Below are 40,441 nucleotides of genomic sequence, written 5' to 3'. Positions count from 1 at the left end.
GGCGGACGCCGGCCTGTTCCGGCGCGAAATTGGCGCAGTCGCGCCGCTCGTCGCACCGCCGCGAGTACCCCCGGCACGCACGCCGCCCTCGCCGGTACCCACGCAAACCTGGCTCGACGAAGAAGCTGTGCTCCATGAGGCGATCTCAGACGAGTTCGATCCCGAAGTCCTGCTCGAAACGGACGAAACGCTTTCCTACTGCCGGCCCGGCATCAGCCAGGAGGTGGTGCGCAAGCTCAGGCGCGGCGCGTGGATCGTGCAGGCGCAACTGGACCTGCATGGGATGCGGCGCGAAGAGGCGCGTGAAGCGCTGGCCGAATTTATCCGCGAATCCAGCAAGCGTGGCCTGCGTTGCTTGCGGGTGATTCACGGCAAGGGGCTGGGGTCGATCGGCAAGGAACCGGTGCTCAAAGGCAAGGTGCGCGCATGGCTCGTCCAGAAGGCGGAGGTGATCGCGTTCTGTCAGGCGCGCCCGCATGACGGTGGCGCGGGTGCCGTACTGGTTCTGTTGCAGCCGGTCGCGCAGCCCGCTCACCCTAAAACCTGACGGGGTCGCATTGATTCATCCGAGACTGACCGTAGCGCTGTCCATCATGGAGGCGCTGGCTATTTTTGCCTACGCCATTTCTGGGCTTATCGAAGCGCGTACGCGTCGGCTCGATGCAGTGGGCGCCTTCCTCGTCGCGATGGCCACCGCTTTTGGTGGCGGGACCGTGCGTGACGTGCTGCTCGAACGACGCCCGTTCTACTGGGTTGAACATCAGGTCTACGTGATTGCGATCTTCGCGATGTCCCTTTTCGCGCCCGCGCTGCTCAAGATGACCTCGCGATTGCTATCCGAACGCGTGTTGCTGGTGGCCGATGCAGTGGGGCTGGGGTTGTTCAGCATCTCCGGCACATCGATGGCGCTCGATGCACAGATGCCATGGTTCACAGCGGTGATGATCGGCGTACTCGCAGGGGTATTTGGCGGCGTGATCCGGGATGTGCTGTGCAACGAAGTGCCCTTGATTCTCCGCGATTCGCGGCCCTACGCCACGTGCGCGTTTGTTGGATGCTGGCTATATCTGCTGCTGGATTACGTCAAGGTTGACACGATTTACAGTGTGTTGATTGCGACCGGCTTCATCCTGTTCGCGCGGCTCGTGACGTTCAAGTTCGATGTCCGCTTGCCGCATTGAGCGCAGACGCTGCCGGGAGGCAAGCGGCGGTGTTCATCTCCACAGCGTGTAAACTGCTGACTTTTTGACTCTGGTGGTATGGTGCAAGTCCCCCAGCGCACCGCGCTCAGCGGTCCAGCGCTCATTCGCTTACTTGCGCGCCTGACGGCTCTCGACGTTCCTGAATCCAGCCAGTCGATCTCCGACCGGCTGAGCCAGTGGCTCGGCTGGACCGACGCCATCGGGTTATCCACGGCGCTGAACGGTAATCCGCCGCTAAGCGGCGCGGGCGCCGGCGCGCGGGCCGTCAGCAATGCGGAGGAGAAAGAATGCGTGCGGGTGCGCAGTTCATTGGCGAGCGCCATTGTCCGCGATGGCACGTTGGCTCCGACCCGGCAACGCAAGCCCGTGCGGGCACCTCAGGACGGCGCTGACGTAGAGGCGCCGGCCGACTATGCGGTTTTCCGTCAGAGCTATCTCTCTTTGCAGCAGGGCATGGAGACGGGCATCGCTAGTCTGCGCAGTCGTCTGCGCGCCATGCTGGCCGCAAGAACGCCCGCCATGGCCCGGCTCGCCGTCGTGGATGCCGTGATGGAGCGCTCGTTGAGTCCGCGCGAGCGCAACCTGCTTGCTGCCGTACCGGACTTGCTCGCGGGTCACTTCGATCGCTTGCGCGAGGCGGAGCGAGCGGCGCGGGCCCATGCTGATGCCAGCGGGGATGCTCCCGCAGTCAAACCCGGCGCATGGCTGGACGTGTTTCGCAAGGATATGCAGAGCGTGTTGCTCGCCGAACTGGATGTTCGTTTTCAACCGGCCGAAGGGTTGCTCGCCGCCCTTCGCGCTAGCTAAGTAGGACCCCATGTCCAGCAAAATTGTTAATACCATTGTGTTTTTGGCTGGCCTCGCCGCTGTCTGCTGGATCGGCGCCGGTTACGTTGGCTCGAATCCGCTCGCTCTATGCGTCACACTGCTGATCGGCGCCTGCTATCTGGCGGGTGCGCTGGAGCTGCAACGCTACAACCAGGCCACCAGCAGCCTGACCGGCGCCGTCACGGACCTGTCGGTGACACCGCCCAATCTGGGTGCCTGGCTCGACGCATTGCATCCGAGCTTGCGCCATCCGGTGCGCCTGCGCATCGAGGGCGAGCGCGTCGCCCTGCCGGGGCCCGCGCTGACGCCGTATCTGGTCGGCCTACTTGTTTTATTGGGAATGCTGGGCACACTGCTCGGCATGGTCGCGACCCTGCGAGGCACCGGCCTCGCGCTCGAAAGCGCAACCGACCTGCAGGCGATCCGCGACTCGCTGGCCGCGCCGGTCAAGGGCCTCGGATTTGCCTTCGGCACCTCCATTGCAGGCGTGGCTACCTCCGCCATGTTGGGGCTGCTTTCCGCGTTGTGCCGGCGCGAGCGGTTGATCGCTGCGCAGACACTCGACACGAAAGCCGCGACGACCTTGCGTCGTTACTCGCAAGCTCATCAGCGGGAAGAGAGCTTCAAGACTCTGCAACGTCAGGCCGAATTGATGCCGACGCTGGTGGACCGCTTGCAGGCGATGATGGCAACCATCGAACAACAAAACCTGAAGCTGTGCGACCGGCAGATTGCCAATCAGGACGCCTTTCACAGCAAGACTGAAGCCACCTACACACGTCTGGCTGCCTCTGTTGAACAGTCGTTGAAGGCGAGCGTCGCGGAAAGCGCTCGCACGGCTGGCGCGGCGCTGCAGCCAGTCATGGAAGCAACGCTCGCGGGTCTCGCCCGCGAGACAGCCGCGATGCACGAGACCGTCACGCACGCCGTTCAGCGTCAACTGGATGGCCTGTCCAGCGGGTTCGAGTCAACCACCACGACCGTGGCGGGACTGTGGAACAAGGCTTTGACGAACCACGAGCAATCGGGCGAGAAGCTGGTGCAGCATCTGCGTACTGCGCTTGACCAGTTCACCACCACCTTCGAAGAGCGCTCGGCCGGCCTGTTGGATAACGTCGCGACACGGCTGGACGCCACTGCGGGCAGCGTGTCGGACGCGTGGAAAGAGGCATTGTCGCGGCAGGAAGGTGTCACCGAAAAACTCGCAGCGCGCAACCACGAGGCGCTTGCGGAAGCCTCTGCGACCTTCGAGCGACATTCGACATCGCTGCTCCGTGCCGTCAGCCAGTCGCACGCGGATCTCCAGACTGAGTTGGCATCAGGCGACCAACGACGCCTCGCGGCATGGACTGAGACGCTTGGTGCCATGGCCGCAACCTTGAACCAGCAGTGGGAACAATCGGGCACGCGCACCGCGAGCCAGCAACAAGCGATCTGCGACACGCTTGAGCAAACCGCACGCGATATCTCGGCGCAAACGCAAGCTCATGCAACTGAGACGATCGCGGAGATTGCGCGGCTCGTGCAGGCCGCCTCCGAGGCCCCGAAGGCCGCGGCCGAGGTCGTTGCCGAACTGCGCCAGAAGCTCTCGGATAGCATGGTCCGCGACACCGTGATGCTGGAAGAGCGCAGCCGCCTGCTGGCGACGCTGGAAACGCTGCTCGACGCGGTCAACCATGCGTCGACCGAGCAGCGTACCGCCGTCGAGGCACTGGTCGCTACATCTGCTGATCTGCTGGATCGCGTCAGCACCCGCTTCACCGACAAGGTCGAGCACGAAACGGACAAGCTGGGCGCCATCGCCGCCCAGGTGACGGGAAGCGCTGTCGAGGTGGCCAGCCTCGGTGAAGCGTTCGGCGCAGCTGTGCATCTGTTCGGCGCGTCGAATGACAAACTGGTAGTCCACCTGACCCGCATCGAAGCTGCCCTGGACAAATCACTCACCCGCAGTGACGAGCAGCTCGCCTATTACGTCGCGCAGGCACGGGAAGTAATCGACCTGAGCATGATGTCGCAGAAGCAGATTGTCGAGGACCTGCAATTGATCGCGAGCCAGCGCACGTCTGCCGGAGTCGAGGCGGCATGAGCGAGGAAATCGATGGCGGCGTAGAAACGACGGCGCCCATCTGGCCCGTCTTTGCCGATCTGATGTCGGTGCTGCTCGGCGCCTTCGTGCTGATTCTGGTGTGCGTCATTGGCGTGCAACTGGAACTGTCGAGCCGGCTGGATCACGAGGTCAAGCAGCGGCAGATCGAAGCGCAGCGGCGCAAGACCTTGGAGCAGGCATTGGCAGGCCCGCTCGCTGCGGGCCGCGTGACGCTGGTCAATGGGCGCATCGGCATTAGCGGCAGCGTGTTGTTCGCGCTGAACTCCGATCAATTGCAGCCCGAGGGCCGTGAAGTGCTGAAGAGCCTGGCCGGGCCTTTGTCGGAATATCTGAAGGCACGCGACCAGATCCTGATGGTGAGCGGCTTTACCGACGACCGGCAAGTGCGAGACGGCAACCACCGCTTCGCCGACAACTGGGAACTGTCGGCGCAACGCGCGTTGACGGTGACGCGTGCGTTGATCGACGACGGTGTGCCGACCACTTCAGTGTTCGCGGCTGCATTCGGCTCTGGGCAGCCGGTCAGCTCGAATACTGACGACGCCGGGCGGGCGAAGAACCGGCGCGTGGAGATCGCGGCAATGCCGAGGCCTTCGAGCGCGACGGGCAAAGCCCCCGGCAACGCTTCAGGTGACGGCCCGTGACGCATGGCGAAACACCCACCGCCCGTGCCACGCTCGACGCATGGCGCGAGCAAGGCAGCGATCGGCTTGATCCTGTGCGCTTTCATTTCATCGCGGCGCTGGAGCGCCGGGCCGCTGGTCACAGCGGCGAAGCGCGGCGTCTGCTGAACAACAGAGTGGGCGAACTCATCGAAGCCTATGCAGCGGATCTGGAGAGCGCCGCATCCAACGCGCGTGATGCCGCCGCGCCGGTCGCGCCGGGCGAGGAGCCCGCGCGAAGCGGGCTGGCCGGGTTGAATGACTACCGTGCAACCCACGCTTTAGCGGCACCGGCAGCGGTGGGACGCCACGCGTCCTATCCAGAACTCGAGATGCTCGAATACTTCAGGCTGGTATGGTCCAAGGTCCGGACGCAGAAGCAGTTGCGGCAGTCGTTGGAGCAGGTGCCAGGCAACGCCGGTCCGTTGAATTCGAGCAGCCTCGTGCATCGTTCGCTTTCACTCATGCGCGAACTGTCGCCGGGGTATCTGCAGCAGTTCCTGTCCTACATGGACACGCTCTCGTGGATGGAGCAGATCACCGGCGGCGGCACTTCGGCGGAAAAGGATTCGCCACGTGCGGGAAACGGCACCGCAAAGAAAAGCGCACGCGGCAAATCACGCTAGCACCTTGGGCCTAAGCCTCACCGCGCGGACCAGCGCATCGCTTCCATCGCGACCACTCAAGCAAAAAGCCCCATGCGTCTCACAACGCATGGGGCTTTTCTACGTCTTCGTTCAACTACCGCAATGACGCTTAGGCAATCCGCTCTTCGTTAGACGGATCGAACAGCACCGCCTTCGACACATCGAACAGCAGCGTCATGTTCGTCAACGGTTGCGGATTCGAAGCCGGGTGCACGCGGCTCACCACACGCTTGCCATTGACCTGGGCGAACACCAAGGTATCCGGCCCGGTCGGCTCGATCACGTCAACCTTCACTTCGATCGGCTGCAATTGCGCATCGTCCACGTTGTGCGCGCTACGGGCATCCGTGATCCGTTCCGGGCGCAGACCCAGAATCACTTCCTTGCCCACTTGACCCTTCACCTTGGCCGACGTGAACGGCAGGTTCAGCACGCCGCGCTTGACGCCAGTGTCGATCTCGACACCCACGCCCGAGCCCTGCTCAACCAGCTTGCCCTGAATGAAGTTCATCGGCGGCGCGCCAATGAAGCCTGCCACGAACAGGTTGGACGGCGAATCATAGATGTCCTGCGGCGCGCCGAACTGCTGGACGACACCGTCCTTCATCACGGCGATCCGGTCACCCAGCGTCATGGCTTCGATCTGATCGTGCGTCACGTAGACGATCGTCGTGCCAAGGCGCTGATGCAGCAGCTTGATTTCCGAACGCATTTCGATCCGCAACTTCGCGTCCAGGTTCGACAAAGGCTCATCGAACAGGAACATCACCGGATCGCGCGCCAGTGCACGGCCCATTGCCACACGCTGACGCTGACCGCCCGACAGTTGCCCCGGCTTGCGATCGAGCAAATGCTGGATCTGCAGCATGCTCGACACGCGATCGACGATCTGCGCCTGCTCGGGCTTCGGCACCTTGCGGATACCGAGACCAAACGAAATATTTTCGCGTACCGTCATTGACGGATACAGCGCGTACGACTGAAACACCATTGCAATATCGCGATCTTTCGGCGACAGGTTGTTTACCATCTTGCCGTCGATCTGGATCTCGCCCTTCGTCACGGTCTCAAGACCCGCAATCATGTTGAGCAGCGTCGACTTACCGCAGCCCGAGCCGCCCACCAGAATCAGGAACTGACCGTCTTCGATGTCGATATTGACACCCTTCAGGACCGGCACCCCGTTCGGGTAGGTCTTGTACACGTCACGGATGGAAAGGCTTGCCATGCTGTGAATCCTCTTGTCTCTGATACAGCTTCAGGTGCGTCGCACTAGGCGGCACAGGCCAGATGCCGGTTCGCACCGCAGCGGCCACGTGGCGCGCTGCGGCACTCGTTTTGGGTTAGCCCTTCACTGCGCCCGCCGTCAGGCCGCGCACAAAGTAACGGCCGGCGATGATGTACACGAGCAACGTAGGCAGTGCGGCGATGATGGCCCCTGCCATGTCGACGTTGTATTCCTTCACACCGGTCGACGTATTCACCAGGTTGTTCAGCGCCACCGTGATCGGCATCGAATCAACGCCCGAGAACACGATACCGAACAGGAAGTCATTCCAGATCTGCGTGAATTGCCAGATCAGGCAGACCATGAAAATCGGCAACGACACCGGCAGCAGAATCTTCGAAAAGATCAGGAAGAAGCCTGCACCGTCGATACGCGCCGCCTTCACCAGTTCAGCCGGAATACTGACGTAGAAGTTGCGGAAGAACATCGTCGTGAACGCAATCCCGTACACCACGTGCACCAGCACCAGGCCGGCCACCGTGTTCGACAGACCCATGAAGCCTTCGAAACGCGCCATCGGCAACAGGATGGCCTGGAACGGGATAAAGCAGCCCACCAGCAGCATCGTGAAGAGGATGTCCGCGCCACGGAAGCGCCAGTGCGTGAGCACGTAGCCGTTAAACGCGCCGATGATCGACGAGATGAGCACGGCCGGAATCACCATGCGCACGGAGTTCATGAAGAACGGCTCCATGCCGTCGCAACGCACACCGGTACAGGCCTGGCTCCATGCCTTGATCCACGGCGCGAAGGTCGGGTGCGACGGCGGCGTCAGCAGGTTGCCGGTGCGCAACTGGTCGATGTCCTTGAATGACGTGGACAACATCACATACAACGGGAACAGGAAGTACAACGCAAACAGAATCAGCGCCGCATAAATGACGGCACGGCTGATCGTCATCTTAGGCTGCATTACGCGTGCTCCTCGATTCCATATACATCAGCGGCACGAGCACGGCCACGACGGTCGCAAGCATCATCATCGACGATGCAGCGCCGACGCCCAGTTGCCCGCGGTTAAACGAAAACGTGTACATGAACATCGCCGGCAGCGACGACGAGGTACCCGGGCCACCCGCCGTCAACGCGACGACAAGGTCAAAGGTCTTGATGGTGATGTGGCAGAGAATCAGCAGCACCGAGAAGAACACCGGACGCATGCTCGGAATCACGATCTTGCGGTAGATGGTGGGCAAGGCTGCGCCATCCATTTGTGCCGCCTTGAAGATTTCTGCATCCACGCCGCGCAGACCCGCCAGGAACAGTGCCATCACGAACCCGGTGGATTGCCACACTGCCGCGATCACGATACAGAAAATGGCGCGATCCGGATTGTCCAGCCAGTCGAACTGGAAGCTCGTCCAGCCCCAGTCGTGCAGCACCTTTTGCATGCCGAGGTTCGGATTGAGAATCCACTGCCATGCTGTGCCGGTCACGATGAACGACAGTGCCATCGGATACAGAAACACCGCGCGCAAAGCACCTTCGTTGCGGATCTGCTGATCGAGCAGGATGGCAAGGAAGAGGCCGAGACCCACGCAGATTGCGATGAACGGAATGCCGAACCAGCCGAGATTAGCGGCCGAGGTCCACCAGACATCGTTATCGAACAGCTCCCGATAGCGATCGAAGCCGACAAAATCATAGCGAGGCATCAGTCGCGAATCCGACAGCGACAGATAACCGGTAATAGCGATAAAGCCGTAAACGAAGACCAGGCTGATCGCGACGCTGGGAGCAAGCACCAGCTTCGGAATCATGCGGTCGGCGAGCGCCGCCATCGGCGACGTGCGGCGGGTCACGGAGGCCGTGGATTTCCCGTTTCCGCTAAGAGAAGCAGTCACTACTCGACTCCTGAAACTGTGCCGTCCTGTACTGCGCAGCCAACACGCAACGTATGCAACAGAGGACCGGCCTTGGCTGTGACTCTGGGTATTTCTTCATGCTTGAAGCGCCCGGTTGCGCGTGGAGTCGCAACCGGGCGCCCTGCTACCTTGCTTACTTCGTCTTCGCTGCCTTCGCGAGCGCTTCAACTGCGCTCTTCGAATCTTGCGTCGAGTTCATGAACTTCGTGACGACGTCGGTGATTGCACCAGCCGTTGCATCCGGCTGAGCCATACCGTGTGCCAGCGACGGAACATAACCGCCAGCCTTGATGGCCGTCTGTTCATCCGCGTACGACTGCTTGCCGCAAGCGTCGAACTTGTCCATGTTCACGCCCAGACGAACCGGAATCGAACCCTTGTACAGGCTGAACTGCTCCTGGAAGTCCGGGCTCATGATCGTCTTGGCCAGCGCCAATTGGCCAGCTGTTGCCTCCTTCGCGCCCTTCTGCTGGAAGAACACGAACGAGTCGACGTTAAACGTGTAGGCCTTCGAGGTGCCCGGCACCGGTGCGCAGATATAGTCCGTACCCGGCTGCTTGTTCGCGTTTGCGAACTCGCCCTTCGCCCAGTCGCCCATGAACTGCATGCCGGCCTTGCCGTTGATGACCATTGCCGTAGCCAGGTTCCAGTCGCGGCCAGTACGGCCGTTGTCCATGTACGACTCGATCTTGCGGACCGTGTCGAACACGCCGACCATCTGCTGCGACGTCAGGGTCTTCTGGTCGAGGTCAACCAGCGCCTTCTTGTAGAAGTCAGCGCCTTGCGACAGCACCACGTCTTCCCACAGCGTCAGGTCTTGCCACGGTTGACCGCCAGCAGCAACCGGCTGGATGCCGGCAGCCTTCAGCTTGTCAGCGAGGGCGAAGAATTCCGGCCACGTTGCAGGCGGTTGTGCGCCAACCTTGTCGAGCGCTGCCTTGTTGATCCAGATCCAGTTCACGCGGTGCACCGAGAACGGCGCTGCCACATAGTGACCGTCAGCGTGCATGATCTTGTCGATCTGCGGCGGCAGGTTCTTCTTCCAGTCACCCGCGACCGAGTCGATCGGAACCAGCACGCCCTGCTCTGCCCATTCCTGGATCAGCGGACCCTTGATCTGCGCTGCGCTCGGCGCGTTGCCCGAGATCACTTGCGTCTTGAGTGCCGTCATGGCAGCCGCACCTGCGCCGCCTGCAACCGCGAAGTCCTTCCAGGTGTACCCCTGCTTCTGCATGTCGTCTTTCAGCACGCCGACGGCTTTCGATTCGCCGCCTGACGTCCACCAGTGCAGCACTTCGATCGACTCGGCTGCCTGAACTGCCGACATGCCACACATCAGACCTGCGGCGCACAAAGCGCCCATGATCGCGCGAAATTTCATTGCTTATCTCCTCCAGACACCTGAACAAAAAACGAATGGCCCCTGATTCTCCAGGGTGCTGTGGTTGGTTCAAACAGGCAAAACACTGGGCGATCGAGCCTCGGGCAAGCGCATGCGCATGCATGGGCCGGCGAGCCGACTTTCGGCCGCTGGAAGCTCAGAAGATGAGTGATTCGGGATGCAACTGACTGTCTCCTCTTTTGATTTTTGCCTGCCCGCGTCGCGCGCGGCAGATTCGAGGTTACCCACACGTTAACCCTGACACCCGCGCTGCCGCATGCTACCCAGCGAACCCGCTGGCACGTGCAAAAACGTAATGTCCATTAACATGCAGGGGGCGCCTGCCGATTCGGGAAAACGCGCATCTCGCCTACCGCCGCACGCTTTTTTCATCGAATTAGCGCTACCTCTTGATTTGGATTGTAGTTAAACTACAATTCAGTGTCAAAAAAAATTTTATCGGACTACGGTCGCCAGGAGCGGCCCCTGCACATCGACGGAGACACATGTTTACCGACTCAAGTTTCACCTTCGTTCTCTTCGGCGGAACCGGCGATCTATCGATGCGCAAGATCCTGCCGGCACTGTTTGAAGCACACCGTGCGGGCATGCTGGCGGAAAGCGGCAAAATCGTGGCGGTGGCGCGGCATGCCGAAGATCGCGCTGGCTACATTGAGTGGGTCAACGAACACGTCAAGTCGCATGTCTCGAAGAACGGTCTCGACGAGGCCGCATGGGCGAGCTTTCTCGAACGCATCCAGTATGTGAAGCTGGACCTGGGCAAACCCGAAGACTTCGCGTTGCTGCGCGACGCCGTGAATCCCCTGCCGGGCATCCGGGTGTTCTATCTGGCCACGGGTCCGTCGCTGTTCGTGCCGATTTGCCGCGCGCTGGCTGCGGTTGGCCTGAACACCAATTCGCGCATCGTGCTGGAGAAGCCGCTCGGCTACGACCTGAAGTCGTCCAACGCGATCAACGACTCTGTGGGCGAAATCTTCGCCGAAGAACAGATCTACCGCATCGACCACTACCTCGGTAAAGAGCCGGTGCAGAACCTGCTCGCGCTGCGCTTTGGCAATGCGCTGTTCGAACCGCTGTGGCGGCGCGAATGGGTGGAAAGCATCCAGATCACGATTGCCGAAGAGCTTGGCGTCGAAGCGCGCGGCGACTTCTACGACAACACGGGCGCGCTGCGCGACATGGTGCAGAACCATTTGCTGCAACTGCTTTCCATCGTGGCGATGGAGCCGCCCCACTCGATGGACTCGGACTCGGTGCGCGACGAAAAGCTGCGCGTGCTGCGCGCACTCAAGCCCATCGACCCACGCGATATCGGCAAGGTCGCGGTGCGCGGCCAGTATCACTCGGGCGGGATCCGCGGCACCGCGGTACCGGCTTATGCCTCCGAATCGGGCGTCAAGCCGGACAGCACGACTGAGACCTTCGTCGCGCTGAAAGTCGAAATCGAAAACTGGCGCTGGGCCGGCGTGCCGTTCTTCCTGCGCACCGGCAAGCGCCTCGCCGACCGCGTGGCGGAAATCGTCGTGAATTTCCGCGCAGTGCCACACTCGGCACTCGGGCCGACCGCCTTGCGCCCGGGCTCGAACCGGCTCGTAATCCGGCTGCAGCCCAACGAAATGATTCGTCTGTATTGCCTCGCCAAGCAGCCCGGCGAAGGCATGAACCTGTCCAGCGTCCACCTCGACCTCGCGTTCGACCAGTTCTTCCGCGAAGGCCAGATGGAGGCCTATCAGCGCCTGTTGCTCGACGTGATCAATGGCCGTCTTGCCTTGTTTGTGCGCCGCGACGAGCAGGAAGCGGCATGGCGCTGGGTTGAACCGATCCTGAATGACTGGGCGGCAAGCAACAAACCGCCCAAGCCGTATGCAGCGGGCACGTGGGGGCCGGCGGCCTCCAGCGCAATGCTTGCGCAGCACGGCACCTGCTGGCTCGAAGAAGAAAACTGAAGGGCGGCGGCGCAGCGCGACTGAAAGATCACGCTGCCTCGCTGTCTGTATGACCTCACCGATGAGTTGAACGGGGTGGCGCCATTACGATGGCAAGGGTGGCAACGACGGCGGCAGGGCTTCGGTCCGGCCAGCGGCCATTACCACGTGTTAGGGCCTATCCCGCAGACCCAACAAAAAAGCAGTCCGGAGGAGATGTGATCGAGCTACACGCTTTCGACGACCAACGCGCCCAATCTGACGCGCTGGCGAAAGCGGTGGGCGACGCTTTACATGCGTCGCTTGCCGCACAGGCAACCGCGTCTGCTACTAGCGCGGCTCAGGCCACCCTCGCAGTGTCGGGCGGCACCAGTCCGCGACCGTTCCTGCAAACGTTGTCCACTCAACCGTTCGACTGGTCGCGCATTGCCGTGACGCTGGTCGACGACCGCTGGGTTCCCGAATCCGACAACGCCAGCAACTCGCGCCTCGCGCATGAGACGTTGCTGCAGAATGCCGCGCAGGCCGCCGCGTTCTGGCCACTGGTCGACACCAGCCAGACGCTGGACGCGCACGTTGCCGCGCTGAACGCCGATGCGCGCCGCAAGATACCGGACGTCGCCGTACTCGGCATGGGCGAGGACGGCCATACGGCGTCGATCTTTGCGGATTCGCCGGAGTGGGACTTCGCCATCAGCACACCCGAGCGCTTTGTCGCCGTGCATCCTGGCAGCGCGCCGCATGCGCGCGTGAGCTGGTCGATGTCCGCGCTCAAGCAAGTGGGCCATCTGTTTCTGTTGATTGCAGGACCGCGCAAGCTGGACGTGCTGAACGCCGCCGCCGCTGCGCCACAAAAAAATGCCATCTCAAAGCTGGCAAACGACAAGGGAGTGAGACTCGATGTCTACTGGTGTGAAAAGTAACGCTGTCCCAGGTGCGGGCCAGCACGCCGACGGACCGCGGCTGTTGGCCGACATCGGCGGCACCAATGCGCGCTTTGCGCTGGAGACGGGACCGGGCGAGATCGGCCAGGTACAGGTGTATCCCTGCGCCGACTATCCTGGCGTCGCCGAAGTCATCAAGAAGTACCTGAAAGATACAAAGATTGGCCGCGTGAACCACGCGGCAATTGCGATTGCGAACCCGGTCGATGGCGACCAGGTGAGCATGACCAACCACGACTGGACCTTTTCGATTGAAGCCACACGCCGCGCGCTGGGCTTCGACACGCTGCTGGTAGTCAACGACTTTACGGCGCTGGCGATGGCGCTGCCCGGCCTCACTGACTCGCAACGCGTCCAGGTGGGCGGCGGCACGCGCCGACCGAACAGCGTAATTGGCCTGCTTGGCCCGGGCACGGGTCTCGGCGTTTCGGGCCTGATTCCCGCTGACGACCGCTGGATTGCGCTTGGCAGCGAAGGCGGCCACGCCACCTTCGCACCGGCCGATGAGCGCGAAGACCTGGTGCTGCAATATGCGCGCAAGAAGTGGTCGCATGTGTCGTTCGAGCGCGTGTGCGCAGGCCCCGGCGTTGAAGTCATTTACCGTGCGCTCGCGGCGCGCGACAAGAAGCGCGTGCCGGCCAACTTCGACACCCAGGAAGTCGTCAAGCGTGCGCTCGACGGCGAGCCGCTGGCGGTGGAGTCTGTCGATGTGTTCTGCGGGATTCTGGGCACATTCGCGGGCAATATCGCGGTGACGCTGGGGTCGTTGGGCGGCATCTACATTGGCGGCGGCGTGGTGCCGCGGCTGGGCGAGTTCTTCGAGCGTTCGTCGTTCCGCAAGCGCTTCGAGGCGAAGGGCCGTTTCGAGGCATACCTGCAGAACGTGCCGACCTACGTGATTACCGCAGAGTACCCGGCGTTCCTTGGCGTCTCGGCGATTCTGGCAGAGCAACTGTCGAACCGTGCGGGCGGCAGTTCGTCGGCGGTGTTCGAGCGGATCCGTCAAATGCGTGACGCGCTGACGCCCGCCGAGCGCCGCGTCGCGGATCTGGCGCTGAACCATCCGCGTTCTATCATCAACGATCCGATCGTCGACATTGCGCGCAAGGCCGACGTTAGCCAGCCAACTGTGATCCGCTTTTGCCGGTCGCTTGGCTGCCAGGGATTATCCGATTTCAAGCTGAAACTGGCGACTGGGCTGACGGGAACGATACCGGTGAGCCACAGCCAGGTGCACCTGGGCGACACGGCGACCGACTTCGGCGCGAAGGTGCTCGACAATACGATTTCGGCGATTCTGCAGTTGCGCGAGCATCTGAATTTCGAGCATGTGGAGCGGGCGATTGACCTGTTGAATGGCGCGCGCCGGATTGAGTTTTACGGGCTCGGCAATTCGAACATTGTTGCGCAGGATGCGCACTACAAGTTCTTCCGGTTTGGCATTCCTACGATTGCTTATGGTGATCTGTATATGCAGGCTGCGTCTGCTGCGCTGCTTGGCAAAGGTGATGTGATCGTTGCTGTGTCGAAGTCAGGACGTGCGCCTGAGTTGCTGCGCGTGCTGGACGTGGCGATGCAAGCCGGGGCGCAGGTGATTGCAATTACGTCGAGCAATACGCCGCTGGCGAAGCGCGCGACTGTCGCGTTGGAGACTGATCACATTGAGATTCGTGAGTCACAGCTTTCTATGATTTCGCGGATTCTGCATTTGGTGATGATTGATATTTTGGCTGTGGGGGTTGCTATTCGGCGCGCCATGCCTAATGAAGAAGTCACTGAGGCTGTTTCCAAGGTGCGGCGCGGTGCGGATGATGATGCCACTGCTGTGCTTGACTGGCTTAGTCATGGGGCGGCTTCTTCGGCTGCTGATTAAAGGTTTGAGTTTTTGCTCTGCGAGCGCTGGGTCCTTTTTGGGGCTCGGCGCTTTTTTGGTTTTTGGGTTTCGGTTTTGGTTTCGGTTTTGTGGTTTGGGTTTTTGCTCGCTGCGCGGGTTATGTTTTGTTTGTTATCCTAAGGTTTGTTGGTTTTTGCTTGCTTTCTTATCGGTCTGTTTGTGGTGCGCTATTTTGGTTGCCTTGGGGCGTTGGCCTTTCCTTGTTTTCTTATTGGTTCATTAGCGATGCCCCTGTGCGGGGCAGCACTCACTTTCTTTGCGGCCGCAAAGAAAGTGAGCAAAGAAAGCGGCTCACACCGCCAGCTTGTAGGTGTCCACCTCTGCCCTGAAACCGGAGCGGTCCGAGACGAGACGGTCTCTCGCAATACGCGCGTTAGTGACAAGGCAGTCATCCGCTCCAGCGTCGCGCTGCGCGCCCCGCCGACGGGCATAACACCTTCTGTCAGGTTCGCGGGACACTCAGCGGTGCCTCGGCCTGGCCTTAACATCCAGACCGCGGGCATTCCCGGCTTTCGCTGGCAAACCTCTCCGCGACGCACGAAGTGCGGAGTGGGATGAATGAGCCCTTTGTCACCAAGCTGGGATATGCGGGGACGGGTCTTGTCTTCGGACCACTAACGAGACTGCGCGACGCGCCGAGAGCAAAAACACCTTAACCAATTGCCCCCGGCACAGCCCGCCCATGCCAACGAGCGACCAACACCTTCCCTACATAACAAAGCACCCCAGCAACGCCAATAGTAAGCCCCATCCCCTTAGGAGAGGCCCCCTGCCAAACCCCAACAGCAACGCTGGAAAGCGCCCCCAATGCCAATTGGACAGCCCCAAAAACCGCTGCAGCCGCGCCAGCATTATGTGGATACCGATGCATCAAATCCGTCGTGCAGTTAGCCGACAGTAACCCAACAACACCAACCACAAAAAACAACCCGGCAACGATCGACCACAACCCACCCCATCCCGTCAAACACACCAACGAGACAAACAGGGAAGCCAAACAACTGACCGTCGCCGAAAAAGAAATGATAGGCAACGACCCCAGGCGCCCAATCAACCGCGTATTCGCAAAGTTGCCAAGCATGATCCCAACAATGTTCAGCCCAAACAAAAACCCGTAGTGCTGCGCTGAAACGTGAAAGTACTCGATGTACACAAACGGCGTCGCCGTGATATACGCAAACATCGAGGCAAATGCCATCCCACCGCACAGCATGTGCCCCCACGCCACCGGGTCGCGCAGCAACTTGCCGTATGCCGCGAACGATTGCAGTACCGCCGAGTGCTTGCGCTTTTCTGGCGGCCAGGTCTCCGGAACCCGAAGGTAAGCCGTCACCGCGCACACCGTGCCAAACAGCGTCAGCGCCACGAACACCACTCGCCAGCCGCCCAGCAACAACAATTGACCGCCAATCAGCGGTGCCAGTAACGGGCCGATCGACGTCACGATCGACAGCATCGACAACACCCTGGCTGCATCGGTCGGCTCGTGCGCGTCGCGCGCAATCGCTCTCGCCAGCACCGACGCTGCCCCCGCGCCGAGCGCCTGCACGAAACGAAACGTCACCAGCGATCCAATCGAAAACGACAGCCCGCAAGCAATGCTCGCCAGCGCGTACATGATGATGCCGCCCAGCAGCACCGGGCGACGGCCAAACGAATCGGACAGCGGACCATACAGCAACATCCCGACCGAAAAGCCCAGCATGAAGCTCGTGAGCGTGGTCTGCGCTGCACTGGTCGTGACCATGAAGGCCTGGGCGATCGAAGGCAGACTCGGCAGGTACATATCGATCGAAATCGGCCCACACGCGGCCAGCGCGCCAAGCAACAAAATCAGCCGGCCATCGGGCCGGCGACTGGTGACATAAGACATGGGAATCCGAATGAAGCAGCCCATTCGCCTATGCGTCGGGCCGCGGAAAACATTGAAAACTGCTGCGTGAATAATCGCAATTGTACGCGAGCGCTAACAGTGGAGACCGCCTCGCCGTCGGCCAGCACGCCTCCCTCCTACGCCGCAAGACATCACGGCGGTCGAGCTATCATTCGGTTAAGCTGCCGCTTTGTGCCTCAACCAGGCTCTACCCTAGCTCTACCCTAGCGCTACTAAAGGCTATACCTAAGCCTCCGCCAGCCCAACATGACCGCCTTCCTGCTGATCTGGAGCCCCAAGAAATGGCCGTGGCCTGAGTTGCCCGACGTCGCGAAACGGGTCGCCGTCGGTGAAGCCGTCACGGATGTCTGGGGTTGCGGGGTCGCCCGCAGCATTCTGCCGGGCGACCGCGTGTTCCTGCACCGCGTCGCGCTGGAACCCCGAGGCATATTCGGCTCCGGGTATGTCACGCGCGCCCCTTACGAAGTGCCGGACATCAATAGCAAGCGGGGCTACCGTCTGTGCATCGACTTCGTCTACGACTGGCTGGTCGACGCGCATCAAGAAGTCGTAGTCAGCCGCGACGCGTTGCGCATCCATCCATTCTCGGTGCAGACCTGGGACGCCCAATCGTCCGGAACATCGATAAAACCGGTGGCAGAGGGCGCACGAGAGAAACGCTGGGCCGAACTAACCGGCAAGCGCAAGCCGCCGAAGCTCGACGGACCGTCCGGGCCCACCCGCTCCAGCAAGGTTTCCGCTCACGCAGCGGCGCTTGCAACAGGTAAGCCGACCGCAAAGCAGGCCACGAGGCGCACCAGGTAGCCGGCGCCCTGCCCCCGCCCCGGGCCGACTGCCCGCGACTCCGGTACAATTTCAGGTAACAATTCGGCCGCCGCGTTGCGGGTGAACCGCCGGATGGCGCACGATCAAGCTCTATCCGCCGCTTTTCACCGGCCATCGCCCGTCTAGCCCGTCGGTCGCCCGTATCGCGCGCCTCTGTGCGTCCCTATCAGGCAGGTCCACCGTCCATGTCCAGCAACTCCAGAAACGAAGCACTCTTCGAACGCGCCCAGCGCACCATCCCCGGCGGAGTCAACTCGCCGGTACGCGCTTTCCGTTCGGTTGGCGGCACGCCCCGCTTCATCGAACGCGCTCAAGGCGCCTGGTTCTGGGACGCCGATGGTCAGCGCTACATCGACTACATCGGCTCCTGGGGCCCGATGATCCTCGGCCACGTCCACCCCGAAGTGCTCGAAGCGGTGCAGCGCGTGCTGGTCAACGGCTTCTCGTTCGGCGCACCGACCGAATCTGAAGTGGAAATCGCCGAGGAAATCTGCAAGCTGGTGCCGTCAATCGAGCAGGTCCGCATGGTGTCGAGCGGCACCGAAGCCACCATGAGCGCGCTGCGGCTCGCGCGCGGCTTCACGAACCGCAGCCGCATCGTCAAGTTCGAAGGCTGCTATCACGGCCACGCTGACAGCCTGCTCGTGAAAGCCGGCTCGGGTCTGCTGACCTTCGGCAACCCAACCTCGGCGGGCGTGCCGGCGGATATCGCCAAGCACACCACCGTCCTCGAATACAACAACGTCGCCGCGCTCGAAGAAGCGTTCAAGGCCTTCGGCAACGAAATCGCTTCGGTGATCGTCGAACCGGTCGCGGGCAACATGAACCTGGTGCGCGCCACGCCCGAATTCCTGCAGGCGCTACGGCGCCTGTGCACGGAATACGGCGCCGTGCTGATTTTCGACGAGGTCATGTGCGGCTTCCGGGTCGCGCTCGGCGGCGCGCAACAGGTCTACGGCATCACGCCGGACCTCACCTGCCTCGGCAAGGTGATTGGCGGCGGCATGCCGGCGGCGGCCTTCGGCGGCCGACGCGACATCATGGCTCACCTCGCGCCTCTCGGCGGGGTCTATCAGGCCGGCACGTTGTCGGGCAATCCGATTGCGGTCGCAGCCGGCCTCAAGACCTTGCAACTGATCCAGGCGCCGGGCTTTTACGACACGCTCGCCGCACGCACGACCCGTCTCGCGCACGGTCTTACGGCCGCGGCCCGCGAAGCAAAGGTGCCATTCGCGGCTGACGCGCTCGGCGGTATGTTTGGGCTCTACTTCGCGGACAAGATCCCCACGAGCTTTGCCGAAGTCACGAAGAGCGACGTGCCGCGCTTTAACGCCTTCTTTCACAAGATGCTGGACGCGGGCGTGTACTTCGCACCGTCCGCGTATGAAGCGGGCTTTGTATCGATCGCGCATGATGACGCCATTATCGACGCGACCATCGACGCAGCGCGCGGTGCCTTCGCAACGCTTGCTGCCTGAAAGCAGGCTTCGCGACCACCCGCAACCGCAGCATTAAACCGCACTTCGTACTTCGCACTTAACGGACGCCGATGTTCTCGCAAACCGATTTCGTCCATATGGAACGCGCGCTCGCTCTCGCGAAGCGCGGCATGTACACGACTGATCCGAACCCGCGCGTCGGTTGCGTGCTGGTCAAGAACGGCGAAGTGATTGGCGAAGGCTTCACGCAGCCGGCCGGGCAAGACCACGCGGAAGTGCGGGCGCTCAAAGATGCCCGCTCGCGCGGTCACGATCTGCGCGGCGCTACCGCCTACGTCACGCTTGAACCCTGCAGTCACTTCGGCCGCACGCCGCCGTGCGCCAACGCGCTGATCGACGCGCAAGTCGAGCGAGTGGTCGCGGCCATGGAAGACCCCAATCCACAAGTTTCAGGAAGGGGCCTGAGGATGCTGCGTGACGCCGGCATCGAAGTACGGTGCGGCCTGCTCGCTCATGAAGCGTACGAGCTGAACATCGGCTTCGTTTCGCGTATGACACGTGGCCGGCCCTGGGTGCGCATGAAGGTCGCGGCGTCACTGGACGGCCGCACGGGCTTACCCTCAGGCGAAAGTCAGTGGATCACCGGTGAGGCCGCCCGGGCCGACGGCCATGCCTGGCGGGCTCGCGCATCGGCGATTTTGACGGGCATCGGCACGGTTAAGGAAGACGATCCGCGCATGACCGTACGCGCGGTCGATACGCCACGCCAGCCGCAGCGCGTGCTGATCGACAGCCAGCTCGACGTGCCGCCCACCGCACAGATTCTGGCGGGCGCCCCGACTCTGATCTTCTGCGGCAACCTCGATGAACGGCACGCCGAGCGCGCAGCAGCATTGCGCGAGCGCGGCGCGGAACTCGTGCAGCTTGCCAACCCGGACGGCAAGGTCGATCTGCCGGCTATGCTGAAAGTGCTCGGCGAACGCCAGGTCAACGAACTGCATGTCGAAGCCGGCTACAAGCTGAACGGCTCGCTGCTGCGCGAAGGCTGCGTCGACGAATTGCTGGTCTATCTCGCGCCAAGTCTTCTCGGCACGGATTCGATGAGCATGTTCAACCTCGTCGCGCCGGATACGTTAGAGGGCCGCGTCCGCCTGAATTTTCACTCGGTCGACCGGATCGGCGACGACGTGCGGATTCTGGCGCGGTTCGCGCCTCTCACTGAGTCCCACCCCGCTTCGAAATAAACAAGGAATCCACAATGTTTACCGGAATCGTCGCGGCGGTCGGCCGCATCGAAGCAGTCAAACCCCTCGGCAACGACGGAGACGCAGGCGTGCGCCTGAACGTCAACGCGGGTGGCCTCGATCTTGAAGACGTGCAACTCGGCGACAGCATCACGATCCAGGGCGCGTGCATGACCGTGGTCGCCAAAACGGCGCACTCGTTCGAAGTGGATGTTTCGCGTGAGAGTCTGAACTGCACCGTAGGACTTGGCGAGTCGGGCGATGTGAATCTCGAGAAGGCCTTGCGGGCACACGACCGGCTCGGCGGTCATATCGTCTCGGGCCACGTCGATGGTCTTGGCACGGTCACGCATTTCGCGCCGGTCGGTGAGTCACATGAGTTGCGCGTCCTCGCGCCGCGCGAAATTGGCCGCTACCTGGCGTACAAGGGCTCGATTACCGTCAACGGTGTGAGCCTGACGGTCAACTCGGTCAAGGATCGTGACGACGGCTGCGAATTCTCGATCAATCTGATTCCGCACACCGTCGAAGTGACCTCACTCAAGAACCTGCACGCGGGCGCGCAGGTGAATCTGGAGATTGATTTGATTGCGCGGTATGTGGAGCGGATGTTGTCGACGTCGCAAGATGCGGTTAAGTAACTGAAGAAATCGGACCCGTCTGCAAAGCACTTTCACACGCAGACGGGTCCATCGGCTGGACTCACAGCACAGAGCGGCTCGTCCATCGAGCGTGTCCGCCACATCCGCCAGCGGATCGTCTCTCTAAAGCCGGTTCGCCTGAGACATGGCTCCGGCGTCGCCATCAATGCCCGGCTGGCTTACTAGTCGAGATAGGCCACCTCACCGTGCAACACGTTATCGAGCCCGCTCTCCTCGGCTGCGGCGTGTACCTTGACCGGCGTAGCGCGATCGATCAGCCACAACATGGCCCAGGTGAACACGAACGCCCAGACGCCCGATACGGCTACCGCCGCGCACTGCTTGAAGAAAAAGTCGACACCTCCCAGTAACAGCCCATCGGCACCGTTCGGGTTCCACGCCTTCGACGCGAATACCCCTAGCAGAACCGTGCCGATCAAACCACCCACGCCATGCACGCCCCATACGTCGAGCGCATCGTCGAGGCCGAGCCGGTTTTTCAGGGCAACTGCGTAATAGCAGACCAGACCCGCGGCAATCCCAATGATCGAGGCCGTGCCAAGCGATACGTAACCGGCCGCGGGTGTAATCGTCGCCAGACCCGCCACCGAGCCTGTCAGCAAACCGATGAACTTCGGACGCCGGGTATTCAGCCATTCGATCACCAGCCAGGTCACCGCCGCAAACGATGCCGCGATATCCGTGTTGAGGAACGAGGAAGCCGTAATGGCATCGACGCGCAGTTCCGAGCCGGCATTGAATCCATACCAGCCGAACCACAGCAGACCCGTCCCTAACGCAATGAGCGGCACGTTATGGGGTTTGTGGGTCATCATGGTGCGGCGCCCCACGTAGAGCACGGAAGCCAGCGCCGCGAACCCTGCCGTGTTGTGCACCACGATACCGCCCGCATAGTCCAGCACGCCCCACTTCGCAAACAGGCCGTCTGGACTCCAGACCATGTGCACGAATGGAAAGTACACGAGCACAAGCCAACCGGTGAGGAACAGGAAGTAGGCCTTGAAGGTCACACGGTTGGTAAATGCGCCAGTGATCAGCGCCGGCGTGATGATGGCGAACATCATCTGATAGGCGACGTGAACCACGAGCGGGATCCCTGCGTCGTTACCCGTGTACATGGTCTGCAAGGTAATGCCGTGCAGGAACGCGTAGTAAGTCGGATCACCGATGATGCCGTGCCAGCTCGGCCCAAAGCACATGGAGTAGCCGAACGCAAACCAGAGCACGGTCGTCCATGCGAGCGAAATAAAGCTCTGCATCATGATCGAAAGCACGTTCTTGCGTTCAACCAGGCCGCCATAGAAGAAGGCGAGCCCTGGCGTCATCAACATGACCAGGCTCGCGCAGAGCAACATGAATGCAGTATTGCCAACATTGATTGGCATCGTTCCGGGAAGCACAGATCGTCTCCTTGATTGTCATGGCGATGGCTGACGGGACAATCGAGTGGGATCGAGGGTAGCCATTGCACTTATCGCCGCAGTGCGGTGCTGGCGAGCGCCTTCACGCTGCTGCGGCTGCCGAAAAGTATTCCGTGGCAGCGACAGGCGCAATACGCGCGAGCGATATAGTGGGGTTCACGCGATCGTTATGGCGACCGCCAGGCATGACGCCGACCCGCAGGTGAGCGGGTAAACCACAACGCGGAATTGAGCAGGCTAAAGCGTGTTGAAAGGTCGAATCGGCGCTTCGGGCCCAATCAGACAGGGGATTCGCTGGAGATTGCTGGGTGCGACTGGCGTCGGACCCAGGACCACTACTGCTCGGCGTAAATGATCGTCGCGACGAAGCCTGCCACGATCGCATCACGGCCCAATCTACGAAAATCCGCAAAGCGCTAGCATCCGATAACCCCCTCTATACGAACCAGAGACAGTGACCGCATGCCAGCTCAGGCAACTGGTCCGTTAGGACTTCTTCACTTCCTTGCTGGAAGGCGCTGGCTTCGCTGCCGGCGCAGGCGGCTTGCCCGCCATTGCGGCATGATTAACCGGCATGCCGCCTGGACGCCCTTCGGGACCATGCCCAGCAATGGCGTGATCCGGCAAGTGGCCGTCGTGATGCATCATGACCGTATGCAGTTGATCGCGGCGAGCGAAAATTTCATGGCGATGATCGCCATGCGCGTAGAAACGCCTGTGCCGCTGGCCGTCCGGTCCAATGTACCAGACAAAGGTGTCACCGCCGATGAAGACCACATCGCGATCGGCCACCGCCGCGATATACACGTCATTGGGCGCCGGCACATAGGCTTCCTCGACGATCACGGGCACAGGCGGGGGCGGTGGTGGCGGTGTCAATGCCCCCATGATCACCGCATTGACCTTGTCCGGGTCGACGACGAGGAGGCCCTGGTCATTGGTTGCACACCCCGCCAATGTGGCCACGCAGGCAATGCCTGCCAGCTGTGTAGCCAGCCGTTTTATGTTCATTTGCTAATCCGCTCTCTGGTTTTTTGAATTGACGCGGCAGTGTCGACTTGCATCCCCGGCGACGCTGCGCACGCCGGCTTAATGCAGGGCCTCGATGCGCCCCGTTTGGAAATCAGTCTCGCGGACCGAACCGGTGCGGCTTGGTCCGAAGTCCGCAGACTCGATAAGAACTTTTAGCAAACTGTTTTTAAAAGTAACAAAACGTTACTAAAAGTTTATCTGACGTGAACGCATAAATGGCTATTCGTATGCCGCCCGAATATTTCGTGAAATTACGAAAGACGGCACCGAGCAGACTCTCGCCGCGTTATTAGTTGCACGGCAATAGCCGTCGTCATTTCGATGGTCACTGACACCGCTCACGCATATACTGCCCAACAGCCGATTGCAGTCGCCATGGAGCGTGCAGAACAAGGCGGGCGTCGCAAGTCGGACTCAAACTGGAGGAAGACAAAATGAAGCGATTCGTTTCCCGCTGTATGGTTGCCGTCTCAACGATCATTGTCTGTTCGCTGTCGGGGCTTGCGCAGGCGGACGCTGCTCATCCGGTGGTCGCACTCCTGCCCGGTGTGGTTGATCCGTTCTACTTCACCATGCATCGCGGCGCTGAACGGGCCGCGAAAGAAGAGAACGTCGAGTTGCTGTTCCAGGTTCCCAAAGAGTGGAACACCAGTGAGCAGGTTCCGATCCTCAAAGCCTTTATCGCCAAACATCCTGACGTACTGCTAATTTCTCCGGTCGACAAGCAACAATTGATCGGACCGCTCAAGGAAGCCGCTGACGCCGGCATCAAGGTCATTACCGTCGACACCTACATCGGCGATGGACACTATCAGACCGGCAAGGGAGACGCGGATTTCCCGCTTTCCTATATCGCTTCGGACAACCTCGAAGGTGGCCGCGTCGCTGCGCGCGCACTCGCCAAGGCCATCGGCGACAAAGGTACGGTCTATTGCGAGAACAACAAACCGGGCATCTCCAGCACCGACGCACGTGCTGAAGGTTTCATGGACGAAATGAAGAAGCATCCGAACATCAAGGTGCTGCAGACGCTGTACAACGAGGACGACGCCAACCAGGCCGCCGCTCACGTCGCCGCCGTCCTGGCACGCAATCCGGATCTCGCCGGCGTGTTCGGCGCCAACACTTTCTCAGGTAGCGGCGCAGCGCAGGGAGTGAAGGCGGCGGGCAAGCAAGGCGTCGTCAAGGTGGTGGTATTCGATGCCGTGCCGGGCATCGACAAGCAGATCAAGAGCGGCCTCGTGGACATCGCGATTGCGCAGCGTCCGGATGAAATTGGCTACTACGGCGTCAAGTTCGCCGCCGATGTCATTCACGGCAAGACCATCCCACCCCTCAAGAGCACGGGCTTCATCATCCTCGATAAAAGCAATATCGATCAGCCCGACATGCAGAAATACATCTACTCGAACTAGCCAAAGCAAGGCTGGCTGCAGCCGTAGATCGTCCTTACCGCGTGCGCCGTTGCGCACGCGGGTTCTGCTCCTGATAACCCGGATCACCCCATGGATAACTCGCGTCTCGACCGGATCGCGCTGATTACGAGGCTATGGCCGTGGCTCTTTCTCGGCGCCTTGCTGATATTTTTCGAGGTCTATGCACAGGTCTCGGCTCATCGGTCGTTTCTGTTCAACGCCTACAACCTGCAGTCAATCGGTCTTGCCGCTAGCGCCCCGCTGCTGCTGGCAATCGGCCAGACTTTCGTGATCGTGACGGCGGGCATCGATCTGTCGGTGGGTTTCGTGACCGGACTTGCGGCCGTCTGCGTCGCGCAGTTCACGCTTTTCGGCAATGGCTCGCCGTGGGTCCTGATCCTGTCCATCCCGGTCACCGTCGCGGTCTGTCTGATTCCCGGACTCGTCAACGGTGTACTGATCGCGTGGCTTGGTGTGCCGGCCTTTATCGGCACGCTCGGCATGTACGGCGTTGCGCGCGGCGCGGGTTTTCTCGCGGCCGGCAGCGGCATGACCGTCTCGGTGGATAATCCCGGCCTCGTCTGGCTCGGCGCAGGCTGGACGCCCGTGCTGCTGACTGGCGTGTTACTCATCATCATGCATCTGCTGCTCTCGAAGACCCGTTTTGGCCAGTACACCTATGCGATTGGCGGCAATCCGCAGTCTGCAGTGCGAGCCGGCATCAACGTCAAACGCCACCTGCTCACGGTGTATGTGATCGCCGCTGCCTTCGCCGCAATCGGCGGGATCATCTATACCGCGCGCTTTGCAGCAGGAGCGGCCAATGCCGGTGAGCCTATGCTGCTCGATTCGATCGCTGCGGTGGTGATTGGTGGCGCGAGCCTGTTTGGCGGAACCGGTAATGTCATCGGGACGCTGATCGGCGCGCTCATCATCGCGGTGATCCAGTTCGGACTGGTGTTTATCGACGTCAACGCGTTCTGGCAATTTATCGTGGTGGGCGTCGTCATTATTCTGTCGGTATTGATCGATCAATACAAGGACCGTCTCGGAGGTGCCCAATGAGCACACCGATCCTGGAAGTACGCGACGTCTCAATCCGCTTTGGCGGCGTGCAGGCGCTGAAGAATGTGTCACTGCAGTTGTTGCCGGGCGAAGTGCTCGCGCTCGCTGGCGACAACGGTGCGGGCAAGTCGACGTTGATCAAGATCCTTTCAGGGGTCTACCGGGCCGATCAGGGCGAGTTGCGACTCGACGGCGCACCGTTGCAATTGCGCGATCCGCAGGACGCACGCGCCCAGGGGATCGAGACGATCTATCAGGACCTGGCGCTAGCCGATAACCTGGACGTGGGCAGCAATATCTTCCTCGGACGGGAACCGACGCGTCGCCAGCTCGGCTTCCAGGTCATAGACCGGCCTCGTATGGCAGAGGTCGCGCGCGACGTGCTGAAGCGCCTCGATATTGTCATTCCCGAACGCAAGCTCAGTGGTCCGGTGAAGATGCTCTCTGGCGGCCAGCGACAGGCCATTGCCATCGGCCGGGCCATTTACTGGAACGCGCGGGTGCTTATCATGGACGAGCCCACCGCCGCGCTGGGCGTGCCCGAGCAACGCAAGGTGATGGAGTTGATCGCGGCGCTCAAGGTCCAGGGCGTCTCTGTGATCCTGATCTCGCACAATCTGCACGACATCTTCGCGATTGCTGATCGCATCGTCGTTCTGCGGCGCGGTGAGGTGGCCGGCGAACGGCTGGTCAAACAGACCAATGGCGATGAAATCGTGCACCTGATGGTTGGCGATACCTACGTGAGCCCTGGATAGTTCGCGCTACTTGTTACTTCGTCAGGGCGTATTTTCGCTTTCAGAAGTTCACGATCTGCCGGACGCTCCTACCCGGAGAGCCTGTGTATGGGCAAGCCGGGCAAGGCAAGCATTCGCGTTCATCCCGCACGCCGCACGGGCGGGAAACGCTTTGAGTCCCGGCTGAAGCTTACGCGCCGGAATTGTTCCCGCTTATGTTCTTCCTCGAAGTGCGCGAGCGACGGCTTGACCAGATCGCTACGCGCCACGAGCCCGATCAGCCGCAAGCTTTCCCGATCCGCGACGACCGGCAGACGCTCGAGACCGTGGACCGCAAGCCGCGAAGCGACCAGCCGACAGGTCTCATCGACCAATGCCACAATCGGCGCAGTGCCCTTCAACAAGTCGGCAATACGCGCGTCCAACGACTGGCTAGCCGGATCGTCACTGAAACGCTCGAGCGTCGCTCGGTCGACCATGCCGACGACTGCCCCATCGATCACCGCAGGATAAGCGCGGTGCTTCTGTGTGGTGCCAAAATATGTGGCCAGCGCCTCGCGTACGGAGAGGTTTGCGTCGATTGTCGCTAAGGAGCGCGACATCACCTCCTCAACGTAATGCCGCTCTAAAGGATCAACGCTGTATTCGCGGTAGATGTGATACCCACGACGCGCAATCTTTTCCGTCATGATGGAGCGGCGCATAACCACCGTCGCGAAGCCGTGCGCGACCAGGGTGGCGGCGAGCAATGGCAACAGCGCGTTACTGTCGTGTGTCAGACCAAATGCGAAGACGATCGCCGTAAGTGGCGCACCGAGAGTCGCACCCAGCGTGGCCGCCATGCAGACAAGCGGCCACAGCGCAGGTTCACCGCCGGGCAGCACATGGCTGAGCACGACGCCCAGCCCGGCACCCAGCATGAGCAAGGGGGCCAGCACCCCGCCCGAGGTGCCCGAGCCTAGCGCCACCACCCAGATGATGGCCTTCACAATCAGAATTGAAACAGCGATTCCCACCAGGATGTGCTGATGCAGCAGGTCGCCGATCACGTCATAGCCAACCCCAAGCGCACGCGGCTCGATGAATCCACCAATGCCCACTACCAGGCCGCCAATGGCGGGCCACCACATCCAGTGAATCGGCAGCTTGCCGAACAGATCTTCGGTCTTGTACAACGCGGCGGACAGCCCCGACGCCAGCGCCCCACTCAGCAAACCCGCTATGACACACGACACCAATGACATCGCATCGGGAGTTACCGTCTCGAGTGGGAATAGCGGACCTGCGCCAAAGAAAATCGCCCGCGCAAATCCTGCTACAGCGCACGCCAAAGCGACCGGCAAAAAGCTGCGCGGGCGCCATTCGAACAGCAGCAACTCGACGGCCAGCAGTACCGCGGCCACAGGAGTACCAAATACCGCGGTCATGCCGGCAGCAGCCCCGGCGACCAGCAGCGTCTTGCGTTCCCCCGAGGTCACCTTCACGAACTGCGCGATCAGTGAGCCGATTGCGCCGCCCGTCATGATGATCGGGCCTTCCGCGCCGAACGGCCCACCGCTGCCGATCACGATGCCGGAGGACAGCGGCTTCAGAATCGCGACCTTTGGCGACATACGGCTCTTGCCGAACAGAATGGCTTCGATCGCTTCCGGAATACCGTGTCCGCGGATTTTGTCAGAACCGTAGCGGGCTATCAGGCCCACGACGAGACCACCGGCCACGGGAATCAGAATGACCCAGGCGCCGAGCGTGTTCTGTGCCGGGGAATGATCGGCGAAGGAAAACGCGCCAAAGAAGAACAGATTGGTAAACAGGTGAATCAGGCTCAGCAGCACGAACGCTGCAAGCGTGCTAAGTGCGCCGATCGCTGCTGCGAGAACGGAAATTCCAGGCAGCCGTGCGTTCGTGGAAAAGTCACGCTTGTGAGTATCGTGGGTCATGATTAATCAAAATCGATCTGAGGGACGTTAAACGCGCCTTTGAGCGACTTCAATTCGGCGCGATGCATTTGCGCGAGGCGAGAGAGCACCTGCTCTCCCGCCTTCAGCAGGTGAACCTCGACCTGGCGGCGATCCGTTTCACTGATCTTGCGCTGGACGAGGTCGAGCGCCTCGCAACGGGATACCAGCGCGACTACACCGTGATGCGCCGCCTGGAGCCGCTCGGCGAGTTCGCCGATCGTCGCCCAGTCGCGATCCGGATAGCCCTTGATGTGCAGCAGCAACAGATACTGCAAAGGAGTAATACCTTCGCTCTGAGCGGCTTGCTCAGAAAAACGCTCAAAGCGGCGCATCTGATAGCGAAACTCCGATAGTTGCTCGAAGTTTGCTTTAGTCAATCCGCGAGAGAGTGTTTTCATCTGCGCTCCAATGGCTAAGGCAATCGTAGAGCCGCTATTATATCACGTTGTGATATTATTTGTCTCCACGCACCCGAACCGGTCGAAGCTGCTTATGCGGGGCAGCGGCATGCCTATGCGGCGCGCCATTGCTCCGCATAGGCATGCCGGTACATACCCTCAATCAGGTCCGCTTGCGTGATCATTCCGGCGAGCCGCTCTTCGCTATCTAGCACCGGAATATGGTGGTGTCCGTCGTTGGCGAAGAGCGGCAAGAGGTCCACAAATCGCGTCGCCAGGCATACGGTTCGCACGGCAGGGTTCATCACTGCGCCAACCAATAGCGGCGATGCCGCTTTCGGTTTGAACCAGCGTTGCATGCTTAGCCGAACAATGGACTTGTCACTGGAAGTCCGTTCGCCGTCAAGATCGGCGCGGGTCACGATGCCTAGAACGTGATGGTCTGCATCAATGACCGGAATGGCCTTGAAACCGTGCTGTTTCAGCAGACGACATGTCTCCGAGACGCTGGTCGTCACCGAGACGGCAACCACGGGACTCGACATGATTTCAGCGCAGGTCAACTGGTTGAAGCTGCGTGCATAGGCCTGCAACTGGATATCGCGCAGCAGAGATTCCAGATCATCGAGGTCGATGTCCAGCAATTCTCCGCGTCGGTTCACAACCGCTTCGAGGTCCGCGCGAGTGAAACTTGCCTGTGGAGTTGCGATACGTTGCGCAGGGCCGCTCGCGGCACCTTGGAAGGCGGCGTGGGGGTAGCGGTGGCCGGTGATCGTATGGTAAGCGATGGCGGCGCCTAGCAGCGCGACCGACTGAACGAAAATCGGCTCGGCCACAAAGCGGTAACCCAATGCGTGAATGGACGGCCCACCTAGCACTGCGGTCAGCGCGACCGCGCCTGACGGCGGGTGTACGCAACGCAGCGCAAACATCGCACAGATCGCCAGCGCGACCGCCAGCGCGGCGGCGCCGACCGGATCAGCGATCCAGCTCGCGCAAGCGACGCCGACCGTCGCAGAGACGAGATTGCCACCAATGATGGACCACGGCTGCGCAAGCGGACTGGCCGGGACGGCGAACAGCAGCACGGCAGACGCGCCCATGGGAGCGACGAGCAGCGGGATGCCGAGTGCGGGTCCGAGCAGAACATGCATTGCCCCACCCGTGAATGCGATCCCAACTAGCGCGCCAAGGCAGGATCTAAGACGCTCCGGCCAGCGGACCGCGATGGGACTGGGAATGAAGCTGGAAAACCAGCGGATAGCAGTGTGGCGGGACAAGGTTCGGCAGGAAATGGATGGAATGACAATACGTGGGACAGGACCACACCATAAGGTCAAACGCCCGCGGAACGAACGAATATGTCGTCATGATTATATGTCATTGTGATATAAACGAGCCGAACGCATCAAGCTACGGTATCCACACCGAGCGAATACAACAGTAAAGACTATGCGGATGAACGTCCGCCGCCGTGCGCCAACGAGACGCTTGCCGATGGCAACAAGTCCTCCACTGCCAGGCGGATCGCGGCAATCAGCGCTCGCGCCGCAGGCGAGGGAGCGCCCTCGGCCCGCACCATTAGGCCGATATCGCGCTGCATGTTATGCAACGGAACGTCCAGCACGACCAGTTGGCCTGACTCGCACTCGTAGTGCAGTTGCTGCGCGGATAGCGCCGCCACCATGTCGGTATGCAGAAGCAGTCCACGAATCACTGCAAGGTCGGCTGTTTCGACTGTGGGCATGGGCGGCTTCACGTTCACGCGTCGAAACTGCGATTCGAACAGGCGCCGCGCGGGAGCATGACTACGCGGCAAAATCCATTGCGCGTGCCGCAAATCATCAATCGTCAGTCCGCGCGCTTTGGCGAGCGGATGGTCACGGCGCGCCAGAACGGCCATCTCTTCGGTCATCAGCCGCTCGTTGTGCAAGCCACTCCCCGCTTCGTTGGGGCGCAGCGCGCCGAGGATGAAATCAACATCGCCCGCCCGCAATCCGGCCACCAGTGTTTCGTACGCGCTCTCGTCAGTCGCTACATGTACTCCAGGGTGCCATGAAATCAGGCGCGCAATCGCGTTGGGAAGGATCAGCGTACGGCCAAGCGGCAGCGCACCAACTGTCACCGCGCCCTGAATATTGCCGTGCAAGGCGGCAATGTCATCGGGCACATGACGCAGTTCGTTCAAGGCACGACGCACATACAGCAGGAACGTTTCCCCCTCGGGCGTCAGCAGGATGCCACGTGGGCTTCGGTCGAACAGGCGCAGGCCCGACCCGCTTTCTAGTACGCGGATCGCGCTGCTCACCGCCGGCTGGCTGATACCGAACGAGCTGGCAGCCGTCGGCATGTGCCGGTGACGCGCCAGCGCCACGAAGATCTGTAGTCGACGCGTGTTCAGCAAATAGGCGGGCAACACGCCTTCCGCAGGAGCACGCCGGCGCGCTTGCTGTGCCGCGCTCCACAGCGTGAGTTCGCCGAATTCGGCAAAAATCCGGTCACAACGCTTGAGCACCGCGCGCCCTGTCGGCGTGGCCAACATGCCGGAGGGCTTGCGCTCGAACAGCGGTTCGCCCAGCGCCGATTCGAGCTCCTGCACGGAACGCGTAACGGCGGATTGCGCGCGAAACAGTTCGGCGGCTGCACGCGTTGCGCTGCCAGTATCGGCGACAAGTTTGAACGCTCGCAGATGCGCCAGGTTGAGAAGTTCGCTATTGCTCACGGTGACGGTCTCGTTGAAGGGAGCGAGAATTTTTCGCTGTGTAGTTTCCAGCATCTATGCACGCGTGCCCGCAAACAGTATTACTCACTACGAACTGTTGCGTGTCGCGCACATCGGCGATTGCGACTTTGTTCTTTTGCCATCTGTTTTGCTTATGAGGTGTCAACGCATCGGATCGTCGAATCGGCGCGTGCTGGACCCTTTGGATATCAAAGGATCGTTATGCGGTGCGGCTTCCAGCAAGCTTACCTGCACCCGGCCAACCGCGAAATAGCAGCTACACGGTGGTTTTCGCGCTTTGCAACTGGTTAACCCGCACTTTCGGATAGTGTCCCTTTTTCTATATCTTCCTATCCCAACGCGGCACCGCCAGGATCGCGCCAACATAGGCGACGGTTCTACCTTGATTTTCGACGATTAAAAGTAAAACACCCGGCGTTGCGATTCGCTTGCCGCGCCGTGGCCGATAGACGAGCCTGGCTAAAAGAATTCAGCACATAACAAGGCCTTGACCGTTCGCGGCATGCCACCAGTTTTCTGTATTTCAATGAGGAGAGTAAGCATGGGCGGCAACTTTAGCGTAAGTGGCAATGGCGCCGACAACGGCGCATCGGCGCTGGTTTCGGACAAACCGGACCTTAAAACCACCCTTCGCGCCGGGGCGATTGCCGGCGTGAGTGGCGCAGTATGCATCTGGATTTACGAAGCGCTGATCTGGGTCGGCGCCCAGCATCTGATGCCACTGGCCGGCATTCCGCGCAACGCGACAGGACTGGTGTTCGGCAAGGCAGTGCAGGATGCGCTCGGTATTTGGGCCTATGTTCTCGGGACCGGCATTCACTTTGTCTTCGCGATTGCCTGGGGCATCCTGTTTGCACTGATCTGGCCGTATTTCCGCCGCCGTGGGTATGAGGCGACCTTCGTGGCGCTGTTCTACGCGATCTTCGCGTGGATTGCGATGCACGTTGCGATCAGCATTGCTTCGGACAATCACCCTAACTACTTCGATCCTGCCGTGATCATCGGCGGCTTCATGTCTCACTTCTGCTTCACCGTTCCGCTTGCCCTGATCGTCAAGAAACGCCTGGCGCCGTAATCGAAGAACAGACACAGCCGACTTTTTATCTGATTGATGGGACAAGAGGAGACGGGGAAAAATGAATTTATCAAAAATAGCACTACTAACCTTATCAGCGATCGGGATGATCTGGGCTGGACAAGCCCGAGCGCAATCGTCGATCACCCTTTACGGCGTGCTCGACGAGTTTATCGGCTATCAATCGACCAAAGTTGCGGGGAAAAATACGTCACTGGTTTTGCTCGGAAACAATGGCGAACTCACCAGCCGCTGGGGCTTGCGTGGCGCTGAGGACCTCGGCGGCGGCTATAAGGCCACCTTCGATCTCGAGAACGGTTTTGACCCGGGCACCGGCGCCGTGCAAAACGCCTACCGCTTTTTCGACCGTCAGGCGTGGGTCGGCATGGCCGGCCCCTATGGTGAAATCAGGGCGGGCCGGCAGAACACACCGATGTTCGCATGGAGCGGCAACCTGGACGCATTCAGCGCCGCCACCTATGCGTCGGGCTACAACAACTTCGCCAACTGGCTGGCGCGCGTCGATAACGACATCTCGTACCTCTCGCCCAAAATTGGCACCACTCAGATCGAGTTGCATTATTCAGTTGGGGGGCAGCCTGGCACGCTGGCAGGCAATGCGGTCTACCAGGCGGCGGTCCAGAGCAACCTCGGGCCGGTTTATCTCGCGCTGGCATACCTGAACGCAGCTAATGCCACCAACAGCAACCGTGTCCAGCAAATCATGGCGGGCGGAAACTATGAATACGGCTGGGGGAAGATTTATGTGGGCTTCTTCAGAGGTAACGATGTGATTTCCGCCACAACCGGTAATGCGTTGTCGAACCCTGCAGGAAAATATAATCCGACGGTCGGTCCGGTCGGTAATGTGGCCGGCAATTACCACAACACGTGGTCCTTTTCCGCCGATTATCGCTTTAGCCCGTTCCTCTCCGTAGGCGCAGGATACGCGTTCATCACGGATGATTCTTCGCTCGACAACACAGCGCGCCAGATGAGCGCGATCATCAACTACGACCTGTCAAAGACGACGCGAGTTTATGGGGTCGTCTCGAAGCTGAACAATTACAACTCCGCCCAGTTCAAGATGGCTGGTGCCAGTATCACAACCGGCGCATTCCTGACACCCGGCGCCGGTCAAAGTGAAACCGGCGTACAGGTAGGTATCCGTCACCTGTTCTAGGCGCGAGTCGTTGCCCGGATCGCTGAAAAATCAGCGCCCGGGCAACAGTTCAATGCAAGGAACCCTTTAAAGCGGGCACCTCTGAGGGATAGGCAAAAAGCTCGTTGCGTGCAGTTGCAACGAGCTTTTTTATGCCGGTTCCATACCGTTACGACGCTTGGCCGCCTCAGCCTGAGGCGAAGCCAGAAACGAGAGTAGCGCCTTTGTAGCCTCACGCTTTGCGGATACGCTGCAGATACCCGCCGCGAAAATCGTGGTGATCTGGATGTCACCAGGCAGAGCGCCGATCACATCAATGTCCGGCAAATGCATCAACTCGCTCAACTGCTGGAATCCCAACTCGACTTCACCACGCGCGATCAGCGCGCCCACCGGAACACCCGGTGGCGCCTGCACGATACGCGATGCGATGCACTCAGCGATACCCCAGCGCTCAAACAGGCGCACCAGGTGCGAACCGCTCGGCCCTGTGGAGTAGCCAACCGTACGTGCGCCCAGAATGGCCGCGCGTAGCGCCGCCTCCGTGCCGATGTCCGGCCGCGGCGCGCCGTTTGCCACAGCGACCGCCACGCCTGAACGAACCAGGTCGACGCGGCTGCCGGGCACAACACGACCCGCTGCGCTCAACCGATCGATTACGTCCGACGCCAGAACAACCACGTCGAACGCTTCGCCATCCTCAACACGCCTGGCAGCCGCGACGCCTCCGACCGACTCGATGCTCACGCGCTGCCCCGACAGCCGCCCGTACTCCTGAACCAGTTCGTCCAGCACGCTGCGGGTGGCCATCGACGAGATGCCGCTGATCGGATCGCTCATGGTTTGCCCAATCACCATTTCCGTTGCCCCGGTCAGTCGATGTACCGCAGTCCAGCCTGTTGCAAAGGCTCGCGCATGCTGTACATATCCAGGCCGAGCACGCCGCTCGCGAGCTTGGCCCGCTTTTGAGCTTCATTCGCCTCGCGCGCGACCGCCTTCTCGAGAACCTTCGAGGCCCACGCTGAAGGCACCACGACCACGCCGTCGTCGTCCGCCACGATGACGTCGCCCGGACTTGCCAGCGCACCCGCGCACACCACGGGGATGTTCACGGAACCCAGCGTGGCCTTGATCGTTCCTTTGGCGGAGATCGCTTTGCTCCAGACTGGGAACTTCATCTCCGTCAACTCGCGCACGTCGCGTACACCAGCGTCGATGATCAGTCCACGCGCTCCACGGGCTTTAAAGCTTGTCGCCAGCAGATCGCCAAAGTAACCGTCCGTGCAGTCGGCGGTCACGGCCGCTATCACGATGTCGCCCGGCTGGATCTGCTCAGCCGCGACGTGCATCATCCAGTTGTCACCCGGTTGCAGCAGGACCGTCACGGCAGTACCGCAAGCACGCGCGCCGACGTAAATCGGCCGCATATACGGCTTGAGCAGACCCGTCCGGCCCATGGCCTCGTGCACGGTCGCGCTGCCGAACTCACCGAGCTTTGCGGCAACGTCACCGTCTGCACGTTGAATGTTGCGATACACCACGCCTAGTTCATACATGATTAATGCCCCTTGCTTTTCAATGCCGCATCGAGCCGCGGATAGACACGGCGCGCGTTACCTTCGTAGATCTTGTGCCGCTCATCCGCATCGATAAACGCGGCCTCGACGTAGCGCTTCGTATCGTCGAAGTAGTGACCGGTTTCTGGATCGATACCGCGTACGGCGCCGATCATCTCGCTGGCAAACAGGATGTTGTCGACGGGAATCACACGGGTGAGCAGATCGATGCCCGGCTGATGGTAGACGCAGGTATCGAAGAAAATGTTGTTCAGCAGATGATCCTTCAGCAACGGCTTCTTCATCTCCTGGGCGAGCCCACGAAAGCGTCCCCAGTGATACGGCACCGCGCCGCCGCCGTGTGGAATCACGAAGCGCAGCGTGGGGAAATCACGGAACAGGTCCGACGTGAGGCACTGCATGAAGGCCGTCGTATCTGCGTTCAGGTAGTGCGCGCCCGTTGTGTGGAAACACGCGTTACAGCTCGTGCTCACATGAATCATTGCGGGGATGTCGTACTCGACCATCTTCTCGTAGATCGGGTACCAGTAGCGGTCCGACAGCGGCGGGCTGGTCCAGTGGCCGCCCGAGGGATCTGGATTCAGGTTGATCGCCACGTTGCCATACTGCTCCACGCACTTGACCAGCTCGGGGATGCAGGTGGTGACATCTACGCCGGGGCTTTGCGGCAGCATCGCGGCGGGAACGAAGTGATCGGGGAATAGCTGGCTCACGCGATAACACAACTCGTTGCAGATCGCGGCCCATGTGCTGGACACCTCGAAGTCGCCAATGTGATGCGCCATGAAACTCGCACGCGGGCTGAAGATCGTCAGGTCGAGGCCCCGCTCACGCATCAGCCTTAGCTGATTGCTTTCGATCGTTTCGCGCAACTCGTCGTCGCTGATCTGCAATTCGGACACTTTCGGCATCTCGGACGGGCTTTTGATGCCCGCGATCTGGCGGTTGCGCCACGCCTCCAGCGCTTTCGGCGCGGTGGTGTAGTGCCCGTGTATGTCGATGATCATCGCTTCTCCAAAAAAATAAATGATCAGGTTGCCGGCGCGGCGGCACAGTTGCCCGCCGTGCAGGTTGCACTAGTGGGCGGCCTTAGTGGCTGCTTTCGTGGCTGCTTTATAGGCCGCACTAGTGGGCCGCGGTCGCATGCGGCGTCGCCTCGCTGAGCTTGGTACGCTGAGCCAGCAAGATGGCGATAGCAGCCAGCGTGGCGGGGATCGCCAGCATGGCCAGGATGGCGCCGAACTGCCAGCCGAGGCCAAGCAATGCGCCGCCGATAGCGGAGCCAAAGATGCTGCCGAAACGCCCCATGCCGAGCATCCAGCTCACGCCGGTAGCACGTGCGACCGTCGGGTAGCGACCCGGTGCGAAAGCATTCAGCCCCGTCTGAGCACCGCTCATGCAGAAGCCCGCGGCGAACACCAGCAAGGTGAGCGATGAGGACAACGCACCAATCCAGCCTAGCCCGAGCACACAAAGCGCACCGCCGATGTAGGCTGCACTGATTACCGGCGCCGGACGCACCTTGTCCATCGTCCAGCCCACGAGAATCGCGCCAATCGTTCCGCCGATCTGGAACATCGCCGTCACGTTGGCCGCTGTGGTGACGGTCAGGCCGGCGTCCTTCATCAAGGTAGGCAGCCAGCCAGTCAATAGGTAGATCACGAGCAGGCCCATGAAATACGTGACCCAAAGCGCCGCTGTCATGAACCCGTAGCCCTGCGAGAACAGCACACCGATTGGCTTGCGCGTCGGCAATGGCGGTTCGTTCGAAACGAACACCTCATCGCCGGAAAAGCTCGCTCCGCACACCCGGCCCAGTACCTTGCCGATGCGCGCACCGGGGGCGCCACGTACCGCCATCCAACGCGCCGACTCAGGCAGCAACCAGAACTGCAGCGGGATCAACACCAACGGCAATGCACCGCCGAAGATCAACACCGAACGCCAGCCATGTTCAGGAATCAGCCAGCCAGCCGCAAAACCGATCAGCGCCGAACCCAGGTTAAAGCCGGTGAACATGATGGTGATCATCAAGGCGCGCTTGCGCTGCGGCGCATACTCGGACAGCAGCGTCGTCGTGTTGGGCATCGCGGCACCGAGGCCAATGCCAGTGAGCAGGCGCAGGAGCGCCATGGAGGCCGCCGATTGCGTAAACGCAGTCGCGATCGTGAAAATGCCGAACAGGAAAATGGACGTCAGCAATACCCACTTGCGCCCAATGCGATCCGAAGCGGGTCCTGCTGCCAGGGCGCCGATCACGAGACCGATCGGCGCCGCGCTCATCACGAGGCCAAACGCGGGACGCGAGATGCTCCAGTCGTGAATGATCGAAGGCGCGATAAAACCCATGATGGCCACATCCATGCCGTCAGCGGTCACCACGAGAAAGCACAGCGCCACCAGTAGCCACTGGTAAGGCGAGATGGCTCGCTCGTCTATAAATGCCTTGATATCGATTGTCTTTCCGATGCTCATCAATGTTCTCCTGTCTCCTGTGTCCGGCGTTTCAGGTTGCCCGCCCAGGTCTTGCTTCGTGCTGCCGCGTGTTTCCTGCGTCTCGTGATCTCCACGAGTGCTCCAACCCACGCGCCTGGACGAACCACCCGCCTATCAACTCTTTTGTTTTTCCGCGCTGTCCCAATCCAGCTTTCCAGCCGCTTTACCCGCGACCGAGTACAACGCCCCGGGCGCATTCCGGGTGCGCTGAAAGTCTTCCAGCGTTTCGCCGCGCATCGCGGCATAGATGTGCAGGTTCGACACCCCAACCACGGCGCCGAGCTTCTCGAGCATGAAGAAGATCACGCCGTAGTGCAGCAGGCCACGCCAGTCGCGTCGGCGGACCAGATCGCGCTCCTGCTCGCTCAATCCTGCCGTTTCGAAGCTCGCTTCAGGATCACGCAGGAAGGCCGCGCGATGCTCGGGCTCCACCATCCGGTGCAGGAAATCGTTGATCCGATAAGCCCGCACTGCGACTTCGATGGTGAACGGATACGTGCCCTTGAGCTTCTCGATCCCGGCAAGTTCCTGCGCCATCCGCTCGCGATGGCGCTCGACGATCGAAGGCTTCGGATCGCTCTCCTCGCTTTCGTAGATGGCCGTCGCGATGCCGGCCATCGACGGCAGGTAGTAGCTGCGATGCTTGCACACGACGCCGGCCGGCAGCGCGCCCCGCATGGCGAGCCACATCACCACTTCCGCTCCCTCGAACCCACCCAGCTCAGCGTATTCGGCGATGGTCATGCTGGCGAGTTGTTCCGGGTCGCGCTCGAACAGATCGAGAAAGCGCTGGTCCCATTCCGTGTTGTTGAAGCCGGCGCGTTCACCATGCACCTGGTGCGACAGGCCACCAGTTGCCACGATGGCGACCTTCAGATCCTCGGGATAACTTTCAATCGCGCGCCGGAGCGCCTGTCCCAACTTGTAGAAGCGGCGCGCGCTCGGAATGGGAAATTGCAGCACGCCAATCTGCAGCGGCACCAGTTTCACCGGCCACTCGGGCTTGTGCGGACAAAGCATGGACAAGGGCGAAAAACAGCCGTGATCGAGCGCCTTGTTCTGGAAGAAGGACATGTCGAACTCGTCGGTCATAAGCGAGTTGCCGATGTGCGCGGCCAGTCCCGGGTGTCCCTTGATGGGCGGGAGATCACGTGCGCCGCCGCCCTCGTCCGCGACGTGCCACTCCGGGCCGACGCCTAGCGTGAACGCGGAATAATGGTCGAAGAAGAACGAGGTGACATGGTCGTTGTAGATGGTAACGAGCACATCGGGCTGCTTTTCCGCGAGCCAGTCCGCCAACGGTGCGAAATTCTCGAAGATCGGCGCCCAAACGGGATCGTCACGCTTGTTCTTGTCGAAAGCAAAACCGATGGTGGGTGTGTGCGAAGCAGCAATGCCGCCAATGATCCGTGCCATGCCTGTACTCCTTCAGAAACGCATTGAATCGCCAGTTGGCCCTCAGCGCCTCGTAAGAGACGGGCATCGGGCCCATGCGATGATGTTCGTGGCGTTGGCAGCAATATCTGAGTTCCGGCGCTGTACGACAGCCTTAGGCTCCGTCTTTGTCTGGGCTCGCGTTCGCTTTCAGAATCAGGGGAAGTCCTGAACGGTTGCCGGGGCGCCTTGCCCGTCAGTCTCAACGGCACCGTGCCTTAATTGCGCGGACCCTGGACTGAAACGCCTTCGATAAATGAAACTCACACCGCCGCCTGTTGGATAGAACGTAACGAAACGGGTTGCGCCACAACAGTCCGGGTTAACCAGATGCATTGACGAAAGTGCATGATTTTTTGCACTTTTGCAGAAGAGAGCGAGCGTGGGCCTCTCGGCCAGAAGCCGCGCCCAGCAAGGCCATGTGAAGGACGGACAGCCATCCGGTAAATTTTTTTCGGCAATTTACCGTTGGTCGTGCCGATAAATAAATTAGATGGAGCGAGAATCAACTAGCAATCGACCCGGGATCGGCGGTCCCGCGAATCGGGCCAAGGGCAAATTCGATTGCTTTTCAGATGTGCAGGCCGCCGCTATCTCGCCGCATTGCACCGCCTAATGGCCGTTCCGGGCAAAGATTTCACCTGCCAGATGGCCTATGCCATTTGCAGCGGCGACGCCGACCCGCGCGTGGCGTAAAATACGCCCTTTCCCGAATTTTTCGCCACCATGACGCTCGCCTCCACCCTTGAGATCATCGCCGAACTGAAAGCTGGCCGGATGGTGATTCTCGTCGACGAAGAAGACCGCGAAAACGAGGGCGACCTCGTGATCGCCGCCGAATTCGTCACGCCCGAGGCGATCAACTTCATGGCGCGCTATGGCCGTGGCCTCGTGTGCCTGACGCTGACGCAGGAACGTTGCAAGTCGCTCAACCTGCCGCTGATGACCTATCGCAACGGCACGCAGTACGGCACCGCCTTCACCGTCAGCATCGAAGCGGCCGAAGGCGTCACCACCGGTATCTCGGCGGCCGACCGGGCCCGCACGATCCTCGCCGCCGTCGCGCACGACGCCCGGCCCGAGCACATCGTTCAGCC

At 61.0% G+C, this 40,441-nt stretch carries 35 protein-coding genes; 19 read left to right on the top strand and 16 right to left on the bottom strand.

Going from position 1 to position 40,441, the window contains the following annotated elements; genetic code table 11:
- From WCA85_RS21660 to WCA85_RS21635, 6 genes are all read left to right on the top strand, one after another.
- Window positions 1-547: Smr/MutS family protein (locus WCA85_RS21660; RefSeq protein ID WP_424066921.1), on the top strand; the 547-nt coding region annotated here is incomplete at its 5' end.
- A 13-nt stretch (window positions 548-560) separates the two neighbouring features.
- Window positions 561-1,181: a trimeric intracellular cation channel family protein gene (locus WCA85_RS21655; RefSeq protein WP_424066922.1), complete on the top strand. Its 621-nt coding sequence runs from the start codon at window positions 561-563 to the stop codon at window positions 1,179-1,181.
- Window positions 1,182-1,259: 78 nt separating this feature from the next.
- Window positions 1,260-2,009, top strand: a complete 750-nt coding sequence (locus WCA85_RS21650) for a DUF3348 domain-containing protein (protein ID WP_424066920.1) — start codon at window positions 1,260-1,262, stop codon at window positions 2,007-2,009.
- A gap of 10 nt (window positions 2,010-2,019) precedes the next feature.
- Entirely contained in the window at window positions 2,020-4,116 is a 2,097-nt protein-coding gene (locus WCA85_RS21645; protein WP_424066919.1) for a DUF802 domain-containing protein, read from the top strand.
- A complete protein-coding gene (locus tag WCA85_RS21640) occupies window positions 4,113-4,781 on the top strand; it encodes an OmpA family protein (protein WP_424066918.1) in 669 nt (222 codons plus the stop codon). Before WCA85_RS21645 ends, WCA85_RS21640 begins: the two co-directional genes overlap by 4 nt.
- On the top strand, window positions 4,778-5,425 hold the full coding sequence (locus WCA85_RS21635; protein WP_424066917.1) for a DUF2894 domain-containing protein: 648 nt from the start codon (window positions 4,778-4,780) through the stop codon (window positions 5,423-5,425). Before WCA85_RS21640 ends, WCA85_RS21635 begins: the two co-directional genes overlap by 4 nt.
- A gap of 130 nt (window positions 5,426-5,555) precedes the next feature.
- On the opposite strand, the gene WCA85_RS21630 is transcribed toward WCA85_RS21635, so the two are convergent.
- The 4 genes from WCA85_RS21630 to WCA85_RS21615 all read right to left on the bottom strand — a co-directional run bounded on the left by WCA85_RS21630 (window position 5,556) and on the right by WCA85_RS21615 (window position 9,980).
- Entirely contained in the window at window positions 5,556-6,674 is a 1,119-nt protein-coding gene (locus WCA85_RS21630) for an ABC transporter ATP-binding protein (RefSeq protein WP_424066916.1), read from the bottom strand.
- A 115-nt stretch (window positions 6,675-6,789) separates the two neighbouring features.
- The gene (locus WCA85_RS21625; protein ID WP_424066915.1) at window positions 6,790-7,647 is read right to left on the bottom strand and encodes a carbohydrate ABC transporter permease; all 858 of its coding nucleotides are present in this window, start codon (window positions 7,645-7,647) and stop codon (window positions 6,790-6,792) included.
- Window positions 7,637-8,578 carry a carbohydrate ABC transporter permease gene (locus WCA85_RS21620; RefSeq protein ID WP_424066914.1) on the bottom strand — a complete coding sequence of 314 codons (942 nt, stop codon included), beginning with the start codon at window positions 8,576-8,578 and terminating at the stop codon, window positions 7,637-7,639. The genes WCA85_RS21625 and WCA85_RS21620 overlap by 11 nt, the downstream gene beginning before the upstream one ends.
- Before the next feature lie 154 nt (window positions 8,579-8,732).
- The gene (locus WCA85_RS21615; protein WP_424066913.1) at window positions 8,733-9,980 is read right to left on the bottom strand and encodes an ABC transporter substrate-binding protein; all 1,248 of its coding nucleotides are present in this window, start codon (window positions 9,978-9,980) and stop codon (window positions 8,733-8,735) included.
- Window positions 9,981-10,486: 506 nt separating this feature from the next.
- Between WCA85_RS21615 and zwf the strand changes: the two genes are divergently transcribed.
- The 3 genes from zwf (at window position 10,487) to WCA85_RS21600 (ending at window position 14,743) form a co-directional block, all read left to right on the top strand.
- Window positions 10,487-11,947 (top strand): glucose-6-phosphate dehydrogenase, encoded by a 1,461-nt coding sequence (zwf, locus tag WCA85_RS21610; protein WP_424066912.1) that lies wholly within the window; start codon window positions 10,487-10,489, stop codon window positions 11,945-11,947.
- A gap of 197 nt (window positions 11,948-12,144) precedes the next feature.
- Window positions 12,145-12,849, top strand: coding sequence for a 6-phosphogluconolactonase (pgl, locus tag WCA85_RS21605; RefSeq protein WP_424066911.1), 705 nt, complete (start codon window positions 12,145-12,147; stop codon window positions 12,847-12,849).
- Window positions 12,827-14,743: a bifunctional transcriptional regulator/glucokinase gene (locus WCA85_RS21600; protein ID WP_424066910.1), complete on the top strand. Its 1,917-nt coding sequence runs from the start codon at window positions 12,827-12,829 to the stop codon at window positions 14,741-14,743. Before pgl ends, WCA85_RS21600 begins: the two co-directional genes overlap by 23 nt.
- 673 nt (window positions 14,744-15,416) lie before the next feature.
- On the opposite strand, the gene WCA85_RS21595 is transcribed toward WCA85_RS21600, so the two are convergent.
- Window positions 15,417-16,637, bottom strand: coding sequence for a Bcr/CflA family multidrug efflux MFS transporter (locus WCA85_RS21595; protein ID WP_424066909.1), 1,221 nt, complete (start codon window positions 16,635-16,637; stop codon window positions 15,417-15,419).
- A gap of 267 nt (window positions 16,638-16,904) precedes the next feature.
- Here WCA85_RS21595 and WCA85_RS21590 point away from each other — a divergent pair, with 267 nt between their 5' ends.
- From WCA85_RS21590 to WCA85_RS21575, 4 genes are all read left to right on the top strand, one after another.
- Complete coding sequence (locus WCA85_RS21590) at window positions 16,905-17,462, top strand: hypothetical protein (RefSeq protein ID WP_424066908.1); 558 nt, start codon at window positions 16,905-16,907, stop codon at window positions 17,460-17,462.
- Window positions 17,463-17,668: 206 nt separating this feature from the next.
- Entirely contained in the window at window positions 17,669-18,961 is a 1,293-nt protein-coding gene (hemL, locus tag WCA85_RS21585; protein WP_424066907.1) for a glutamate-1-semialdehyde 2,1-aminomutase, read from the top strand.
- A gap of 71 nt (window positions 18,962-19,032) precedes the next feature.
- Window positions 19,033-20,166, top strand: a complete 1,134-nt coding sequence (gene ribD, locus WCA85_RS21580; RefSeq protein ID WP_424066906.1) for a bifunctional diaminohydroxyphosphoribosylaminopyrimidine deaminase/5-amino-6-(5-phosphoribosylamino)uracil reductase RibD — start codon at window positions 19,033-19,035, stop codon at window positions 20,164-20,166.
- Between the two features lie 14 nt (window positions 20,167-20,180).
- A complete protein-coding gene (locus tag WCA85_RS21575) occupies window positions 20,181-20,807 on the top strand; it encodes a riboflavin synthase (RefSeq protein WP_424066905.1) in 627 nt (208 codons plus the stop codon).
- Window positions 20,808-20,989: 182 nt separating this feature from the next.
- Here the strand turns inward: WCA85_RS21575 and WCA85_RS21570 are convergent, their stop codons facing one another.
- Both WCA85_RS21570 and WCA85_RS21565 read right to left on the bottom strand, forming a co-directional pair.
- Window positions 20,990-22,228 (bottom strand): ammonium transporter, encoded by a 1,239-nt coding sequence (locus WCA85_RS21570; RefSeq protein WP_424066904.1) that lies wholly within the window; start codon window positions 22,226-22,228, stop codon window positions 20,990-20,992.
- A gap of 507 nt (window positions 22,229-22,735) precedes the next feature.
- Window positions 22,736-23,260: a hypothetical protein gene (locus WCA85_RS21565; RefSeq protein ID WP_424066903.1), complete on the bottom strand. Its 525-nt coding sequence runs from the start codon at window positions 23,258-23,260 to the stop codon at window positions 22,736-22,738.
- Between the two features lie 455 nt (window positions 23,261-23,715).
- On the opposite strand from WCA85_RS21565, the gene WCA85_RS21560 reads away from it, so the two are divergent.
- The 3 genes from WCA85_RS21560 to WCA85_RS21550 all read left to right on the top strand — a co-directional run bounded on the left by WCA85_RS21560 (window position 23,716) and on the right by WCA85_RS21550 (window position 26,519).
- On the top strand, window positions 23,716-24,696 hold the full coding sequence (locus WCA85_RS21560; protein WP_424066902.1) for an ABC transporter substrate-binding protein: 981 nt from the start codon (window positions 23,716-23,718) through the stop codon (window positions 24,694-24,696).
- A 90-nt stretch (window positions 24,697-24,786) separates the two neighbouring features.
- A complete protein-coding gene (locus tag WCA85_RS21555) occupies window positions 24,787-25,761 on the top strand; it encodes an ABC transporter permease subunit (protein WP_424066901.1) in 975 nt (324 codons plus the stop codon).
- Window positions 25,758-26,519 carry an ATP-binding cassette domain-containing protein gene (locus WCA85_RS21550; RefSeq protein WP_424066900.1) on the top strand — a complete coding sequence of 254 codons (762 nt, stop codon included), beginning with the start codon at window positions 25,758-25,760 and terminating at the stop codon, window positions 26,517-26,519. The genes WCA85_RS21555 and WCA85_RS21550 overlap by 4 nt, the downstream gene beginning before the upstream one ends.
- A 119-nt stretch (window positions 26,520-26,638) precedes the next feature.
- Here WCA85_RS21550 and WCA85_RS21545 read toward each other — a convergent pair whose 3' ends face one another.
- From WCA85_RS21545 to WCA85_RS21530, 4 genes are all read right to left on the bottom strand, one after another.
- Window positions 26,639-28,438, bottom strand: a complete 1,800-nt coding sequence (locus WCA85_RS21545; RefSeq protein ID WP_424066899.1) for a chloride channel protein — start codon at window positions 28,436-28,438, stop codon at window positions 26,639-26,641.
- Window positions 28,439-28,440: 2 nt separating this feature from the next.
- On the bottom strand, window positions 28,441-28,857 hold the full coding sequence (locus WCA85_RS21540; RefSeq protein WP_424066898.1) for a MarR family winged helix-turn-helix transcriptional regulator: 417 nt from the start codon (window positions 28,855-28,857) through the stop codon (window positions 28,441-28,443).
- Window positions 28,858-28,970: 113 nt separating this feature from the next.
- Window positions 28,971-30,137 carry an HPP family protein gene (locus WCA85_RS21535; RefSeq protein ID WP_424066897.1) on the bottom strand — a complete coding sequence of 389 codons (1,167 nt, stop codon included), beginning with the start codon at window positions 30,135-30,137 and terminating at the stop codon, window positions 28,971-28,973.
- Between the two features lie 170 nt (window positions 30,138-30,307).
- Window positions 30,308-31,633, bottom strand: coding sequence for a LysR family transcriptional regulator (locus WCA85_RS21530; RefSeq protein ID WP_424066896.1), 1,326 nt, complete (start codon window positions 31,631-31,633; stop codon window positions 30,308-30,310).
- Window positions 31,634-32,141: 508 nt separating this feature from the next.
- Between WCA85_RS21530 and WCA85_RS21525 the strand changes: the two genes are divergently transcribed.
- On the top strand, window positions 32,142-32,675 hold the full coding sequence (locus WCA85_RS21525) for a hypothetical protein (RefSeq protein WP_424066895.1): 534 nt from the start codon (window positions 32,142-32,144) through the stop codon (window positions 32,673-32,675).
- 61 nt (window positions 32,676-32,736) lie between these two features.
- Window positions 32,737-33,858 (top strand): porin, encoded by a 1,122-nt coding sequence (locus WCA85_RS21520; RefSeq protein WP_424066894.1) that lies wholly within the window; start codon window positions 32,737-32,739, stop codon window positions 33,856-33,858.
- A 129-nt stretch (window positions 33,859-33,987) separates the two neighbouring features.
- On the opposite strand, the gene WCA85_RS21515 is transcribed toward WCA85_RS21520, so the two are convergent.
- From WCA85_RS21515 to WCA85_RS21495, 5 genes are all read right to left on the bottom strand, one after another.
- Window positions 33,988-34,677, bottom strand: a complete 690-nt coding sequence (locus tag WCA85_RS21515) for a substrate-binding domain-containing protein (protein ID WP_424066893.1) — start codon at window positions 34,675-34,677, stop codon at window positions 33,988-33,990.
- Window positions 34,678-34,709: 32 nt separating this feature from the next.
- A complete protein-coding gene (gene ligK / locus WCA85_RS21510) occupies window positions 34,710-35,393 on the bottom strand; it encodes a 4-carboxy-4-hydroxy-2-oxoadipate aldolase/oxaloacetate decarboxylase (RefSeq protein WP_424066892.1) in 684 nt (227 codons plus the stop codon).
- A gap of 2 nt (window positions 35,394-35,395) precedes the next feature.
- Window positions 35,396-36,421 carry an amidohydrolase family protein gene (locus tag WCA85_RS21505; RefSeq protein ID WP_424066891.1) on the bottom strand — a complete coding sequence of 342 codons (1,026 nt, stop codon included), beginning with the start codon at window positions 36,419-36,421 and terminating at the stop codon, window positions 35,396-35,398.
- A gap of 118 nt (window positions 36,422-36,539) precedes the next feature.
- The gene (locus WCA85_RS21500; protein WP_424066890.1) at window positions 36,540-37,889 is read right to left on the bottom strand and encodes an MFS transporter; all 1,350 of its coding nucleotides are present in this window, start codon (window positions 37,887-37,889) and stop codon (window positions 36,540-36,542) included.
- A 135-nt stretch (window positions 37,890-38,024) separates the two neighbouring features.
- Complete coding sequence (locus tag WCA85_RS21495; RefSeq protein ID WP_424066889.1) at window positions 38,025-39,326, bottom strand: gallate dioxygenase; 1,302 nt, start codon at window positions 39,324-39,326, stop codon at window positions 38,025-38,027.
- Between the two features lie 744 nt (window positions 39,327-40,070).
- Here WCA85_RS21495 and WCA85_RS21490 point away from each other — a divergent pair.
- Window positions 40,071-40,441: 3,4-dihydroxy-2-butanone-4-phosphate synthase (locus tag WCA85_RS21490; protein ID WP_424066888.1), on the top strand; the 371-nt coding region annotated here is incomplete at its 3' end.

Origin of the sequence: Paraburkholderia sp. (assembly GCF_049581445.1) — a bacterium.
Classification (GTDB): domain Bacteria; phylum Pseudomonadota; class Gammaproteobacteria; order Burkholderiales; family Burkholderiaceae; genus Paraburkholderia.
The sequence above is the reverse complement of the archived record's forward strand: the minus strand, read 5'-3'. Positions and strand labels throughout refer to the sequence as shown.

Coding starts and splice junctions, on each gene's coding strand:
- WCA85_RS21505 (WP_424066891.1), bottom strand. CDS start 36,421: ATGATCATCGACATACACGGGCACTACACCACCGCGCCGAAAGCGCTG.
- WCA85_RS21545 (WP_424066899.1), bottom strand. CDS start 28,438: ATGACCCACGATACTCACAAGCGTGACTTTTCCACGAACGCACGGCTG.
- WCA85_RS21625 (WP_424066915.1), bottom strand. CDS start 7,647: ATGCAGCCTAAGATGACGATCAGCCGTGCCGTCATTTATGCGGCGCTG.
- WCA85_RS21590 (WP_424066908.1), top strand. CDS start 16,905: ATGACCGCCTTCCTGCTGATCTGGAGCCCCAAGAAATGGCCGTGGCCT.
- ribD (WP_424066906.1), top strand. CDS start 19,033: ATGTTCTCGCAAACCGATTTCGTCCATATGGAACGCGCGCTCGCTCTC.
- WCA85_RS21595 (WP_424066909.1), bottom strand. CDS start 16,637: ATGTCTTATGTCACCAGTCGCCGGCCCGATGGCCGGCTGATTTTGTTG.
- WCA85_RS21495 (WP_424066889.1), bottom strand. CDS start 39,326: ATGGCACGGATCATTGGCGGCATTGCTGCTTCGCACACACCCACCATC.
- WCA85_RS21520 (WP_424066894.1), top strand. CDS start 32,737: ATGAATTTATCAAAAATAGCACTACTAACCTTATCAGCGATCGGGATG.
- hemL (WP_424066907.1), top strand. CDS start 17,669: ATGTCCAGCAACTCCAGAAACGAAGCACTCTTCGAACGCGCCCAGCGC.
- WCA85_RS21540 (WP_424066898.1), bottom strand. CDS start 28,857: ATGAAAACACTCTCTCGCGGATTGACTAAAGCAAACTTCGAGCAACTA.
- WCA85_RS21560 (WP_424066902.1), top strand. CDS start 23,716: ATGAAGCGATTCGTTTCCCGCTGTATGGTTGCCGTCTCAACGATCATT.
- WCA85_RS21550 (WP_424066900.1), top strand. CDS start 25,758: ATGAGCACACCGATCCTGGAAGTACGCGACGTCTCAATCCGCTTTGGC.
- WCA85_RS21575 (WP_424066905.1), top strand. CDS start 20,181: ATGTTTACCGGAATCGTCGCGGCGGTCGGCCGCATCGAAGCAGTCAAA.
- WCA85_RS21555 (WP_424066901.1), top strand. CDS start 24,787: ATGGATAACTCGCGTCTCGACCGGATCGCGCTGATTACGAGGCTATGG.
- WCA85_RS21515 (WP_424066893.1), bottom strand. CDS start 34,677: ATGAGCGATCCGATCAGCGGCATCTCGTCGATGGCCACCCGCAGCGTG.
- WCA85_RS21630 (WP_424066916.1), bottom strand. CDS start 6,674: ATGGCAAGCCTTTCCATCCGTGACGTGTACAAGACCTACCCGAACGGG.
- WCA85_RS21530 (WP_424066896.1), bottom strand. CDS start 31,633: ATGCTGGAAACTACACAGCGAAAAATTCTCGCTCCCTTCAACGAGACC.
- WCA85_RS21500 (WP_424066890.1), bottom strand. CDS start 37,889: ATGAGCATCGGAAAGACAATCGATATCAAGGCATTTATAGACGAGCGA.
- WCA85_RS21640 (WP_424066918.1), top strand. CDS start 4,113: ATGAGCGAGGAAATCGATGGCGGCGTAGAAACGACGGCGCCCATCTGG.
- ligK (WP_424066892.1), bottom strand. CDS start 35,393: ATGTATGAACTAGGCGTGGTGTATCGCAACATTCAACGTGCAGACGGT.
- zwf (WP_424066912.1), top strand. CDS start 10,487: ATGTTTACCGACTCAAGTTTCACCTTCGTTCTCTTCGGCGGAACCGGC.
- WCA85_RS21600 (WP_424066910.1), top strand. CDS start 12,827: ATGTCTACTGGTGTGAAAAGTAACGCTGTCCCAGGTGCGGGCCAGCAC.
- WCA85_RS21650 (WP_424066920.1), top strand. CDS start 1,260: ATGGTGCAAGTCCCCCAGCGCACCGCGCTCAGCGGTCCAGCGCTCATT.
- WCA85_RS21615 (WP_424066913.1), bottom strand. CDS start 9,980: ATGAAATTTCGCGCGATCATGGGCGCTTTGTGCGCCGCAGGTCTGATG.
- WCA85_RS21645 (WP_424066919.1), top strand. CDS start 2,020: ATGTCCAGCAAAATTGTTAATACCATTGTGTTTTTGGCTGGCCTCGCC.
- WCA85_RS21525 (WP_424066895.1), top strand. CDS start 32,142: ATGGGCGGCAACTTTAGCGTAAGTGGCAATGGCGCCGACAACGGCGCA.
- WCA85_RS21565 (WP_424066903.1), bottom strand. CDS start 23,260: ATGAACATAAAACGGCTGGCTACACAGCTGGCAGGCATTGCCTGCGTG.